Below are 57671 nucleotides of genomic sequence, written 5' to 3' on the forward strand. Positions count from 1 at the left end.
AAGCGTTCAACCCATTCGACGGGAGTGCCCGGCGGCATGGTCAGGCTGACCACCAGGGACGTGGCCCGGCCGCCCATGGCGTTGATGTCGCTGAGATTCTGCGCGGCGGATTTCCAGCCAACGTCATACCCCGTGGTCCGGTAACCGTTGTTCCACTCGAGGCGGAAGTCCTGGTCCTGGGTCTGGGTGTCGATGGAGATCAGGGTCCGGCCGTCCGGGGCCGACACCAGCGCGGCGTCATCCCCCGGACCCAGCAGGACGCTGGGGCTGTGGTTCAGGCGCGGGAAGATCCGGGACAGCAGCTCGGATTCGGACAATCCGGCGACGGTCTCGACATTTTCAGGAAGGGCATTTTCGGGCACGCCCCTACGCTACAGCGCGGCACCGACAACGACTTTCCGTCCTGCAATTTTCCCAGCCGGGGAGCCCGTGAAAGACTCGGAGGTGTGCGCTTTCCCTACCGCGCGGTGAAGGCCGCTACACGACGTGTCCTCGCCGTCGCCCTCATTGCCTTCCTGTTGTGGTTAATCGTGGCGTTCCAGCTCTTTGTCAACGTTGGCTCGTCGCCTGCACACAAGACCGACGCCGTGATCATGCTGGGAGGCGCCTCCAACGACCGGCTTCCCGCTGCCCGGAAGCTACAGGAGGAATGGGGAGGGCCGGTCCTCGTCCTGGCAAAGACCGGGTTGGTGGGTAACGTCGCTGCCGATGAAGTCTGCGACAACACCGTGCTCCCCAGCAGCGACCTGGTGTGTTTCACCCCCGACCCGGTGAACACCCGCGGCGAGGCTTTGGCCATTTCCCGGCTCATCGCCGTGAATCACTGGGAGTCAGTCACCGTCGTCACCTCCAATTACCACGTGACGCGGGCAGCCAAGCTGATCAGCCAATGCACGACGGCGGAAGTCCAGATGGTGGGTGCACGCGCAACCATGAACCCGGGCGAGTGGTTGTGGCGCTTCGTCGTCGAAACGGGCGGGCTCATTGACTCAACACTCCAGCCCGAATGCTGACGGCTACAACCGCCAAATGGGCCCAAAGGACCGCCGACACTAGACTCGAACCCAACATTCAGCCCGTAAGGAAGGAGCGCACAATGGACCCGGCCAATGAGCCCCTTCAGGGCGCACCACGCCACCTGCGCAGGCAACGGTTCTCCACCGCTGCAGCACAGCCCAGGCCCAAAGCTGGCCCTTCCACCGGGCAGGCCGCCGAAAGCGATGCCAAAAACCAGCCGAAAAATACGCCCGGCACCAGCCACCGGGCCAAACGCCGGATTGCCTTGGCGCTGTTCGTCGTCACCATTCTGACGGTGGCGGCCTTGATCATTGCGTTGCTGCTGTGGCAATAGGGCCGAGTGGGCGTCCCGGCAGCAGTATCCGCACAGCTTTCGAATCCAGATCCAAGGGGACACATATGCCTGTAGTTATGCCAATTTTCGGGACACGCCCGGAAGCCATCAAGATGGCACCCATTGTCACAGCACTGCAGGAGTCACCAATTCTGGAATGCTCGGTTGCGGTCACGGGGCAGCACCGGGAAATGCTCGACCAGGTCAACGTGCTGTTCGGCATTGAACCCGACCATGACCTAGACATCCTCCAGCACGGCCAGAGCCTGTCAGGGATCATGACCAGGACCATGGAAGGACTGGACAAGCTCTTCCAAGCCAACAGGCCGGACGCGGTGGTGGTGCAGGGTGACACCACAACGTCAACGGCAGCGGCCATAGCGGCGTTCTACCAAAGCATACCCGTGGTCCATGTAGAGGCCGGACTTCGCAGCGGCGACCTCTTCTCCCCCTTCCCGGAGGAGGGAAACCGCAAGCTCACCAGCCAGATCGCCAGCCTGCACCTTGCTCCCACCAGCATCAGTAAGGACAACCTCCTCGCCGAGGGCGTTACCGAAGGTGACATTGTGATTACGGGGAACTCCGTCATCGACGCGCTCCTGGCCACGGTGGGGAAACAGGTGGCTTTCGCCGATCCGCAGCTGGAGGGTGCCGCCGCGAGCGGCCACAGGATCCTACTGGTCACCACGCACCGGCGGGAGAACCAGGGCGATGCGATGCGGGGCATGGGGCGCGCGCTGGCCAGAATCGCAGACGCGGAGCCGGACCTGCTGATTGTCCTGCCTGTGCACAAGAATCCGGTAGTCCGCAACGCCGTCCTACCCGCCTTGGCGGGCAAGGCGAACGTGCTCGTCACTGAGCCGTTGGCGTACGGCGAGTTCACCCGGCTGCTTTCGCTTGCCCACATTGTCCTGACCGATTCCGGCGGCGTGCAGGAGGAAGCACCGAGTCTCGGCAAACCGGTGCTGGTGATGCGGGAAAACACAGAACGGCCGGAAGCCGTCACCGCCGGGACCGTTCTCCTGATCGGCACAGACGAGGACCGGATCGTCAAAGAAGTCGCTCTGCTCCTCCACCACGCGGGCCAGTACGAAGCAATGGCCAACGCCGTCAACCCTTACGGGGACGGGAAGGCCGCCGAGCGGACCGTCGCAGCCATTGCCGAGCTCCTTGGCGTGGGCCACCGGACCACGGAGTTCCGCGGGGCCGCATAAATTCCACCTTCCGGCTGCGGGTCACCGCAAACCGCCCTCCGGGGAACGTATTCCGCTACCAAAGCGTGGAAGGATGAACACGCTGATGGGGCGCAACAGCACCCACCACAGCCGGAAAAGTCACTGTGGAGGTGAAGGTGGACCGCAGGCGTTTTCTCCGACTCTCGTTGGCCGCCTCTGCCGGCGCAACGGTTGCCGCGTGCACGCCGGAACCCTCAAACAGCGGACAGGCGCCCGCCAACCGGCCGGCCATCCCGCAGGGCGCGCGCAAGGGCGTTGGCCTGGCATTGGGTAAGGATCACGGGGTCAAGCACCTCGATGCACTGGACATCAATTGGTTCTACACCTGGGGCGCAAAGTACCCTGCCGTCCGCCCCGCTCCGGGTTTCGTTCCGATGATCTGGGGCGGGCAGGCTGTACGCCGGAAGGCCGTGGATGACGTCCTTGACGACCTCGGCACAACGGAAGCTTCGGAACTGCTCGGATTCAACGAGCCCGACCATCCCGAGCAGGCGGATATGTCCGTGGCCTCGGCCATCGAATACTGGCCGGCACTTGAGGCATCCGGCCTGCGGCTGGGGTCCCCGTCTCCGGTCCACATCAGGGGCGACTGGTTCAGGACGTTTATGGACCAGGCGGCTGCGAAAAGCCGCCGGGTGGACTTCATCACCATGCACTCCTACACCTCGCCCCACTCCGAGTCATTCCTGAACATCGTCCAGGAAGTCTATGACCGGTACAGCAAGCCTATTTGGATCACTGAATACGCGGTCGCCGACTGGAAGGCCACTGCCACGTCGCCGAGCCGGTACTCCGAAAGGGAGATCATGGCGTTTATGAGCGAGACGGCCGCCGGGTTCCGGGCCATGCCGTTTGTGGAGCGGTTTGCCTGGAAGACCCGGCCCGACGACGACCCCGTGATGGGCGCGTCTGCACTGTTTCGCAGGGACGGGTCACTTTCACCCACGGGCGAGCTGTACCGGTCCCTTTGAGTCAGACCGCGGCCGGCGCTTTCGCGGACGTTGACTTGCTGGCGGCCCGGCCACCGCGGAGCCGGTCGCGGTTGCCGGCCCACCGCGCACTGAACCAGCGGTACCAGTCGTGCTTTGGATCGTCCGGCCCGCAGTCACGTGCGAGGTCCTTGTAGAAACTGTGGAGCCGCTCGGCTCCCCGGGGTCCGCCGCCGTAGGCGTAGCCCGCCCAGGCACGATACGGAAGAGCCTCGGGCTTCGTCAATGACCGCCGCAACTCGAGGCTGGTCTCGGACAGGGCGGTGGCAGGGACGTCATCCGAACCCATCAGGCCGTCAAAGCGGTCCAGCATGGCGTGTGAAAAGACGAAGAGCTTGCGGTGCGTGCCACCGGGCGAGTAGGTAAATTCACCAAAGACGGGCCCGTCCGGACTGTCCAGCATGTCCACGCTGACGAAGGGCGAATCAGCCTCGCGGGAGAGCCGCTGCGCCCACCACAGCATCTCGGGCGCATGAAGCGGTATTATCGGCACACCCGATCTCGCGGACCCCGACAACAAATAGTCCGTGTTCTTCTTCAGCGGCCGGAATTCACCGTCGAAAAGTGCCATTTTGACGGGCCCGGTATTGCGGTCGATTTGTACAACCAGTCCCACTTTGCCGTTAAAGCAGTAGAACTTGTAGTCGAAGGGAATTGCACCCACACCCAGCGTGTGGTGGATGAGTTCCTCGGCTATCCAAACCGCTTTCTTGGTGGCAAACGACTCAGCCTTTTCGACTTGAATGCGAAGGATTGACTCGAGGCTCAAGGCCTGCAAATTCATGTGGTCAAAAAACTGGTCCGGCCCGGTGCGTTCCAGGATCATCACGCCGCGTGAGGACCAGCCATTGGCCACCTTGAGGACAAATAACGGGGGCAGGTCAGCGTCGGCCAGGGCAGTCAGGTCCTCGATTAAGGCAATCCGTCCGGGCACCTTCATGCCCAGTCCACTGACAAAAGGATGGGAAATGACCTTCTGGGCCAACTCGCCACGACGTTCGGTGCCCCGCCGTCCAAACTCGCGGGCCACGAAGTCCAGAAAGGGCGACTCCGTGCGGGGCCGATCGAAACCGTCAGGATAAGTCGTACTCAAATCGGATCCCCTAAAAATAAACGCGGCGCTGTTGCCGTGTGGCGATTGATGCACCACTCTCAAATAGTCTACGGACTCGGACCGGCCCAGCAACTCGGCTGCCGGGGCTCCGCAGGATGCCCGCCCCTGCGTCCGCGCCGCTCCTGCCCCGCCGACACCCTGGCCTATCTCCCGGAGCGACTAAGTGGTATTTTGACCCTTGTCTCAGTAATTCGCTTTTCTAAATCGCGAATCCCATAATGCCACTGCACCACTCCGCAATCGGCAGCGGAAAAATGTATCCATAAGAGGGGGACTCATGGAACGTCGCCAATTTCTGTCCATACCGCTGGCCGCATTGGCCACCGCCGCTGTGCCGGGGATAATTTCAGGACAAACCGCCGCAAGCGCGTCCACCAGACTTGCGCTCCCGACCGTCACCGCTCCCGTCAAAGCTCTCAAGGGCTTCGGTCACAGCGGACAGGATGCTATGGCGCTCCAACAGATCAAGAGCCTTAAGCTGGCTTGGTATTACACGTGGGGCTCCCGGTATTACGTGACGACGTCGCCAGCCTTTGTGCCAATGGTCAAGAGCGCGAAAACGCTGCTCGAGCAGGACGCCCTGGGCCACGTGAGTCGCCAGCTGGCCGAGACCAAGTCCAAGCATCTGCTGGGTTTCAACGAACCCGACGTAAAGCTTCAAGCCAACATGACCGTGGAAGAAGCCATCCGCCTCTGGCCGAAACTCGAACAAACGGGACTGCGACTTGGATCACCGGCCACCGCCAAACCATCCAGCCTCTGGCTCCAAAGCTTTATGGAGCTGGCAAAGAAGAACGGCCTGCGGGTGGACTTCATGAGCATGCATTGTTACGGCTGGCCCAACGCCACCGATTTCCTGAACAAAGTCACAATGCTTTACGAAAAATACGGTAGGCCCGTCTGGGTCACCGAGTACGCGGTGGCTGACTGGTCCGCGACCACGGCCAGCGCCAACCGCTATACGCGCAAGCAGACCGAGGATTTTATGCGCGAAACCGTTGCAGGCATGCGGGCCATGCCCTATGTCGAGCGGTTCGCGTGGAAGACCAGGCCATCCGGAGACCCGGTGATGTGGACTTCTGCCTTGTTTTACGCCAACGGCGACCTGTCCAGCACCGGCAGGTTGTACGCCTCGCTGTAGGCCCCCGGCCCCGCCCGCCGATGACACGGCGCCGCCGTGTCTTCCGCCACATGGCCCGGCCGATCAGCTGGTTTGGAAAGCCCAACGGCTATGATTGAGTGCCACTGGACAGTTGACAAGGCGTGGGCAATGCGCCGAAGGGGACATATGAATCGCCATTCCGCGGACCAATACCCAACGATTGTAAGCTTTGCAATTGGGGACGAGTATTATCACGAGGGAGCCAGGAGACTGGCAGCACAATGCGAGTCCCTCGGTCTCAATCATTCCATTGAACACATTGAAATATCCGGCGACCTGGACTGGGCGCAAATCTGCCGCCTGAAAATCCAGTTCTACCGTAAGAAACTCTTCGAACTCGATTCGCCGATTCTCTGGATCGACGCGGACACCGAACTGCTCTCACGCCCTGAGTCCCTGCGGGAATCGTCCGCGGACTTTTCGGCGATGCTGCGGACGGGGTACATCGATGCCTTCGATCCCTACGTCTCCGCCCGAACCTGGGCACCGCAGCTCCTTTACTTCGGCAACACGCCGATCACCCGCCGCTTCCTGGACCACCTTGTTGCGGTCGAGGACGCGGCCACCGGCCCCATCACCGACGACTTTGTCTTCCAGGAAGCATGGTCGTCCTTTGACGAAAAAATGACCCTGCTCCTGCTTCCGCCAACCGTGCAGGCCCGGAGCCTTGAGTCAGCAACGCCCGAGACCTGGATCCTGCACGGTGACAGCGGCAACGTACAGAACTTCAAGGACAAGGTCCTGCAGCACGGTACGCTCAAGAACCGTGGCTACATCCTCACCCTCATCGCCCAGGACATGATGAAGGCCAGCGAGTTTGTGGTGGCCGAGCAACTGCTGACCACAGCAGCGCTGTACGGCTTTGACAGCATAGACCGCACCCGCCGGCTAGCGGAGTCCCTCCGCCACCAGGGCAAGGCCGCCGAAGGCCGGGAGGTGGTCAAACAGTTCCACCTGTCCAACCCGTTCGATCTGGACGCAAAGATCACGTACGGCAAGCAGCTGATGAAGGAAGAGAAATTCACTTCCGCCGAACGCCTTTTTGGTGAAGTTGAAGCTGCGGACGATCCCAAGCTGTCGGGCCTCGCAACATCGCTGCTGTTTGACCTCCGGCAGGAACGCAAGGCTAAGCGCATGCGCGTGGAACTGACGGACCGCACCAGGGTCTGGTGGATGAAGCAGCCGTATCCCGGCAACCTCGGTGACATCCTCAACCCGTACATCATCGAGAAAATCACGGGAATTCCCCCGCGCCTCGCACCCCGCGGCAAAGGACTGCTGGCGATCGGCAGCGTCATCAAGTTTGCGGGAGACAACTGCGATGTCTGGGGCACCGGGACGCCGCGCATGAGCGACGAGCTGAACCCCAAGGCCAAGTACCACGCGGTTCGCGGTCCCCTGACGCGGCAACTGGTCCTGGAATCCGGCGGCGAATGCCCCGAGATTTATGGCGACGCCGGGTTGCTGATGCCGCGCTTCTATAACCCTCCCATCGAAAAGAAGTACAAGCTCGGCGTCATCCGCCACGTCCGCCACCGCGGCCTGGGCCAGTTGGCTCCGGGCGTCCGCGATTTGAACCTGCTGCGTGTTGGCTATGAGGAAATCGAGATGTTTATCGATGAACTCCTGGAATGCGAGATGGTTGTCTCAACGTCATTGCACGGGATAATTCTTGCGAATGCATACGGAATTCCTGCACGGTGGGCTGAATTCGGCTCAACGCTCAAGATTCAAGGTGACGGGACCAAATACCTAGATTACTTCCGGTCCGTTGGCCTGCCTGACCAGACGCCCCTTGATCTCTCCGAATTCAGCATTCTCGACGAATCCCTGATCGAACACATCGACCCGAACTGTGCGATCGACTTCGACGCGCAGGCTTTGTTGGACGCCTTCCCGGGTGTAATTGCCGCCCCTTAGGGTTGCCTCACCTGCCGGGACAACGCCGTGCTGTAGGCTCGCGGTAAATCAATTGTAGGAGGCAGATGTTGGCACATTCATCATCCCGGCCTATTCCCAATGAGGACCAGCGAATTCTTGATGAATTGGTCGCCGGTATTGACCTTCTACGGGAAAGTGGTCCGGAGAGCACACGGACCATTGTCGGCGAAAATGTGCCGCATGATTTCTTTGACGAGAAATTGGGACGGCTCCGTCGGTTGCTGAAAACGCAATCGACGGAGCTGGACAGGCTTGCAAGCCTGGTATCGACCCTCGAATCGACCCTCACCATCGGGCCTGACAGGCCGGCGGCGGGCAAGGAACCGGACGGCAAGGTCCTCCTGGCCCTCGCCCAGCTGCGCGCAGCCGAGGCCCAACTCGGCTTCCGGCTCGCCCACCGAAGCGACATCACCGACGCAGTTGTTGCAACCGTCCGTGAACTTGTGGCAAGCAAACATCCGGTCGAAGCAAGATCCCTCTCCCTCCACCTGACCGGAAGCCGCACCACCCTGGATGCCGGACGGATATGCGCTGCTATCGTGGCCTCGGGAAACCGCCTGAATGACCTCGCCAAGGTCTACCTGGAGATGGTCCCGGAAGATATGGCACTTAAGTACGCTTCCACCGAATGGTACAAGGTCCAGTTCGAAGCTGATGCGTCGGCCGCCTTTGAGCACTTCAAGGCAAACCTTTCCAGGCCCTATCCCAGTTCGACGTGGATCTGTGTGATCCGATACGGGATTGTCCGTGGCCGCTGGACAGAAATGCGTGATTTATGCAACCAGTTCTTGGAAAAATGCAACTCCATTGACGGATGTACCAAGGCCGATGTCGCCGGCATGCAGTTCGCCAGGGACTATTTCAATGCGCGGACTGCAACTGACCAGCGGTCGCCCGGGGCTCCGCTGGCGGCCGTAAGGTTCGGCATATGGGATGCACGCCAGCCAGATAGCACGGGACCCTCCGCGGACCTCGGACTCTATCTTGAAACCTTGGTCATACTGGACCGCGTCGCTGAATCCGCCGCCCTTGAAACGGCCGACACGGAACTCGCATCCGTCCTGGAAGGGCGAATTCCGTCCGGCGCCGGTGGCGCAAAGGGCGTCCCCACAGTTGAAATCGTCCCAGTGTGGCGATACATGCCCAACAAGGCAGCGTATTCCGGACCCGTTTGGACCGTTTATCACGGCTCCTTTGCCGGTAAGGTATTCGGTGCGCCGCAGCCGTTCCCCAGTGCTGAATCCCTCAGCCCGATCTTCTGGGGCTTTCACGTCGAAGACATGTCAGTGGGCGATCCACACATGCTCTCCGTCCTCAAGGCCGCGGGCCCGGTTGGTTGCAGGGACTGGACCACCACATACTGGTTGCTCGGCAGGGGCATCGATGCTTTCTATTCCGGACCTGTGGCGAGCCTGGCACTAGGCTCCGGAGGGCCCGCCAGCGAGGCCGCGGAGTCCCCACACTCCGAACTTCCAGGGTTGATCTCGCGAACCGCCGGCAATCCGCAGGTGATCAAGGCACAACAAAAGACCGCCCACGTCAGGTCCGCTTCCATCGGCGCCAACGTGGCCACGGCTGCCGGGTATTTCGACCAGCTCCGCCGTGCCAAGGAAGTCCTCACTCCGCATTTGGAGACGTTTGGCATCTGTACCGCCCTGGGCATCGAGGTCGTGTACACGCCTCCCCGCTCCGGCGGCGCCGGCGAACCGGCTGCCGGGACGTCCAGCCGTATTGACCCGCCCTCCGGCCAAAGTTCCACACCCTTGGAATCCACCTTGGAACTGATCTGTTCAGGGGCTGGCAAACAATCTGTCTACAGGCATTGGAAGAATGCCACCGCGGCTCTTGTGCTGGAAGCGAAGAAGCGGTTCGGGCGGACCATGGTGCTACCTAAGCCTGGCTTTGACGTGCAGGCTGCCATCCAGGAACTCCAGCAGCAGACACTTCGGGCCCGGCCACCTGGTTGGGAGGAATCGACCGGAGCCGTCCAGGTGGCGATGGCATGCGACTCCAACCTTTTTGGTCAATTGGCGGCAGCCATCGGGAGCATCCGGCGTTCCAGCGGGAGGCGGCTCCATATTCACCTGCTTGCCAGGGGCCTGCGCCCGGCGGACTTCGACTACCTTGCTGTCCTGTTCCCTGACGTGGCCTTCGACTTCATTCCCTGTGACGGCGTGAACTACGGCAACGTGATGCAAACGTCCCGGTACATAACGGTGTCCACGATCGACAGGCTGCTGCTTCCGTCGCTTCTCGAAACCCGTTCAAAAATTGTCTACCTGGACGTTGACCTCATGGTTTTGTCGGACGTGGGGCAACTTTTCGATATCAGCCTGAAGCGCATTCCCCTGGCTGCGTGCTCCGCGACGGCGGACTGGTCCAAGAGCGGTTTTAATCATCTTTTGTCGGTCTCCCAGCGGCTGGCACCCAAAAGAGCGGCCGAACTGAAGCATTACATGCTCAGGACCCACCACCGCGACTTCCTGGCATTTAATGCCGGCGTTATGGTGCTGAACCTAGAACAGATGCGCGAGGATAACTTTTGCGAGCGCTTCCTCGGGCACCCCGGCTATTTCGACATGAACGACCAGGACGTCCTGTACAGCTACGCCGGCGGAAACAGGAGGGAACTACACCACAGCTGGAACTGCATCCCGTCTCACGTGTACGGCGCCCGCCCCAAAATCGTCCACTGGGCGGGGCCGGCGAAGCCGTGGCATGCGCTGCGGATGCCCTACCAAAACGCCTGGTTTGACCTTGTTAACAACCTTGCCGCCGCTGCTGCCAGCAAGGGGCTTGATGCCTCCCCGCTGCAGTCCATGACGAAGGGCTGGTTCTAAGCCACAAACCGCCTGTCTAGCGAAGTACGTGGGCAAGGCCAAGCAGAGCCAGGGCGCACACAGAGAACAGCCAATTGGTTGCCAGCACGATGATTTTTGCGCCTGTTCCGTTGCTGCGTGCTGTGTGGACAAGCGGGTGGGTGATGTTATCGTAGCTGCCGGAGCGGCGGGATCGGATTGTGCTCCTGATGGACAGGGCCGCCATGATGACACCTGCCGATGAGCCAAGGCAAGGGCTGATCGCCAGCCACGCGTCAGCCTGGGCCGTCGGGGTCACTACCGCAAAGAGGACTCCGGCCAATGCGCAGACCGCGAGTAGAACGATAAGCAGCCATGTGCGCCGCGCGCCAGCGGTGAGATACGGCGGCAGGAAGGCTATCAGGACAACGGGTGTGGCGGCGAGCCAACTGGGCGGGTGAGACAGCAGCAGCTCGGACCGGATCCACGCCACCACCGCCTGGTTGAAGAGCAGGAACGCCAGCAAACCAAGGAGCGCCGGCCAGAGCGCCTGGCGCACCGGCCCATGTGGCGGTGCCGCCGGCGGCTAAAGCGCGGCGGCGTAATCGCGTGCCTGTCCAAATGCTTCCTCGGCCCACCGCCCCGTGTCGTCCAGGAGTTCGCGGGCACTTGTCACCGTGTCGCCGATCGCATCCACAGGCACCGCCTGTCAGGTTTTAGGCGCCGCTTATCCCTGCGGTTTAGAAACTAAAGGGACCAAAACCCATCGGAACTGGATTTTCCAGCGGCGAGGAGGGCACGAAGGTTCTCGTCCAGTTTTTCGCGCACCTCGCGCTCGAGTGCCGCCATCAACGGAACGAGCCGCTCGAGGGCCTTTTCTCTGCCCTCGAATGCAGCCGTCACTATCGCAGTGAGCCTCCCCTCTGACTCCTCCCTCGCTACCAGTCGCTGCTCCTCGCCGACTTCGCGGAAGTAGTCCCCGATTTTGTCCTCGTAGTTGAGACCCACCGAGATCACGCCCATCCGGTGGCTGAGGATGGAGGCATGGAGGCGCATCGCCACCACAAGGTCACACGCACCTAGGTCCGCGGCCACCTGCGCCGCGTCAGTGGTGAAGGGCAGGACCTGGCAGCCTGCACTGTCCAGGCCGCTGAACAGACGTTCCAGTTCGCCCGAGTCCTCCGCCTGAAAGGGGATTCCGATAAACCTGCAGTTGAACTTCCCGGACAACGCCGTGAGGGCAGCGGCCAGCCCGGGCCAGCTGTGCTGCTCGGCCAGCGGATCCACGTCGTCAGGGATGCGGACGTTCACAGCAACGAGCGGGCGGTCCCGCCCGTCTCCGCTGCTGACCCGCGGGGACCGGTCAGGCTTGAACCAGGCGAACGCAAGGTCGCCGTCGACGCCTGCTTTGACCCCTGGACCGCCGATCCCTTCCAGCAGTTCCTGCGAGTTCGAATCGCGGACGCTGAGTACAGTGCTGAGGGACGCCATCAGCCGCACAAGGGACCGCCCCGATTCTTCCAGCAACGGGCCAACGCCAAGGCCAATGCCGGCGACTGGTTTTCCTAAGGCATGGAACAGTACAGGAAGCGTGGCAAGATTCACCACCGAGTGCTTGGGATTCTGGAACAGGCCGGCCAGGCCGCCGTTTCGGGCAACGGATTTGTCGTTCCAGATTCCGCCGCCGCCAACAATGAGGCAGTCCGCGTAATTGGCGAGCTGCGCCGCTGCCTTCACCTCGTGCCGGGGAACTGCGGCGACGCTGTGGTCCCTCTCCACGGTTGCGGGGCGCGGTGCGGCCACCACCACCTGGCCGTGGGGATTCACGCGTTCCAGGCCCTGCAGCAGCGCATCCAGGATCAGCTCGTCGCCAAGGTTGCGTTCGCCGTACCAGCCCGAAACGGCCACAACCTGCCCCCTGGGCGAGGCAGCGGCTGCCCGTCGGCGCGCAATCCTATGTTGCACAGGCAAATACAGGCTGCTGCTCGCGGCTTCGATGCCGGCGAACAGGTCATGGAACTGGTCCTCCAGGAGGCTGGTCCGTCGCAGCGACGCAGCGCCGGCCTGGGCACTGCGCTGCAGCGACCTGCCTTCGCCCTTCAAATGTTCAAGCAGCCTCCCCAGCTGCGGCTCGTCGTCGTACTCAAAAACCGACTCGAGTTCAGCAATGTGCTGCGGCAAATTCAGGGTGCGCGGGACCACCACCGCCGCGCCTGAGAGGATCGACTGAACGCACTGCCACGCCGCCTGGCGCCGCGAATCAATGGCCGGCGCGTGGATGTGGACCAGCGCGCGTTCGATGGCAGTTGTTTCCGCGGGTTCGGACCCGGCCCCGCGGACGGAAGGGTCGCCGGACAGCTTCGCGAACAGCTCTGGGTATTCCGCCTTCATCCGTGGACCGTCCAGTAAGCCAAACGATACGGCTTCCGGCCGCTTTGTCAGGGAGAGGCTCATCGCCAGGGACGCGTCGCCGCCCAGCCGGAACGGTAGGTTGACAAGCCCCAGCAGCTGGCCAGGCCAGTCAGCCGCGTAACAGTCGTAGGACGTGAGGGTCCTGGTGGTGATCAGGCGTCCGGGATGCGTGTCGAGCAGAAGCAGCAGGATGCCGGCTTCCGCCGCCCAGGCCCTGCTCGCCCCGTCAAACGGGAAAGGGTTGTTGGCAACCAGGACAACATCCGGCCGGAAGTTTTCCACAATCCGGGGGATCCCAAGAAGGCTCAAGACCTTTGCGTGACCGCCAGCCTCCCCGTTCTTAACAACAAGTCCGGGGTGACGTGTGGCCGAGACGCCAAAAACCTGGTGCCCGAGCATGCGGAGGGCGCGGCGCATGCCCTCGATCTGCGCTTTTCCCGCCGGATCGGCCGAGCTGACAAGCACAATCTTCAGCGAGCCACTGGAAGCACCCCTAGACTCGAGCCTCGCCAAAACGCCGGTCCGGAACTGCGCCGGGGATTCCTCAGACATCGCTGCTGGTCCTCCAACCCGGGTAGCCAAGGCCGGGCCATGATCGGATGGCGTGCTTGGCGAACACGTCCGGCTGGGGATTCCAGGTATGCGTTCGGTCTCCATCGCCACGACGCATCAGGTAGTTCAGGCCGTGGGTCCGGTACGTTTGGCCGCCGGCTTTCCGAACGCCCGCTATGAGCAGCCGGTCTTCGGCAGTGCCCACAGGGTTCCAACCACCGATGTCGCCAACGATGTGGCGGGGCAGCAGAATCGTCCCGCCGGTGACGGATCCTCCGTGCACCTCGCTGTTGGGCCTCAGCTGCACTGTCACGTCGGAGCCTTCGAGGTAGATGAACTCGGCCTTGCACCCCACCAACTCGGCGCCGGAGAACTCGATGGCCGAAACCAGATCGGCTATGTGGTGTTCGGTGTAAAGGTCGTCATCGTCCATCTTGGCGACGAACTCTCCCCCGGCCTTGTCGGTGAGCTGGTTGAGGACCTGGCCGAGGCTGAGGCCCGGGTCGAACTGGAACAGGCGGACCGATGCGTGGCCCTTCAGCCATGGTTCCCTCGCCAGGACCTGGCCGGCGTCGATGCCGTGGAGGCCAACCACGATCTCCAGGTTGGGGTGGGACTGGCCCAGTGCCTGGCGGACCGCCGCTGCAACGAACTCCGGCCGGCGGGAGGGGATCATCACGGTGACTGCTGCGTCGGGTTTGGCCGGCAACCCGCGGGCCTCGGTGACGGCGGACCAGGCCCGCTGTTGGGAAAAGTTCTGCAATGCCCAGCGCCGAAGGCCTACAGACCATTGTTGCCTTGCAAGGTTGTCACTCAAATCCACACCGGAAAGTGTTTCGAACCTGGCAAGGAGCTCGGAGGCTTCCCGGGGGAGGTCACCCGGTGGCGTCGCTTCCACGGACACGGGAACCCCGGCGCAGCCCAGGCTGGCAAGGAAGCGTGACACAACGGCCGGTTCCAGCGGCGAAGCCAGCGCAAGCCGGGCCGCCCTGTAGGGCCGGAGGACGCTCATCAGGTTCTCATCGACGCCGCGTCCCACGTCAAATGTCGTCGCCGAGGCGCCGTCACCCTCCGTTGTCAGCAGGTGCCGGTGCTTGACCTTTTCCAGCTTGAGATAAACAACCTCCTTGCCGGGTTCCGCGTCGAAGCCCACCGGGGAAGCCCACCGCACATCCACTGCCGGGGTGGCAGCCAGGTGGATCGACTGGACCGGGACGCCCAGGCCGGTGAGGATGGCGACGTCATCGGCTGCGAGCCCACCGCCGTCCTGGTGTGCATCCACCAGGAACACGTCGAAGGGCGGAATGGAGTCCGCCGCCCGGGATACCGAGCCCATGCCAATACCCGGTATGCGGCTTGCCTGCACAAGCCCCGCGAGGGACACATCCTGCACAGCGACCCGCGTTGACGAATGAAGCCGGCTGTCCGGCGCGACAACTCCCGCCGCCACCTGGCCGATGTCGACGCCAGGGTCCGCCGACGTCACGGACAGGACGAAGCCGTGGCGGTGCGTCCTGAAGGCGACGTCCCATCCGGCCCGGAATGCGTGGGCGGGAATCCGGATCAGCTCGGGCCGCGCGGTTTCCTTGACCACGATCACCATGCGGCGGGCCCGCCCCTCGAAGGCGAGAAGCTGGGCAGCCCGCTCCAAATCAGCCAGGGAGGCGCACACGAGGACAAAACTGTCCCGTTTGCGTTCCTCCATGCCGCGTACTGTGCTGCCGGGCGTACCGGGGTCGTCTTTCCGGAGTTTCCAGCCGGAAAAATCCTCCCCGATCAGGAGCGAGGTCTCCGCCTTTGTCACTTGTCCAACAAGCGCGATTATGTCCATTGCGTTTTGCCCTCCGATCTCCCGGCGCGTCCGAGGACCTTCCACGATGCGGGGACGAAATTCAGTTCAGGGACTCCGACTTGCGCCCGAGGGTCCGTGTCTCCCAGCCTGCTGCTTCCCACTTTTCCCAATCAAGCACGTTGCGTCCATCAATGATCTTTTGTGCCTTGACCACGCCGGCAAGGTCCTCGGGCGCGAGGGCCTTCAGTTCCGCCCATTCGGTGAGGAGCAGCACCAGGTCGGCGCCCGTGGCCGCGTCAACCGCAGTGTCTGAGTAGGCCAGGCGCGGAAAGCGCTTGGCGGCGTTCGCATTCGCCTTGGGGTCAAATACGACGACGTCGCCGCCCTGGCTGTAAAGGGTCGCCGCGATGTCCAGGGCCGGTGAGTCCCGCACGTCATCGCTTTCAGGCTTGAATGCGGCGCCCAGGACGGCGATCCGTTTCCCGGCCACGTCGTTGTTGAGGAGCTCCTGGGCCAGGAACACGGCGCGTTCGCGCCTACGCAGGTTGATCTCATCCATTTCGGAAAGGAACCTCATGGTCCGGTCAAGCCCCAGTTCACTGACGCGGGCCTGGAGCGCGCGGATGTCCTTGGGCAGGCAGCCGCCACCAAATCCGACGCCGGCGTTGAGGAACTGCCGCCCGATCCGGACGTCGTGCCCCAGGGCGTCCGCCAGGGTGGAAATGGAACCGCCCACCGTCTCGGTAATCTCGGAGATGGCATTGATGAATGAGATCTTGCTGGCGAGGAAAGCGTTCGCTGCTGTCTTGACCAGCTCTGCCGTTTCGAAGTCCGTGCTGATGACAGGCGTGCCGCGGTTGATGGCATCCGAGTACACACCCCGCAGGACTGCTTCAGCGCCCGGCGAGTCCACGCCGAAGACGATGCGGTCCGGACGCAGGGTGTCCTGGACGGCGAAGCCTTCGCGGAGGAACTCGGGGTTCCAGGCCAGGTCCACCGTGACGCCCGCCGCAGAGTTGTGCCGAATCAGTTGCTTGAGGCGCCTTGCCGTGCCCACGGGAACTGTGGATTTGCCGACGATCAGCGTGTCGCGCCGAACAACGCGGGCGAGTCCGGCAACGGCAGCGTCAACGTAGCTGAGATCGGCGCTGTGATCACCAGGCCGCTGCGGAGTTCCAACGGCAATGAAATGCACGTCGGCGTCCGCGGCGGCTTCCAGGGCAGTGCTGAATGTCAGGCGCCCGCTGGCGATGTGCTTGCGCAGCAGGTCAGGCAGCCCAGGTTCGTAAAACGGCAGGTCGCCGTTTGCCAGGCTTTTGATTTTCGCCTCGTCGGTATCCACGCCGATCACATCAAATCCGAGCTCGGCCATGGCGGCGGCATGGGTGGCTCCGAGATAGCCCGTTCCAATAACACTGACGGTCAAGCTCATGCGGATTTCTCCTGTAGATCGTTGGAATCAGCCTGGCAGCCGACGGGGGTGACTATTGGTGAATATTTGTCTGCAAACATTTTGATGAGGACCGCTTTCCTGCGGTCCGCGAAGGGAATGCTGAGCATAGCTTCGATCAGGCCACGGTGGTTGAACGGCAGAAGCACGCGGTGGCCCAAATCACCTTCGTGGTAGCGGTTGGCCGCCCAGCACGTGTTCCGGTGCTCCCAATAGAAGGCATCGTGGTAATCGATGTTCAGCAGGTCTTCGGCCGTGAATTGCGAGTATTCAATGAATTCCGTGAATTCCCGGTGGAATTCCTCCATGTTACCGATCGTGGTGCCCTGCCAGAGCGAGGCGAGCCGGATGGGGGAAATCTCCGGTGTTTTACGTCCCGGATAAAAAACCGTGCCTGTTTCGGCCACGGTGGATTGCAATTCGTAGAAGTTCCTGGGCAGTTCCTCGTACATGCACCTTGCCACAGGTTTGGCTTGGCCGCCATCCGGCCATGTCCTATTGAACAAGGCATCGAATTCCACGCTGCGCTGCCCTGGCGCCCATCGGAGTACCTTATGCCTGATGCCTGCTTCGAAAGCCAGCTGGTTGGCACCCATAACGTCGGAAATATTGTTTGGCGTTGGGCTCGAGGCCAGAAAGTAGGTGAAGGCGAACATATCCTGCGCTCCGCCGGCCACAGCGGCACGCAGGGTGGCCAGGCTGTCGCCTCCTGAGGTCAGGGAGATGCCGGTCTGCCCGAAGCCGGTCAGCAGCCGGACGTGGGTCAGGAGGTAACGTTCGAACGTGGTGAATGCCTCCTCCACCGTCCTGGCGGCCGGAATCTCCTTGAACGGGTAGAACCGCAGATGGGTGGCCTGCCCGCTGCCAAGGGTGACCGAAAGAAGGCAGTTTGCCGTAACGGGCCGGACATTCCGGAAGCCGGTGCGCACGCCGGGGTAGTAGCGGGTGCCCTGGGGTTTGAGCCGCTTGAGTTGTGCCAGCAAGGCGCGGGCTTCCTCGTCCGGTCCCACGGCCAGGGCCTCCGCCACCAAGGCGCTGTGCGAGGCAACGCAGACGGACCCGTCCTCCACTGCCCAGAAGGCCGACTGCGTGGCATGGCAGTCCGGCACCACAGTCAGGGTGCCGTCAACGATGAGGAAGGCCACAAACCTTCCACCCAGGTAGGCGACATAGCGGATGGCCGCTTCGGCACCGTCGCGATCGAGGATCTCCAGGCAGGCCGCAGCGATCCCGGCCCCGCTGATGCTTTCGCTGTCAACGTCAACGGGCTGCCCGACGAGCACCACGGTGTGTCCGGAGTGCCTGGACGTGGAAACGGCTGCGGCTGTTTTGTGGTGGAGGAATAGGTTGATTCCGCCGAGGTGCTCCGCGCGCCAGTCGCGGCAGTGGTCCGGCTCCGGCGCGTTGGTGAGGATGTAGCCGTGTGAAAATGCATCAGGCCAGCTCCCGTCAGGGGTTGCAGCAGGGTCTGTCATTGGTTCCCTTCCTCGTCCAGCCTTGAGAGTTTCTCGCCAAAGAACCGTTCGTGCGTTTCGAGGATGTGGCTTCGGAAACGGCCGCGCGAAGGGGGTTCGTGGCCCATCTGCAGCGCCTGGGGCACAAATTCGATCCGGCCGGCGGAGTCCAGGCCTCCCGTTTCGGGGTCAACGCCGCGTGACCGGGCAAACGGCGTGTAGTGCTTGGTGAAGTGCGAGAGATCGTTGGTGTTTTGGACGTAGCGGACGTAGTTGTGGTCCGGGCTTTGCTCATAGAGATGCCGCAAATCGACGCGGGACCGGTGTTCGGTTTCGACAGCTGGATAGTTTTTGTAATCCGGGAAACAGACGCTCCGGAATGTCCCGATGGCGTCAGGGTTGTAGTCACCGATTCGTGTTTGGGGTGAGAAGCACAGCGCGACGGATCCGGGAATGCGGCGTGACACGGCGAGGGAAGCGAACCCGCCGCCGCTGGATCCGGTCAGGAGGATGTTCCGGTATCCTGCCCCGGCGGCCACAACCTGGATCAGGACGGCGATGTCGGCCGTGAGGTTTTGGGCTGAACTGCCGACGTACCAGGCCAGTGGTATCCCGTTGCTCTGATAAAGGCTTGAATCGGCAATGTAGAGTCGTGCCGCATTGATCACATTCAGGGACTGCCGCCACTCGAAACGGGGCAACTGGTACTTCGAGCGCTGCAACGAGCCGTGGAAGCTGACGATCAGTGTGGTGGAATCCATCGGCTCGTACAGCCCCACTATGTCAAGGGAACCTCCGGATGTGCCCGGGGTCCAGAATTCATAGGGCCCCCCTGGGTGATGGTCAATCTGTCCAGGGCCGGCGAGGTGACGGATTGCAACCTCATTACGGTCATCCCAGGTGGCCCGTTCGGTGGTGTTCGGCGAGGTCACAGCGCCCCTCCTACCCGGGTCAGCGGTGCCATGGAATCCGAGTCCAGGTCCGCGGCTGATTCCAGGGCAGTCTCAAGGGCGTCAGGCGCTTCAAAGGGCAACGGTACTGCCGATGCGTCGACGGTGGCGGAACAGCCGCCGACGGATAGTGCTGTGAGTGTTTGTTCGTTTTGCGGCATCCAGCGCAGGGCGCCGCCAAAGGTTGCCTTGAGGTTCCGTTCAATGGTTGCGATCTCATACTGGTGTTCCTTCCGCTCAGCATCAAACGGCGGTTCCTGGGCCCACACAAGAATACTTTCTGCGCTGTGCCCGGTCTTGAGGTGCCGCGTGTACTGGAAGGCTGTGGGGTCGTAGATGTGCACAGTCTCCGCGTGGATGGTGTCGGTCAGCTCCACACGGTTGAAAGTGCCAGCTGCGAAAGCGTCCATAAAGTCGTCGGAGAACCGGCCGTCTATGGATTTTGTCCGGAGCATACATGGGTAGTGCATCAGGCCAATTCTGCTTCCATTGGCAACAGCAGCCGCCAACTGTTCGCGCACGAGCGTTGACGCGCCTGCCGCATCTCCGAAGTCGCCAACGAGGAGCGCGTCCAGCTGGAGGCCGGCCTGACCGCCCTGCGGCAGGAACCTGGCGGGCGCGGGAAAGACGCGCTCAGGCTGCGGGAAGGGAAGGTAGCCGGAATGCTGCCCGCCGGCCACCTGCCGGTGCCAATGCTCGTAGGAATCGCGGTAGGCCACGCGGTCCGGTGACCTGTAGCCCAGGCGGAAATCATCAATTGAAAGATTGGACGTGCCCACCAAGGATATGGTCAGCGGCGCATCGGTAACCTCAAGGGGTTCCTCTTCGTTAACCAGCATCCGATAGCGGAGGATGAACTCCGTATCGGCTGCTTTCCGTACCGAGTCCCAGAAGCCGAGCTTCGAGCGGACCGTAGCGGTGTGGAACATTGTGGACACGTGAGCAGGAGTGATAAACGCTCCTCGCCAACCCCTGTAGTGGAAGAAGAGGTCTTCGTCGGCGCGGGTCCAGGGCGCGGAAACGAGCCTTCCTGCGTTCTCGTTCAGGGCGGCCGTCACCAGAAGCTCGATCTTCTGCGGATGCTGCCAATCATCGCCGTCGAAAATCGTCACGAATTCTCCACCCGCAGCGGCGAATCCGATGTTCCGTGAGGTGTAGGCTCCCGAATTGGGGCCATTGAGAATGACTTTTACGCGTTCATCCGCTTCGGCCCACTTATGCAGCCGCTCCTGGCTCATATCGGGGGAACCGTCGTCGACAATGATGATTTCGATGTTCCGGTAGGTCTGCTGCAGTGCCGACCCGATGGCACGCTCCGTGAAGTCGTCCGACTTGTAAACAGGCATGATGATGGAGACCAGCGGCCCCTCGGAAACAGCTGCAGGCGCCTCGGCAGTGAGCCGCAGGAATGCATTCGACGTTCCGTCCTCCAGGACCAGGCGGGCCAGGCCGGCGCGCTCGTAGATTGCGTTTACTTCGTCAAGCCACGGACCGATATCAGCTGCTGCGGCACTGCCCTTGAAGGGGTTGTCGGCATTTGCCCGGTAAAGGTGCAGATCGTTCGCGTTCTTGTTCTCCACGTCGTATAGGCCCTGGAGCCGCATGGCTTCGGTCCCCTGTCCGGTCCGGGACAGAGCATCCAGGAAAAACTCACCGCGGCGCTTTTCCCTGAAGGGCGCAGCTCCAAGGCGCTGATAGGCGTACCGGTAAAGGGTCGCAGCGTTCAGGAGATCGTCCTCAAGGATGTTCTGCCGAAAACATAGGTCTGCCAGGAGCAGCAGGGAAGACCGCGGCGATGACTCGAGCACCGGCCACACCTGACCTCGGAGTCGTCCGCCGAGCCTGTACATCTCAAGGGCGCTTGCCATGTCGTTCCAGGACCATCGCCCTGACGTGGCTGCGCTGACCAGGACATCCCGTCCGTCCACTGACCGCAGTTTGGTCAGTCGCTGGACCAGCCGGGCTGCGGGGACACCGGAGCGGACACCCCACGAGGTCAGGGCTCCGGGCCTCTGGCGTGCCATCTGGCGGGGTTTTGGCGCGGCGACGGCGGCCCGCCGGGCCTTGCGGAGGAGGGCCTCCACTTTTACCAGGGCCCCAACCGTGCCCGCCGCGAGGATGGTAAGCAGTGCGGCGAGGAGCCAAGGATTCTGCACGTACGCTGCGTAGAGAGCCAGCAGGGCCAGCAGGAAGAAAGTAGCCGCCGCGGCTTTTTTCCTGGCGGACAGACGGGATGCCCGGCGAACAATCCTCAAAATTTGCATCAATGAACCTACTCAGGATTGTTGTGGCTGGGGGCGGTCGGTCGCTGGACGGGCTCCGGTGCATGCGCAAACAGGCTCTTCAGGCCGGGGTCGCGGCTGGCGGGCCCGCCGTCCCGCGCCCCTTCAATCTGCGGTGGAGGAGCAAAACCGTCCCATTGCTCGGCAACGCTTTGCAGGAAGATACTGTCCTCCGGGTTCCAGGTATGGCCGCCGTGCGTGTCGGCTGCGGAGTGCCGGTGCATCAGGTAGTTCTGGCCGTGCGTGCGGTAGATCAGGCCGCCCGCCGCCTGGACGGCCTGCAGCAGGCAGCGGTCCACGGCGCGGTGGACAGGGCGCCACCCGCCCAGAAGGTTCAAGGCGTCCCGCCTGAGCATCATGGTCCCGCCCGCAACGTGGTCCGAGTACTGCTCGCCGGCGGGAGGCCGCCTAGTGGTGATGTCCAGGCTTTCCAGGTAGACGAACTCCACCTGGGATCCGACGAGGTCGGCACCGCTGTAGCAGGCTGCCTGCACGAGGTCCTTAATGTGGTTCCTGCCGTACCAATCATCGTCATCCATCTTCGTGACATACTCGCCGCCGGCCAATGCTGTGCCCGCGTTCAGGACGTCTCCGAAGATCGTTGACGCCGGCACGGACACCACTTTGAGCTGGCCGGAATAGGCCTCGATGGCATGTTTGACCGCCGGGACGTCCCGGTCGAAGCCGTGGAGCACGAGGACAACTTCCAGTGTTCCCCAGCTCTGGGCGGCTGCCTGGGCAAGGGCCGCCGCGACCTTGTTGGGTCGCCGAGTGGCCAGCAGGATGGTGACCGACGCGTCCGGGCGGGGCAGCCGGTCGAGCTTGCCGAGGACTGTGTTCCAGCGCGGAATGGGAGCGTACTCCTCGAACGCCGCCCGCCGCAGGTCGATGGATTTGGCTTCGCGGAGTATGGGCGGATCGCCGGCCTCAAAGCGCGCCATCAGATGGGTGAGCGGCGTGCCCACCATAGCTTCAACGCGTGGCGGAACGTTGGAGGCCAGGAGCGGAACGCCGGCGACGGCGAGCTGCGTGAGCCTGTGGGCCAGCGGCCGTTCGAGACCGTAGAAGTCCGCCCCATCCACAGTCACGTAGCTCCTGCCACGCAGGTTCCGCAGTTCGGGCTCGCCCAGGTTGCCGGTTGTGGATAGGTCCTCCCGGGTCAGGGCCACGGGGCCCGCATCGGGGTAAGGACGGAAGCCTGAAGGATTAATGGCCGCCACGTCAACCGGGGGCAGGTCAAGGGGTCCGGGGGTCCACACGGCGGGTGTGGCCCGCCCGCTGGTTGCGGCGAGGGTGATCTGCCTGCCGACGACGACGTCAACCGCGTAGATGTCGTCCGTCTCCGGGTGCCGGAGCTCCGGAGTCAGGAGGCTTGCCAGCTGATCCCCTGCCAGCCAGTCGCGGTCCGCGGGTTCCAGCACTCCGGCCCGGAGGCCGCCCAGTGCAAGGGAGGAGCCCGTGGCGGACGCGGAGTCGAGGGCGGCCGACGCTCCTGCGTGGACCCCCACCCATTTGCTCCCTTCGACCACCACGGCAAACCCGATGCCCGGGATGAGGCACGGAGCGGCCAGCGCCTTGGCCTTGAGGATGCGGCTGGTCCAGGATTCACCGGCCGCAGGCGAGACATGGCCACTGATGACCAGCGCAAGGCGCTGGGCCTTGCCTTCGCTTCGGAGCAGGGGCAGCAGCGCCCGGGCTTCCGCCAGGGACCTGGCGTGCACAAGGTAGGTCCCCCACCAGCGCTCGTCCACGGCGGCCCCGTGCTGCCAGGCCTGGGCGTCGTCGGCATCGCGGTGCTCCCAGAGGGTGGCCGCGAAGTCCAGCCCCAGGGCAGCGGTGACCGCGGCGGCAGATTCCCGACCGCAACCCACTGAAACGCTCGTCAGCATCACGGCTCCCGCACCCGGCTTAAGGCCGTCCGGGCGCGGGCAACCAGGTAGCCGGGACCGCGCTTGGCCGCGGCACGCACACGGCCCAGCCCGCGCTTCGGGGCGATCCCCGCCTCCAGGCGCCGCCGTTCGACGTCGGACTTCAGCAGTTTCGCTTCCAGCCCGCGGAGCCGCTGTTCGTAGTCCGCCCGCGTCGCGGGGTCCGTCGCGTCGCGAACGATGATGGTGAGGTCGTGCCGTCCGGCGGCGCCCTTGCGAAGGTGCATCTTCGGCGCAGGCTGGCGATAGTCATGCAGGCCCACCGAACTGCCGGAGATCCATCGTTCATCACCGGCGGAACGGACAGCCTGCTCCGGGTCCTGTGACGGATACAGCCCGGCCAGAACCTTGGTGTCCCACAATTCGACGGCGCCCCGCTGGCCGTCAACCAGGGCACGCAGGAGGGACGCTCCGGTGGCCACCTGGGCATCGACCAGTGCTTCGAGCGAGAACGTGCCTAGCCTCGTCCCGGCGGGAAGCACAAGGACAAACTCCGAAGCCCAGTCGTTCCCTGGCAGGGACGCCGAGTGCCGGAACCTCCCGTCAGACGACAGCCACTCCCCCACGCGTGACGCTCCTGCGCCCGCCAGGCCGATGATGTCAACGACGAAATCCTGGCATGCGGAGGAAAGCAGCGATGCCGCCGTCGCTGCCACCGCGACGTCTATGGCGGAGGCCGCGGGAACAACAATCCGGATCAGCGGCGTTCCGGCGCGCGGACGGTGGACCGGTTTCAGCTCAATGCCGGCAGCCGCAAGGTCTTCCTGGAGAGGCGGTGTCACGCTGTTCTTACCCAACAAATCCAGCACCGACGGTCAGCGGCGGAACGGTGGCCGCAGCCTGGTCGTTCCAGATGCCCTTGGTGTCGATGACAATTTTCCCGGCAAGTGACGCGGGATCAATGCTGAGGAACTCGTCATGGTCAACGAGCAGCATGACGATGTCGGCGGAAGCCACAGCAATGTCCATCGGGTACAGTTCAGCAATTCCGACGGCGGCCAGCGCCGGCGGCAGGTGGTGCACGTGCGGGTCCACGGGGAGGATCTCGGCGTCGGGCAGGTGCCTTGCCAGTTCCTGGACGATGGTCATGGAGGGAGACTCCCGGACGTCGTCGATATTGGCCTTAAAAGCTAGGCCGAGCACGGCGATGGTGCTGCCCGCCCGTTCCTGGAGGGCTTCGACAACCTGCTGAACGACGCGGTACGGCTTGCCGTCGTTGACTTCACGGGCCAGCTTGATCAGGTTCGCTTCCTCGGGGGCGGCGTCCACGATGAACCACGGGTCCACGGCGATGCAGTGGCCGCCCACGCCGGGGCCGGGGCGCAGGACGTTGACGCGGGGATGGTGGTTTGCCAGCTTGATCAGCTCCCAGACGTCAATGCCGATTTTGTCGCAGATCAGCGACAGCTCATTGGCGAACGCGATGTTGACGTCGCGGAACGTGTTTTCCACCAGTTTGGTCATCTCGGCGGTGGTGGCGTCAGTCAGGAGGATCTCGCCCTGGCAGATGATTTCGTACAGCTTTTTGGCGCGCTGCGCGCCCTCATCCGTGAGGCCGCCAATGACACGGTCGTTAGTGGCCATTTCGATCATGATGCGGCCCGGCAGGACACGCTCGGGCGAATGCACCACGTGGACCTGCCCGCGGCCCGGCGCGCCATCGGCCGAAAGATCCGGCCGGAGTTCCAGGAGGTGCGCCGCGAGGCGTTCGGTGGTCCCGGGCGGGGATGTCGACTCAAGGATGACCAGTTCGCCGCCGCGCAGTTTCGGGGCCAGCGCCTCCAGGGCGTTGCGAAGGTAGGACAGGTCTGCACCCTTTCCCTCGGCAAGGGGCGTTGGGACGGCAATGATGAACGCGTCGGCCTGCGGCACGGTGGTCATGGCCACGAGGTTCCCCAAGCTCACGGCGCCGGAGACCACAACACCCATATCCGGTTCGACAAAGGGCACTTCGCCGCGGTTGACGGCTTCAACCGTCGACACTTTTACATCCACGCCGGCGACGCTCAGCCCCTTGGCCGCGAAGATGGCAGCCGTCGGCAGACCGATGTAACCCAGACCGATTACGGCTACGTCATATACTGTCTCGTCCATGTCTCCCCTAAACTAAAATGTGCTCTTCGGGCGAACCGAAGAACTGAATCTTGGATGAAGCCATCAGCTCGTCGCTTGTGATGGACCAGGTGTGCGACTCATTGTCAGCCGCACGCATTTGGCAGTAGTTGAAGCGGTCGGCCGAATAGATTTTGCCGCCTGACCCGATCACGTCGGCCAGGAACCTTGAGTCTTCCCCCCTGGTCACGCGGCTGAACGGAAGTCTCCGGAACGTTTCGGTGGCCGCGAAGATCGTGGGCCCTGCCACGGCGGAGACAAACCGGTGTTCCAACTGCGGGTTACGGAGGATGGTGGCCGCAGGGCCGCCAAGGTGCATGTAGTGGGCCCTTTTGCCCACCACCTCGGCGTCCGAGTACATCAAGGCATTGACCTGATCGCCCAGGTAAAGCGGCGAGTAATGGTCGTCGTCATCCCATTTGGTGGCGAGCTTTCCGTCCGCCTTTGAAACCAGGGCGTTTAGGCACTCCCCCAGCGATGTGGCCTTCGGCTCCGCCAGCAGGACGGCCTCGCGGACTCCGGCTTCGCCACAGAGCCGCCGGAAGAGGGCCCCGTCTACATCAAAACCGTGGGCAAGGTACAACAGCTGGACGTCGACGCCCACCTGGCTGCCCACCCCCGAGATCACGTGCTGCAGCTGCTCGGGGCGGAAGCTCGAGACCAGCACGGATACCTGGGGGCGCACGACCGGTACAGCCATCTCCGGCCGGGCCGCCGCGGCGACGGTTCGCGCACGGTGGCTGAAGGTATGGTCGGCCCAGATCCGCCGCTGGGCCTTGTGGACCAAGCGCTCAGCGTAGTCCGGGTTGGCGGTCAGCGCCCTGAGCAGCGTTGTGGCTTCCTCCCGCGATGCCGCCGTCGGGATCTCCCTGTCGGGGAAAAACTCGGCGATGGCTTCGCTGGGGGTGGAGACGACACAGGAACCGGCGGCAGTGATCTCGAAAATCCTCCGGGCGCACATGGACGGCGAGTCGGTCACCGAATTCACGTTCAGGAAAATCTTGTACGCCTTGTAGGCTGTCAGCATCTGCTGGTAGGACAGCGACCCAACGACGTGTTTCTTCAGCACACCCGGGAACTGGTATTGGCGCTGTTTGCCCAGCTGCCGCGAAAATATTTCGAAGCCGGGTTTGCTGCCGGCCGATGCGTCCACCGCGGCGCCGAGAAGGTAGTCCATCTGCCGGCGGCGGTCTTCGTACTTATGGGCAAAGTACATTCCGGCAAAGGCGATGTTCCGGGCGTGCCACCCGTGGCGGGGGCGGACCGGGTTGTGGATGCGCGGCTGCGCGGCAAAGGGCAGGACGGACACGCGGTTGTGGCCCAGGTCCTGGCGGTACCTGGGCAGCATGTTCGCATCGGTGGTGAACACGTAGTCAAAAAGCTTTGCCGCCGGAAGGAAGTCCTCGTAGTGCGGCGGATCTTCCTTGTTCCAGAAGACGGATGGAATCCCCGCGGCGGTGCACTGCGCAATGAACTGCTGAAGGGCCTGTGACGGTCCCGTCGGTCCCGTGATCTTGCCCCGCCAGGTGCCGCCGTTGCCGGCCCAGGCAGACTCGACGACGACGAACGACAGCTCTTCCGTGTGCAGCTGCTCTTCCCAGTCGTGTGGGCTGATGGCGACAACGGCCCATTCCGCAGCAAACGCAGCGGCGGAAAAGTCATCCATGATGATGCCAACCCGCATCTCAGGGTGCCGCGGCGCCGAGACCGGCGTGACGGCCTGCCTGAACGTCAGGCGCCGATTCCGGCCGAAACCGCGCCAGGCACCTTCGGATCCGCGTACTCCGCCGAGGGTTGACTCGTCCCGTTCGGAGGAGCTCCTGTGCAGGTAGCTTCGGACCTGGCGAATCCCGCCCTGGCGGGCATGCCACAAAGCTCGGCGCCAGTAAGCCGCCTTGTTCAAAATCGCCATGCCTACCTTGACCGCTTCCAGCCGTTAGGGAGGAGGGTGGTGCGCATTTCCGGAAGGCTCGCCATCAATTCGGCCCGGATCTTGCGGCCGTAGTCCGCGTTGCCTTCGTTGATCCGCCAGATGAAGTTCTTGTATTCCTTGACAACCGCTTTTGGCGTGCCATCCATAACAAAGTCGCCCTTGTCGATCCACAGCGCCCTGTTGCAGGTGGAGGTGATGGTTTCCAGGCTGTGGCTGACGACGAATACGGTGCCGGCCTGGTTGGTCACCTGCTTCATCCGGCTTTTGGACCGTTCCTTGAACTGCGCGTCACCGGTATTGAGGGCCTCGTCGACCAGGAGGATCTCAGGGTCCACCGCAGCGGCGATGGCGAACCGGAGCCTGGCCCCCATGCCGGAGGAGTAGGAGTTCATGGGATGGTAGATCTCTTCTTCCAATCCCGACATCTCCACGATGGAGTCGAACTTCGCATCGATCTGGCTGTGGCTCATGCCCATCGCCAGGCAACCCAGCCGGATGTTTTGGGCGCCGGAGATGGAGGAGATCAAGGCGGCGTTGACGCCCAGGAGGATGGGGTTGCTGGCGGCATAGACCGTTCCCTTGTCAGGGATGATCAGACCGGCCAGTACCTTCATGAGGGTGCTCTTGCCCGAACCGTTGCGGCCAATCACGCCGATGGAGTCCCCCTGGTTGGCCACGAAGGAGACGTTGCGGAGGGCAGTGGTCTTTACGGGACCGTCGCCGGCGAGGTGCTTGCGGAATGCGCCGAGGACCGGCTTCCGTGCCGTGGTCCGGCCGCCGGACTGCTGTTTGGTCCGGTAGACAACGGAAATATCATCGACCACAACTGTCGGCTCGGTAATTCTACTGACAGAAATCTCAGACGCGCCCATAGGTTTCCTCTCCCCGCCAGAACACAAGGAGCCCCGCCGTAATTGACACAGCGGCATACAAACCCAGCACTGCCCAGGACCGCCATGACGGCGTAGCCGCGTACAGCACGGTGTCGCGGATGATCTTAATGACTTGGAAGACCGGGTTGAAGTCCATGATGGTGCGGACCACGGGATATTTGTCCCAGCGGTGTTCCGAGAAGAAGACGGCGGAGGCGTACATCCAGAGCCGCATCATGAATGACAGCAGCATGGCGAAATCGGGAATCTTCAGGACCAGCGGAGCCAGCAACATACCGATGCCGAGGTTGAAGAGGAACTGTAGGAGGATCGCCGGAATCATCAGCAGCCACCGCCACGTGATTTCCTCGGCGGGAGCCGTGAAGATGACGAAGAGCAGCATAACGATGGTCACGGGCACATTGGAGAGAAGTTCGCGGACGTTGACGGCGATCGGCAACGACGCGCGCGGGAACTGGAAGGCCCGGATCATGGATGTGTTGCCGGTGAGCGACTTTGCCCCGCCCACGATGGACCGAGTAGTCATCTGGAAGGTGAACACACCGATGATGAGGTAGCCGATGAAGTTTTCGATGCCCTGGCTGGTGTTGAGGAGCAGACCGAAGATCAGGTAGAAGCTCAGGCCTGACAGGACGGGAGTCAGGACCAGCCAGGCGCTGCCCAGGAAGTTCTTCTCGTTGCCGCTCTGAACCCTTGCCCGGGCATCAAAGATGATAAAACTCCGCCGGTCCCAGAGCTGCACCAGGTAGTCCAGGAAGTCGGGCCGCTGGCCAACCTTGGTCAGACGCACAAGGTTAACCGGCACGGAAAGCGCCGGCGCCTTTGTCTGTTCGTCGATGCTCATCGAATACTTACTCCCAGCTTTTCAAGCTCTGCTATCAGGGCAGCCGCGTTGGCTGACCATGTCCGTTCCTTTAGTACCCGTGTCCTGCCACTCTGCCCGAATTCATCGGCCAGGCGCGAATCGTCAAGGAGCCTCCGGAGCGCATCAGCGAGCTCTTCCCTGTTCTCGGGAGTGGTCAACAGCCCTGTTACTTCATGTTCCACAATCTCGGCCAGCGCCGGCAGCCGGCTGGCAACCACCGGTTTGGCACACGCCATGGCCTCCACCGGCTTCAGCGGAGTCACGGACCGCGTTACGTCCAGGTCCTTCCGTGGTACAACAAAAACGTCCAGTGCCTGGTGGTACCGGACGGCCATGTCCCGCGGGACCCTGCCCGTGAAGATAATGCGGTCTGCGTGGCCGCTGTGCTCTGCCTGGACCTTGAGTGCGGGCAACGCGACGCCGTCACCTACAACTACCAGCAGCAGGTCCGGCAGGTCTTTTGCCAGCAACCCGAACGCACCGATGAGGTCGTCCACGCCTTCATAGGGTACCAAGCTGCTGACGGTGCCGACGCATCGACGCCGCTCCGGGAGACCCAAGTCACGCCGCGCAGCGGGCCCATTTGAAGGGACGGACAGGAAATCGCCGCCGATGGCATTCGGTGCCAGAAGCACTTTCTCCGCGGGCACACCGGACGCTGTGATGTTGTCCTTCATGGCCTGGCCAAGGGTGAGCACGAGGTCGGCGTCCCGCATGACTTCGGCCTCGCGGTCCCGGAACAGCCTGTACTTCTCGCTGGACAGCGCCGCCGGTCCGCGGGTTGAGGCCCAGGTGTCGGCGAGCTGGCCCCGGACTTCGTAGACCCACGGTATTCCCAGGGCCTCGGCCACGGCACGGACCACCAGGCCGTTGACGTAGTGGGTTGTGGTCTGCAGGACAGCAGGCCGGAATTTCAGGGCCTCGGCCAGCAATTCTTCCGCTTGCTGCTGCAGGCGGGCATCCATGGTGGCCGCCATTTTCGGCGGCAGGAGCCGGCGGTAGGTCACGCCGTCCACAACGTCCTCTCCCCGGGCGAGCATCTTCCCCACCTGGACGGGGTAGCCCATCCGCGTCACGGCGAGGATTTCCAGGCCCGCCTCCTGCTGGGCCAGGAGCGTGGAGTGGGAGCGTTGGGCATACCCGCTGGCGGTGTGCGGCAGCGAGTTCGTCAGCAGATGCAGGATGCGTCCCGGCAGGGGACTGTATGGCTGTCTTTCCAGCCTGGGCGACGCATTGTGCAGAATGGCCACCTCAGCGCTGAGGCGCCTGCGTTGAAGGGTTTCACTGCGTATGGAACCGTCCAAGGCATGCACGGCTTCGGTGAGGGCACCGTCGAACCACAGGCGCCGTGCGGTGGTGGAATTCAGGCGTTTCGCCGATCCGGCCTTGGCAAGGAGCTGGTCCGCCAGGTCCACGCGTCCGGCCGCAATGGCGATGTCGGCAAGCCTGCGGGCGTGCTCCCCCGCGGCGCCGCCTGCAACGGCGGCCTCCAGCCGGCGGGCGAGGTCCGCATCTTCCCCGGCTGCCAAGGCGGCGAACAGCAGGACGGCAGAATGGGCGTTGTGTGGCGCCCTCCTGAGCAGAGACTTTGCGGCCGGCTGGAGGGCAGCGGGGAACCGCCGGGAGGTTTGCAGCAGCAGCACCACCGGGTCGTCGGCCAGGTGCTGGCGCACTGTTCCGGCGATCAACCGCAGGTTTCGAACCAACTGCCTCATCTATGGGAAACCGGGTTGGACAGGAGGTCCGCGACGATGTCCATGTACTGGACTGCCAGGAGATCGTACTCGGCGTTGGTCTTGACCCACTGCCTGCCGTTGTCGCTTCGGATCAGCCGGCCCCGGTCTGCTGCGAGCTCACGCCACAAAGCGGCCACAGCTTCAGGGTCGCTGGCCACGATGTCGCCGGCCTCGGCGTCGGCGATGATGCGCGCCGCCTCGCCGCGGACAATAGCCGTCACGTGCCGGCCGATGGCCAGGACTTCGTAGGTTTTCGAGGGAACAGTGGTTTCGAAGGATTTCCAGTCATCCCGCAAGGAAACAAGGCACGTGTCCGCCGACGCATAGCGCTCAAGCATGGCGTCCCCGGTGAGGGGTGCATGGAAGGTTACCGGAGCCTTCAGCTCGCGGGCCAGTTTTTCCAGGGCCGGCCGCTGTGTGCCGTGGCCCACGAGGTGGAGGTGCATGGAGTCGCCCACCAGTGCGCTGGCGCGGATGGCGACGTCCAGCCGCTGGCTTTCACCGTGGTTTCCCAAGTACAGGGCTTCGAAAGTTTCGCGTTCCAGGGCTGGCGGTTCCATCACCGGAATGGCCTCAAGGTGGACGCCATTGCTGACTGTCGCGACGTTCTTAACGCCCCGCGCACTGAGCGTGGCGGCGAAACCATCGGTCACTGTGACCACTAGATCTGCGCGGTGCTGAACGAAGTCCACGACGTGCTCTATGAGGCTCTTGACACTCCCTTCCACCAGGCGGGCGTCACGGGCTAAGTCTGGCCAGGCATCCCGCATTTCCACGATCAGTGGCACTCTGCGCATTTTTGCTAACAGGAACCCGGCTGCCAACGAAGGCAATCCCGGTGCCGTAACAATGACTACGTCAGGCCTGCGCACCATCAGTCCGGCCGGGACGGACAGCGCGGCCGAATAGCACTGGTCCAGCAGCCGGGCGAGCCGCGACGTGCCATGCCGAAGGTAGGGCACATGCATGATCTTTTCAGTGAACTGGCCGTTACGAAGCCGGAACGGTCGTCCGGCCATCCACCGGGGCAGCTCGCGCCTGCCGAAGGGGTAGTGAGCCACAGGGGTGACCACGTCAACCCCCCACCCGGAGTGGGAGAACTCCTTGATCATGGCCGTCCAACGGCGCTGGGGTGGGCTCTGCTCCGGCCAGTACGAGTGGGTGATAAGGGTTATCTGCAAAGACTTGCGTGCCCCACCGTTCGGAGGCGACTCAGGGCCCATACGTCAGGACTTGCCCGTCCTGGGAGAACCCGCAACCCGTGACGAACCAAGGAAGCGGAAGTAACCGTACCCAAGTCCCAATAGCAACGCCACAACAAGCGACTGAAGCCACACTGGGCTGCCTGCAGCTACGGCGACGGCCGCTTGGACTGTGGATTCAATTGCCGCAGCGGGCTTAACGTGCGCAGCGGCAACAGCTGCGGCGGTGGTTTCAGCGGGTTCCGGCGTGGCGGTAACCTCCTCCGCCACCGCCGCTTCCCGGGTTTGCTCCACAGCGACGCTCGGCTCTGGCTCTGTGGTCGGAACAACAACGGGAGGGGTCTCCACCACGGGCGGAACCTCGACCGGAACGACGGGAGGAACAACAGGGGCCTCGGCAACGGGAACCACGGGGGGAGTCTCGACTGGGACGTCCGGCGTGGTCGGTCCAGGGTCAGGGGTGGTCGGCTCGGGAGACTGGCTGGGTGTCGGAGAGGCAGTGTCGCTGGGGGTTGGCGCGGGTGAGGTTTCCGTATCCGTGCCGGTATCGGAAACCGTGACTAACGGATCTATGTCGAGGGTGGTTGCCCCCGCCATGCTGACGGGCCCGGCGGCCAGTGCCGTCAGGATTGAAGCACCTAGGAGCACGTGGGCCGACTTTTGTTTCCAGCCGCAATCAAACATCGGCGGTTCCTCCCCCAGAATATGAAATAGGTCAATACGTCAACGGCTCAATTTGCCGCCCTGAGTGGCGAGCACATTCGACGCACGTTCCACAGTCTACCCGATGGCTAAATTCGGTTGTTTTTCGTGTCACCGTGTATTGACTCCCGACGGGCTGAAATGCCAGCCCATTCGGCGCGGCTAGGCTTGTACTATGCAGTCCCATCCCGCCGCCCGGTCCCTCTTCCTTCGTGCAACCTCCTCGGTGGCGGCCGGCGCCGTTTGCCTTGGACTGGCCGGCTGCTCGCCCGTTGTGGACGTTTCCGCGGCCACGGACGCCGCCAACCCCGCCTGCGCCCCCATGATGGTGGCACTGCCCGACGCCATCGGCGATTCCGCACTGAGGAAAACCAACAGCCAGGCCACCGCGGCCTGGGGGGACCCGTCGCAGGTGGTCCTGCGCTGCGGGGTCAACGTTCCGGGCCCGACGACGGACCGGTGCGTGAGTGTCAACGGTATCGACTGGGTCATCAAGGAGGGCGATCCGGTGTGGACGCTGACTACTTTCGGCCGCGAACCCGCTACGGAAATACTGATGGATCCTGAGAAGGTCAGCTCCGCGACAGTACTGGCTGATCTTTCCGCCTCCGCCAGCAAGATCCCGGCCAGCCGGAACTGCGTGGGCCAGGAAGAACTACAGAACTTGCCGTCCAGTCAGTAGGTTTCGCCAGACCCAATCACCGATTACCGCAGGCCGGTCTTCCGGTTCAACGCTAGGTAGATCAGCTCATCAATCAGGTCCGCATAGCCCAGGCCTGAAGCTGCCCACATCTGCGGGTACATGCTTTTGGGCGTGAACCCGGGCATGGTGTTGATCTCGTTGATGATCAGTTCGCCGTCGGGCGTGTAGAAGAAGTCCACGCGGCTCAGGCCTTCTGCACCTACAGAGTCAAAGGCGGCTGCCGCGAGTTCACGGACACGAAGAATGGCTTCCTCGGGAATGTCGGCGGGGCAGCTCAGTGCCGCCGCGTCATCCTCAACATACTTGGCGTTGAAATCGTAGAATTCGTGCGTTCCGGCGGCGACGGAAATTTCGCCGGGCATGGATGTCCGGGGGGAATCGGTCCCCCGTCCTTCCAGGACGGCACACTCAATTTCACGCCCTACGATGCCGGCCTCGATGACCAGTTTGAGGTCGTGGCGTCGGGCTTCTTCGACGGCTGCGTCCAGCTCCTCAAGCGAGTCAACTTTGGAGATACCCATGGACGAGCCTGCCCGCGCCGGCTTGACGAACACGGGAAAGCCGAGCTGATCCACCTGTTTGCGGACAGCCTCCGCATCCTTGACCCACTGACGATCCGTAACGGCAATATACGGCCCCACGTGCAGCCCGGCGGACTCGAAAACCACCTTCATGTAGTGCTTGTCCATACCCACAGCCGACGCGAGCACGCCGGCGCCGACGTAGCGGGTATCGGACAGTTCCAGGAGTCCTTGAATGGTGCCGTCCTCGCCAAAAGGACCGTGAAGCAGCGGAAGCACAACGTCCACCGTGCCGAGTTCCTGCGGGACCTGGTTCGGTGAGGCGACGATCAGCTGGTGCTCGCCGCCGATCTCGGCCAGCGTCACTGTTTCCGACGACGGCGGGACCTCCGGCAGTAACGACGAGGACAGCGACCACTGGGCGGTATCCCCTGCAGCCAGCACCCACTGCCCCGATTTGGCGATGCCGATGGGGATGACATCATATTTGTCTTTGTTGATGGCGCCCAGGACGCCTGCGGCGGTCACGCAGCTCACGGCATGCTCGCTGGACCGGCCACCAAAAAGCACCGCGACGCGGGGTTTGGCCCGGGGGGCTGAGTCCGCTGCGGTCAGGTTATCGTTGGACATCGTCAGTAATCGCCTTCGGGTTTCAGGTCCCGGGCCAGCAGCAGCGGCCCCAGTTGGTCAACGGACAGTTTGCCGGCCAGGACGGCTACGACGGCGGCAGTAATGGGCATCTCGACGCCCAGCTTCCCCGCAAGTTCATGCACGGCCTGGCCGGATTTGATGCCTTCGGCGGTTTGCGTCATCTTCAGGGCAAGCTCATCAAGGGTGAGGCCCTCACCCAGCAGCCGCCCGGCCGTATGGTTTCGCGACAGTGGCGAGGAACACGTTGCCACCAGGTCCCCCAGGCCAGCCAGCCCCGCCATGGTCCGGGCCTCGCCACCAAGGGCAAGCGCGAGCCTTGACGTTTCGGCCAAGCCCCGGGTGATCACGGAGGCTTTGGTGTTGTCCCCCATCTGTTTACCTTCACAGATGCCGACGGCCAGCGCGATAACATTCTTGACGATGCCGCCGATTTCCACGCCAACCACGTCCGCCGTGGTGTACGGACGGAAGTACGGTGCGGTGCAGCTCCTCGCGATCCAGCCTGCGGCGGCCGCGTCGGTACAGGCCACCACGGAGGCCGTGGGTTCCTCGCGGGCGATCTCCATGGCCAGGTTGGGGCCGGAAACCACTGCGATGCGGTCCGCGGGAATCCCCAGTTCGTCGCTGATAACCTCGCTCATCCGGGCGTCGGTGCCGAGCTCCAGGCCCTTCATCAGTGACACCACCATGGCGTCGGGAGCGATCAGAGGCTTCCATTCACGGAGCTGCAGGCGCAGTGACTGGGCAGGAACAGCGAGGACCACCAGGTCTGCGCCCGCCAGTACATCGCTGACGTCCGTGGACGCCGTGATGCTGGGCGGCAGCTCGGTGTCCTTCAGGTACTGGACGTTACGGTGGGAGCTGTTGATCTGTTCCACCACTTCGCTGCGGCGGCCCCAGATCCGGATGGTCCGCTGTTCCCCCGCTGCCCGTGCTGCATCGACCAGGATTTTGGCGAATGTGGTTCCCCAGGAACCGGCGCCCAGGACGGCGACGGAGCGGGCGGAACCCTGACGGCTTCCGTCGGCCATCAGGTGGCATCCGCAGCGTCGTCAGGATTTCCGCGCTCAACGAAGCGCCCGTGCGTGGCTTGATTGTGCTTGGCAGGGTCCCAGCGTTCAGCAGGAGGCTCCTCCCCGCGGATGCCGGACAGCAGGGCGGTCACGGCATCCATAATCGTGGCGGTGGCTGCGGTCAGCGTTGCCTTGTCCAGTGGCCGGCCGGCGTACTGGCTGAGGTCCACGGGCTTGCCCACCATCACGCGGGACGTCTTGCGCGGAAATAGGTGGAACCGCTTGGCGTAACGCGGGAAGACCTCGTGCGCGCCCCAGTGCGCGATCGGTACCACGGGAATGCCCCCTTCCAAGGCGAGGCGGGCAGCACCCGTGTGTCCCTTCATCGGCCACAATGCGGGATCGCGCGTAAGCGTACCTTCGGGGTAAATGATGATGGCCCCGCCGTCCGCCACAATCTCCTGGGCGAGCTGCAGTGAGCGGTTCGCTCCCGCCGTCGAGCGTTCCACCGGGATTTGCCGGGTGGCACGCAGGACCGCGCCCAGGACCGGCACCTTGAACAGCCCGGCCTTGGCCAGGAAGTGCGGGGCGCGCTTCTGGTTGTAGAGAATATGCCCCACGATCAGCGGATCGATTTCCGTGCAGTGGTTGGGCACGGCAATGAACCCGCCGGCGGGGAGGTTCTCGAGGCCTTCCCACTTCTTGTTCATCATGGCGTTTAGCACCGTGCGCACTATGGCTGCGACCACTACGAATGTGGCCTGGCTCTTGGCCGTTTCCTTCACGTACCCACCGCTACTTTGTCGAGGTGATGTCGAAGTCGGCGCCGAGGCCGGACAGCTTTTCGGTGAAACGCTCGTAGCCGCGGTTGATGATGTCGATCCCGGTCACGCGCGACGTGCCGGAAGCGGCCAGCGCCGCGATCAGGTGGCTGAAGCCGCCGCGCAGGTCCGGTACGTCGATGTCGGCGCCCTTCAGCTGGGTGGGGCCGGAGATGACGGCAGAGTGGAGGAAGTTGCGCTGGCCGAAGCGGCACGGCACACTCCCTAGGCACTCGCGGTGCACCTGGATGCTCGCGCCCATCCGGATGAGCGCATCGGTGAAGCCGAACCTGTTTTCATAGACGGTCTCGTGAACGATCGAGACGCCTTCCGCCTGGGTCAGGGCCACCACGAGCGGCTGCTGCCAGTCGGTCATAAAGCCGGGGTGCACGTCCGTTTCCAGGACCAGCGGGTTGAGCTTGCCGCCGCGGTGGTAGAAGCGGATGCCGTCCTCGCCGATGTCCATGCCGCCGCCTACCTTCCGGTAGGTGTTCAGGAACGTCATCATGTCCCGCTGCGAGGCGCCTTCGACGAAGATGTCGCCTCGGGTCACCAGCGCTGCGGAGGCCCAGGACGCTGATTCGTTGCGGTCCGAGAGGGCGCGGTGGTTGTAGCCGCCCAGGTCCCGGACACCTTCGATGCGGATGGTCCGGTCCGTCTGGACGCTGATGATAGCGCCCATCTTCTGCAGCACGGCAATGAGGTCGATGATCTCAGGCTCAGTGGCGGCGCCGGAAAGCTCGGTGATCCCTTCGGCGCGGGTGGCGCTGAGCAGTACCTGCTCCGTGGCGCCCACCGAGGGGTAGGGCAGATTGATTTTGGCGCCGTGCAGGCCCTTAGGGGCCGAGATGTGTATGCCGCCGGGGCGCTTTTCCACCACGGCGCCGAACTGGCGGAGCACGTTGAGGTGGTAGTCGATGGGCCGGTCACCGATCTTGCAGCCGCCAAGGTCCGGAATGAAGGCCTCACCGATGGCATGGATCAGGGGTCCGCAGAGCAGGATGGGGATCCGTGAATCACCGGCGTGGGCATCGATCGCAGTGCTCGGGGCGGTTTTGGCCGTCTTCGGATCCAGGGTGAGGTCGCCGCTGACGGGATCCTTGACCACCGTCACCCCGTGCAGCTGCAGGAGCGAGGTGACAACCTCCACGTCCTTGATTTCCGGCACGTTCCGCAACACGGACGGTTCGTTGCCCAGCAACGCTGCCACCATGGCCTTGGGGACCAGGTTTTTGGCCCCCCGGACGGTGACGCGGCCTGTAAGCGGGACGCCGCCGCGGATTGTCAGAACACTACTCATATACCGGTTTCCTTACGATTACTCGCCCCCAAATCCTTGCAAAGGCTCCAGCTAAGCATAGGAGGTTGCGTTACCGAACCGAAATACGGGCGGGTTTGAAGGCCGCTAGAATCCATTACGGTGCAGCCCGGCGTGTCGGTCCCGGGCCATGAATTAGCAAGTCTGCCGCTTGCCGGTTGTGAGCCGTTCCGCCGCTCCGACCGCAACATCCATTGTAGAAAAGAGCAACTGCAGTTGAACCCCGCACCTGAGCTCGAGAATCCAACCACAGAGGGCCTGACTACTGCGGCACAGGACCAATTGGCGAGCCGCCTGGCCGCTGTATCAGCCCAGCTGGATTCTGTCCGTGCTCAGCGGGATGCCCTACGGCGCCGGGCTGAGAAACTGACTGAACAGCGTGACGAGGTACGTTCTGAACTGACACGTGTCCGCGAGAATGCGGCGAGCGTGCGCAGAGCTCTAGAAAAATCACGTGAGCGAGAAGCCTTACTCGACGCCAGGGTTGTAAAAGTGCGGGAAAAGCTAGCGTCTTCCCGGGACACTGTGGGGCGACTCCAACGGCAGAAAGTGGTGCTTAGGGAGCGGTCTTCCGCGGAGGCAACCCTTGTCCGCAGTCTTGAGCGTGGGATTGATTTCGATCATTCGGCCATAGAGACCATCCGGGAACTGCTGGCAAGCCGTCTCCATGTGCGGGCACGCTCGTTGTCTCAAGCATTGCTTGACCATTCGGGGACCGAAAACGCGGGCCACGTGGGCGTCGCTCTTGTAGCTGCTCATCAAGACCTCGACGACCTTGCCTACCACCACTTCGCAGCTGTTCCAGACAGCTTTCGTCTGGCCCACGCTCCCAACGAGTGGATTAGCCTGCAGTTCGCGATGAATCCCGACGAGGCTTTCCAATTCGTCATGGAGAACATCAAAACCTTTTCACTCAATCACGGACTCCTCGTGGCCACGGTCCGCTGCGCCTACAGGGAAAAGCGCCGTGACCTTGGACAACGTCTTCTGGAGGTGTTGAAGGGCATCGCCGCAGCATCCGGCAGTCCATTGGTGCTAAACGGGCGGGACCTGACTGACTATCACTGGCTGGTGGCTTGGGAAGAACAAGCTGGCGAGACGACCCAGGGCAGCGGGTCATTGATTCCAGGGGGGATCAATATCGGTGTTCTTGACTACAAGCAGCCGGACTTCCTGAGACAGTCCTCCAATCTTGGAGACTATGTGCAGACCTTGGGATCATTGGGCCACCTCCTGAGTTTTGGTAACGCCCAGTTCGCCGGCGAAAGTTCGCTCGTTGAGACCGCCAATTACCTCCAGCCACGCCTCCGGCCGGAATTAGTTAATGACGCAAAGGTATCCACCGGCGTCAACCTGGTGCGGGTGGACCGCGATGCGAGCCACTATAATGTGGTCCCAAACAACACGTGGATGGTCGCATTCGGCTGGTATATGCACAGCACTTTTCGTGGCAAATTCGACTTCCCCTTTAATGAAAACATAAATCCAATCTTTATTTCGTTCCATATCCAACATCGCAAAATGTTGACGCCGGAAGCTATTGACTACTTGAAAGCACATGGGCCGGTAGGTTGTCGCGATTGGACAACAACTTATCTGCTACTGAACGTGGGCGTTGATGCATTCTTCTCTGGGTGCCTGACAACGACTGTTGATGCCTTCTTCCCGCACATCCCGACACTGTCAACGACTGCGTTCGCTATTTCTCGTACAGCCTTAGTCGACACCCCTGTACCTGACACGCTGGTCGGGCAATCTGGCGTCGACAAGATCACGCAGGCCGGTGAGGACATATGCCGGGCCAGCATAAAGGAAAATATACTCAGCGCGGTCCGACTCCTGGAGGAATATCGCACATACCAGACCATAATTACGTCCCGACTGCACTGCTACCTTCCTGCGACGGCGCTCGGGTGTGACGTCGAGTTTACTCCCCGCCGCCTGTCCGATGTCAGATTCGACGGGCTGCTGGGGATGAAGCCTGGGAACAGCCTTCTGCGCAACACCCAGGATGGGCTACGGAGCAAGCTCCGCTCCGTCTACGCGTCAATCCTGTCTGGTACCTCCCCTGAAGACGTTTACAAAGGCTGGCGATCTCTGGTTGCGGACGATGTAGCTGCAGCCAAGGAGAAGTTGGCGCGCCCCGTAGTCGATTCGAAGCCCAGCTTTGACGAGAGGGCAGCTTGTAAAGCCGTCACTGATGCCCAAGTTCTTCGGAACCTCGACGCTATCGAGGGCAGAGCGGACGTTGTGAACATAGCACTCGCCGCCGACCAGAACCTGCGTCAGGAAGTTCCGGTGGTAATCGAAAGTATCGTGAGCAACACGACGCGCCCTCTGCACTTCTGGTTCGTCTCGCGTGGCCATGGCCAGTCCGACTACGACGAGCTGGCGAAAACATTTCCACAAGCCGGCTTTACATTCCTAGCTTGCGACAATATCGATTACGGTGAAATCACGGGAATGTTGAAACATATAACGGTGTCAACCATGGATCGGCTGCTGCTTCCGCTTCTATTGGAAAAAGTGGATCGAGTGATTTACCACGACATCGATGCAGTAACCTGCACAGATATCGGCGTGCTTTTCGATCATGATCTCCAAGGCCACCCGCTCGGGGCCCGGTCCGCGCGGGCGGCTTGGGCCGAAAGCGGCTTCAGCAACGTATACCGTGCTGCCAACAGGCTAGAACACTCAGCGGCCTTTGAACTTCGTCGCAGGATGCACAAGGTGCTCACGCATGACTTCCTGGCATTCAACGCCGGCATCATGCTTCTTGATCTGAAGCGAATGCGCGACGACAATTTTTGCCAGCGTTACATTCCGTTCGCAGCAGAGTTCGGCATGAACGATCAGGAGATCCTCAATTGCTACGCTGGCCCTGAGCGGTTGCGCTTGGATCCGACATGGAATGCTTTACCGCAACAAGAAGTCGTGGTGGATCCCAAGATCATCCACTGGGCTGGCGCGGCGAAACCATGGCAGCCTGAGTATATGACTCATAAGGACCAATGGAACCGATATGTGAATCAGTTGTCGGCGCGAAAAGGGGATAGATTCCCAGCCAAGAAAGTCGTCCCGGTACGTTAATCCTTCTCAGGAAAGGCGGGCCGGGAGCGTCTTGGGCATAAAGGCCGGACGTGTGGCCTCAAAAACGGTGATGTCCTCTTCGTGCTGGAGTGTCAGGCCAATATCATCCAGGCCTTCCAGGAGGCGCCAGCGTGTGTAATCGTCGATTTCAAAAGGCGCCACGATGCTTCCGCAGCTGACGGTCTTCGACGGCAGGTCAACGGTGACTTCGGTGCCCGGGGCATTTTCCAGTTCTTTCCAGATCAGCTCGATATCGTCCTGGGCGAGCTCGGCGGCCAGGAGCCCCTGCTTGCCGGAGTTGCCACGGAAAATATCGGCGAAACGTGACGACAGTACCGTCTTGAAGCCGTAGTCCTTCAGAGCCCAGACGGCGTGTTCACGGGACGAACCGGTACCGAAATCCGGGCCCGCCACCAGGACGGAGCCGGCGTTGAACGGCGCCTGGTTCAGGATGAAGGCAGGATCCTTGCGCCAGGCGGAGAACAGGGCGTCTTCGAAGCCGGTGCGGGTGATCCGCTTGAGGTAGACCGCGGGGATGATCTGGTCCGTGTCAACGTTGCTCTGGCGGAGCGGGACGCCGATGCCGGTGTGGGTGGTGAACTTTTCCATGGCGGCCTCCTAGGCTGCGTCGGTGCGGATGGCGGCGGATTCAGGAGCCGGATCGAGGTCCGACGGCGAACTCAAGGTGCCACGGATAGCTGTGGCCGCTGCCACCACCGGCGAAACCAGGTGCGTACGGCCGCCCTTGCCCTGACGCCCTTCGAAGTTACGGTTGGAGGTCGAGGCACAACGCTCTTCCACCTCGAGTTGGTCCGGGTTCATGCCCAGGCACATCGAGCAACCGGCGAAGCGCCATTCGGCGCCGAAGTCCTTGAAGACCTTGTCCAGGCCTTCAGCCTCCGCTTCCAGCCGTACGCGGGCCGAACCGGGTACCACCAGCATCCGGATATTGGGGTCCTTCTGGCGCCCGCGTATGATGTCCGCAGCGGCGCGGAGGTCCTCCATGCGTGAGTTGGTGCAGGAGCCCAGGAAGACCGTGTCCACCCGAATGTCCTTCATCGGCGTCCCGGCCTCGAGTCCCATGTACTGCAGGGCGCGTTCGGCGGCCGCCTTGGCGTTTTCGTCGCCGAAGTCCTCCGGGGACGGCACCTGGGCGGAGAGCGAAACGCCCTGGCCTGGGTTCGTGCCCCAGGTGACAAATGGCTCCAGTGTGTTGGCATCCAGGTCCACCTCGACGTCGAACGTCGCGTCGTCATCGGTCCTCAGCGTGTTCCAGTACTCAACGGCTGCATCCCAGTCCGCGCCCTGCGGCGCGTGCGGGCGGCCGTCCATGTAGTCGTACGTGATCTGGTCCGGGGCCACCAGGCCGGCGCGGGCACCGGCTTCGATGGACATGTTGCAGATGGTCATCCGCGCATCCATGGACAGCGCGCGAATGGCGGAACCGCGGTATTCCAGGACGTAGCCCTGGCCTCCGCCGGTGCCGATCTTGGCAATCACGGCCAGGATGATGTCCTTGGCGGTGACGCCGGGGCGCAGGGTGCCTTCAACGTTGATGGCCATGGTCTTGAACGGCTTCAGGGACAGCGTCTGGGTGGCCATGACGTGCTCCACTTCGGACGTGCCGATGCCCATGGCCAGGGCGCCGAACGCGCCATGGGTGGACGTGTGGGAGTCGCCGCATACAACGGTCATGCCAGGCTGGGTGAGGCCCAGCTGCGGGCCAACAACGTGCACGATGCCTTGTTCAGCGTCGCCGAGCGAGTGCAGGCGGACTCCGAACTCCGCGCAGTTGTTGCGCAGCGTCTGGATCTGCGTGCGGCTAGTGAGGTCAGCGATGGGTTTGTGGATGTCCAGCGTGGGAGTGTTGTGGTCCTCCGTGGCGATGGTGAGGTCCGGGCGGCGCAGCTGGCGCCCGGCCAGGCGCAGGCCCTCGAATGCCTGCGGCGACGTCACCTCATGCACAAGATGAAGGTCAATGAAGAGGAGGTCGGGCTGGGCGTTGGCTCCTTCACCGTCGCCTTTGCGCACCACATGTGCGTCCCAGACTTTCTCGGCCAGTGTCTTTGCCACGGCCATCTCCCTTCACTGCTGTTTGACTGTTTGGTTCCACTGAACCAGCAGGGCCGCAATATGTGCCAGCCCAAAGATTTGCATCTCAGATAATGAGACGGCAATATCATTACATGGACAATTCTAGTGGAGTCGGCGTCATTGATAAAGCGGCCCATGTGCTTGATGCATTGGAGGCCGGACCTACCACGCTGGCACAGCTGGTGGCCGCCACGGGCCTGGCCCGGCCCACCGTGCACAGGCTCGCCCTGGCCCTGATCCACCACCGGCTCGTGAGCCGCGACATCCAGGGCCGGTTTGTCCTCGGCAGCCGCCTGGTGGAGCTTGCCTCCGCCGCTGGCGAGGACCGCCTCATCGCTTCCGCCGGGCCGGTCCTGATGCAATTGCGCGACGCCACCGGCGAAAGCTCCCAGATCTTCCGCCGCCAAGGCGAATGGCGCATTTGCGTGGCCTCCGCAGAACGGCCCATCGGCCTGCGTGACACCATCCCCGTGGGCACGAAACTCTCCATGAAGGCAGGCTCCGCCGCCCAGGTGCTGCTCGCCTGGGAAGATCATGACCGGCTCCTTGAGGGCCTGCAGGCCGCGCGTTTCACGCCTACCGTGCTGGCAGGCGTACGACGGCGGGGCTGGGGCCAGAGCCTCGGCGAACGCGAGCCCGGGGTCGCCTCGGTCTCGGCGCCCGTCCGGGGACCGTCCGGACGCGTCATCGCTGCCGTCTCGATCTCCGGCCCTATCGAGCGGCTCACCCGCCAGCCGGGCCGCCTCCACGCCGAGGTGGTCTGTAACGCCGCGCGGCTCCTCACCGAGGCCCTGCGCAAGAGCAACGATTGAGGCCTCGCGTCCGTCCGGACCTGGCTGCCCACAGCTAGGCTGTCCGCATGAACAGCTACGCAGTTTTCCTCCGCGGCATCAACGTTGGCGGGATCAACATCAAGATGGCTGACCTCAAGAACGCCCTTGCATCGCAGGGGTTCGCCGACGTCAAGACACTGCTGGCCAGCGGCAACGTGGTGTTTGCCAGCGACGAGGATCCTGCCACGGTCAAGCGGACCTTTGAGAAGTGCCTGCGTGAGGCGTTCGGCTACGACGCCTGGGTGGTGGTTTTGACGGCCCAACGGGTCTCCGAACTAGTGGCTGCCTGCCCGTACCCGGCGGACGATAAGGCAACGCACACCTATGTCACACTGGCCTCGGACACCGCCATGCTCGATGAGCTGGACGCGGCTGGCGCAGCCCTTGACGGGACTGAGCTGAAACGCCTCGGCCCGGAGGCTCTGGCCTGGCTGGCTCCGGCTGGCGGGACGCTGGACAGCCCCTTCAGCAAGATCTCGTCCAAGGCTAAGTTCAAGGCAACCACTACCACCCGCAACCTGCGGACGCTGATCAAGGTCAGTGACGCCGCAACCGCCCTTGCCTAACGGCCTTAGCCTCCAGCCGCCTTCAGCGCCGCGTTGAAGGACGCGAGCCTGGTGACCTCAACTTCCACCGGCTCCACGACTAAGTCACGGGCAACCTCGCCCACGGCTGCCCGTAGCCGTTTCCTGGCCCTGGCTGCCCGCGCCGTCGCGGCTCCTGCCCCAATGAACTTTCCGGTAAGCGCCAGGAAAATCCCCAGCACCACGCCGACGGCCATCATGAGTGTTGGCACTGGCCAGCCTTCCACTTTGGGAACCTCGGGGAGGGGCATTTGGAGATAGCCGATCCCCGCCAGCACGCCAAGCCAGCCCAGACCGGCCAGGACCGTCAGCAGGGCGAGCCACTGGACCACGTTGAAAATTCCCCACCACCATGACTTCCGGGACGCCATCAGGTCTGTTCCCGCGATGGCCTGGTCCAGGGCATCCGGCAACGCCTCCCGCCCTTCACGGGCGGAACCCCGGATGGCCGCACGCCACGGTCCGGGTGCTCCCGCACTCGCCGCGTCCGCAAACTCACGGACGGCAGCATCCGTCCTCGCGCGTTCCGGGGCGCCCGCGGCCGGGAGCGAGGTCCGGTTAATTTGGGACGGTGAAGAGCTTCTCAGATTGAGCCGGCGGAGCGGATCCGGCCGGAATCGCACCAGCCACCGCGTCACCGGCCATCCCGTGCGGCGCGTCGACTCGATACGGTAGGACCGGGCGACGGCCTCCACCACGATGGGCACGTTGGAGGCCGTTGCCAGCTCATCGGTGAGCCGGGATTTAGACGCCGGCCTGACACCGGCGGCTTCCCCGGCGCCGGAGGCCTCCCGGAGCTGCCCGGAGGCCCGCGAAACGTCAGCGGCCAGCCGCTGTGAAAGTGCCTGGCGCTGCCCCGCCACGGTGCGGATGGCGCTCCGGACCTTGTCCACGCCGGTGCCTTTCAGGGCGGAGGCTCCCAGGACCTGGACCTTGCCCAGCCCGTCGCGGGCGAGGATACCTTTCAAGGACTCCAGCACAGGCTGCACGTCCCGTTCGGGCAACCGGTCCACCTGGTTGAGGACCACCAAGGTCACGGCGCCATGTGCGGACAGGGGCGCCAGGAAATCGTTGTGGACTGCCGCGTCGGCGTACTTTTGCGGATCCAGGACCCAGACCAGGACATCGACCAGGCCAACCATGCGCTCCACGATCTCGCGGTTCGCGGCCCTGGTGGAATCGAAGTCAGGCAGGTCCAGCAGGATCAGCCCCGTGCCCTCATCCGCGAAGCCTGCCACGGGCTCGGCATGGTGGCGGTTGCGCACCTCAAGCCAGTCCAGCAGCGGCTCGCTGCCGTCCGCTCCCCAGACACCTGCCAAGGGTTCCGACGTTGTGGGCCGGCGGGCGGCCGCCGTCGCGATTTCAACGCCGCTGACCGCGTTGAACAACGACGATTTGCCGCTGCCGGTGGCGCCGAAAAACCCTACAACGGTGTGATCAGCCGAGAGTGACCGCCGGGAGCTCGCGCGTTCCAGGAGCCGGAACACCCCCTCAAGTGCGGCGTCCGGCAAGACGCCCTCGGCGAGTTCGCGCGCATCGTTGAGGGCTTGGAGCCTGCGGTCCAGCTGCGAGGCTTCACGGGCGACGCTGTGGCGGTTCATGCCTTGTCCGCCAGCCGGGCCAGGGCAGCGGCATGGTGGGTCAGGATCCGGACGGTGTCCGCGCCGCCCTCCGGCAGGCGTTGAAGGAACTTCTCCTGTTCTGCCTGCAGCAGCCGCTGGCACCGGGCGTGGAGGTCATCTCGCGCCGTCTGCGCGAGACGGCGGACAGCGTCTTCGCCGAACACTGCCTCCAGAAGTCGCTGTCCCACGACCGCTGTACCGCCCGCCACGCCGATCTCCAGCCCGGTGAGGCCGGCGGTCATGGAAAACACGACGATCATCAGCGCGGCACCCAACCCGTTAATCCCGAAGGAAAGCCACCGGGCCTGAGTCCGCTTGCCCTGCCCTTCCGTGCGGATCAGTTCCATCAGACCGGCCTGCCAGGCCCTGATCTCCGCTGCGGCCACCTCGGCAAAGCCGGGGCTGGTGCCGGACAGATCATCCGCCCCCAGGAGCTCGCGGCCGGCCGGGTCCGAACGCCAACGCTGGTCAGTTTCTTCGCCGGCGTTGGCGGCCTCGTCCAGGATGACAGCCTGCAACCCCGTTTCGATGGCGTCCTCAACCCGTACGGCTGGTGTCGGCTCGCCCCGGAAGAACGCTCCCATGCGGTCCCGCAGCCGTCCGATGTTCTGTTCCAGCGCCCGGAAGAATTCCCCTGTTCCGACAAAGTCCTGCCAGCGCGCCAGGACTTCCCCGCGGAGGAGGGCGCCGTCCTTTGTTGCGTCCAGGATCCGGGTCCCGGCATCGCGATAGGCATCCTCAGCTGCTGCCCGGAGCGTGGCTGCGGCCCGCTCCTGCCCCTGGACTGCGTGGGCCACGGTGCCGACCCGCCCGGCCAGCGCCTTCACCGTCCCGTTGAGGGTCCGGCGGGCAATGTCGGACCGCCCCGCGGCGTCGGCTGCAAGTTCCTGCAGCCACCGCCGCAACGGCTCCACGGCGCTCGATGGCAGCATGCCGAGACTGTCCAGGTCAGTCTCCGGCACGATGAACAGGCCGGCATCGCCGAGGCCTTCCTTCTGCAGCAACGTGCGGAGATCGGCGCTGACTTCGGCTTCCGCCTCCGCCGGTACACGATCCAGGACCACGGCCACCATGATGTCCCGCGAGGACGCGTCCAGGAGCAGCTTCCAGGGGACCGCGTCTGCGTAGCGGTTGGCAGTGGTCACAAAAACCCAGAGGTCCGCGGCGGCCAGCAATTGACCGGCGAGCCTGCGGTTGTCATCGGAAATGGAGTCGACGTCGGGAGCGTCCAGCAACGCGATCCCCTGCGGAACAGCGTGGTCCGCCACCAGCACGAGGGAAGAAATGGCCTCTGCATCGGGTGCTGCGCCGGCCCGGCTGGCCGGGACGGGTTCCGTGGAGACGGTACCCCGGATCCGGTTGAGGGTGGGCAGCACACGGTGGCCCTCGAACCACCCGGCATCAGCCGGGTGGTGCAGCAGAATGGGCTGCCGGGTGGTGGGCCTGATGGCGCCGGAGCGGGTGACCGGGTGACCCACCAGGGCGTTGACCAGCGTTGATTTGCCGGCACCGGTGGAACCCCCGACGACGGCCAGCAGCGGTGCGTCCAGGCTCCGGTACCGCGGCAGGATGTAATCGTCCAGCTGGGCGACGGCGTTCCGGGTGTCCTGGCGTGCCTGCTCGACATCCGGAAGGGCAAGCTGCAACGACACCGCGGAAAGGTCTCCACGCACGGCCTCAAGCAAGGCCACAGCCGGCTCCGACTCAGCGTCTGGCTGGCCAGGCTGCGTTTTCGGTGCGCGCAGTGGCGGTGGAGGCTGCGTGGGACGAAGCCCGTCTGAGGAGGTCACAGCATCATCATGCCAGTCGCGGCAGCTTTTTCACCCGGGCCGGGTTTGCCCTGTTGCCGCCACTGCGAAGTCCACAACGAAAAAACGGCCCCGGGCTGATGCCCGGGACCGTTTCATGGTGACCCCAGCGGGATTCGAACCCGCGTTACCGCCGTGAGAGGGCAGCGTACTAGGCCGCTATACGATGGGGCCGCGTACTTCCAGGAAGTTTTCACTTCCATCCGGCGCCAGGCCGGTTTGCTAAGTGAGTATTTCATACACTCAGCGCTTGTTTCAAATCGGCGAACCGAATCAAAACCACTGATTTGCCGCGGTTAGCCTGCGACCAAACAGAGCTGGGATACCAGGACTCGAACCTAGAATGACGGTACCAGAAACCGTAGTGTTGCCAATTACACCATATCCCAATGATACTTTCGGGCCGGAGTTTCGGGCTTCAAGCCGCGCTCCGTGCGCCTCAGCACGAGAAATTACTTTACCCGAGACTTTGGGCTGGCACAAATCGGCGCCGGTGGCCCGGATACGAGGCCTGGCCAGATCACCCAGAATGAGTCTACTCCCACTAAATTACCCGCGAGTAACCAAGCCTTCGATCGATCACGACGCGCCAGTCAGTGGCATGAAGCTGGACTGCCCCCAGATTAAGAACTTGACCGCCATTCCTTGCCCCTGACGCGGCCCTGCTTGTTGGATCGCTTGCCAGACGCTCCGAATGCTCCCGCCAGAAAAGCTTATCCTCGCGAACCAGGTCCCGTGTGCCGTCCTGGGTGACGACGTAGCCGGTCACCACTTCGCAACCCAGCCCTTGTTGCTGGATCCTGATTGCTTGAACCATTTAATTCTCCCAGCGACGCCGGTTACGTCGACGTACTCGGAGCCGATAGGCGCGATGACTACGCCCTCCGGCGACCCTTTTCCGGTGCTCGAGGTGATCCCAGTGATGCCGACCGTGATCTTTTCGGTCGCCACATCGGACCATCGGGCGGATGACTGCCCGAGAGCCTGCGTGCCGTCCGCGCCTGGCACGACGGCGCCGGAGGAACCGCTGATTAGCAGCCTGACCAATCCGACGGATTCGTCGGTGACCGTGTAGCCCAGCCCGCCGCCGGCGACGTTGCCGTGGCTCCATCTGTGTGTGCCGAGGTCTTCGAACGCGACCCGCGCTCCAGTAGTACCCCCGTAAATCACATCAAAACCTGGAGTCAGACCTGAGTTGTCGCGGAAGAGTCGGCCGTCCGGGGCGTAATAGACGCCTCGACCGACATAGTTGCGCACGTCAACACTCGTGCTGCCGACCATCGCAATTGGGCCGTTGTAGATCATTTTCGAGCCGTTGCCAGCCGAGAATGCCTTATCGATGATAAGAACCTCTGGACCACGGGCATCTTCCTGGTATACCGCTAGGGCTTTGATCTCGACGAATGCGCCCCGCTCGGTCGTGTTCTCCATCTGAAACAGCGGTTCGTTGCGGACGCGCCGTGTGTTCAGATACGGGATAGTTACGAGGTCGTTCATGTTCGAGAAATGCAAGCGAACGTCAGAATGAGATCCGCCGTCGAACTCGCCACTGATTACGCCACCGAAGTCGTCGGCCCAAATCATACCTGTACTCATCCGGGCGTCGACGGGGTCGTGTTCGCCATGGGTTTTCTGGTCGTTGATGTGGAACTGGATTCCACCGACGACGGCGACACCAAGTCCGGCGTACGCTTCGATGTGAATGTTGGTCCATTTGACGTCGGTGTTGGTCGCGCCGAGCCGCCCCGCACGGTCTGGGGTGTAGACGTCCATCACCGCCATCGCGAAGGGGGTCTTTGTGACGGCCAAGGTTGCGGTCACGTCGAGCGTGACCTGCGTCGGGCTACCATAGGCGGTGATTGTGGCCCGCAGTAGCCCCGGGCCGAACGGGCCTTGCTTGGCGTTACGAATGTGGATCACCCTCCCAACGTCGTCAGCCCGGAAGCAAGGTCCATTCGCCGTCAGCGTCTGGCTGCCGGCGGTCATCGTCGCCAGGGCGGCGTCGAAGTTGCCCTTCGCCCCTGTGGCGTCGAGCGCCGGCGTCGCGACCGTGTCAATCACTGCATGGGTGCTGTCTATGGTGGAGGCGATCCGATACATGATCCGCATGTCGCTGTTCGAAGGTGCCAGGAAGAACAACATCCCAACGTCGCTGGCGCCAAATAATGGCGCCGAAGCCGTGATTATGCCTGTGGCCGCGACGACGGTGAAAGACAGCCCATTGGTGGATTTGTAAAGGAAGTTCCGGCCTCCATAATAGGAGACCGTATCCACGGCGCGAATGTTCTGCAAAGAGCTGCCCCGGAAATGGGTGTTGTTGGAAGGACCGAATTTGACGTGCTCCATGGTCGACTCGGACCAGCCGCCATTGTTCATGAAAACCGGGTTCACGCCGCCGTCCCGGCTCACGGACCGAAACTGAAGATTCGCGTAGCTAGTCGGGGATGACCGGTCAGCATACGCCGGGTCATAGTTTTTGATGAGTGATTTCTCCGCGCCATAGAAATCCGACACCAGCCAGGTGTTCTCGCGAGACTCACCGATGATGCTGATCGGTTTGCTGGCCGAGTTGATTCGCCAGATATTCCACTCGTCACTGAACCGGTACTTGCCGTCCGGGATGTAAAGTGACCGGCCGAAGGCGAGGGCGGCGTTGAAAGCAGCCTGGAAGGGACCTAGATTATCAGTTCCCTTCCCCGTACCGGATTCCCAGTCACCTTTGGCGCCGTAGTCGGTGACGCAGATCCGCTGCTCACCCTGTCCAACGGCGTTCGCACCATTGTTAGACCTGCCGGCATAAGCGGCCGATAGATTGGGAAGTTGGGCAGTAGGGATTTTGGAGTCGGTGTCCAGTGTGGCCACACCCGACGCCACGCCTTTTTCCGCGACCGGAACGTACGCGGGCGGCTTGTCGCCTGCGGCATAGGCCCGGTTAGTTCCCATACCCGAGACCGTGGAAACGCCTGTGAAGGCAGCTATCAAGCTTCCGGATGTGAGCAGCCGACGGCGCAGAACGCCGGCGTGGAGCGCGGGCGACGCCGACTGTTCGCAATCTTCACTCTTATTAGCCACGGCTGCACCTCACTATGACTGGCTGAGCCACATCGACGATTGTTCTCAGCATCAGCAATCAGCCCTTTCAAACTAGTGTTTCCTCGTCCCCAAAAACTATTTGCTAGGCTTTTTGTGAACCACAGTGGAGGCTACGTGTCTATTTGATAGGGACTACCTGTTTCCAACGCTCGAGTACTGTCGCCGTGTCCGGCCAGCCGCTTAATTCCACGGCCAGGATGACACCACTATCGGGCCCGCTGGCGCCTTTCCAAGACAGGCGCCACCGAAGGCAGGAGTAGCGCGGCCGGCGGTCAGACAATGCGGCCGGGTGGCCGGCCGCTGCGATACCCGAGGTGACCTTGGACCGTCGAAATCCGGTGCCGGCAACCCCTCTTGTTGAGCCAGCCGCCCACCAGTCCTGCCGACGTCGAACCTTCAGCGCCCACGAGCCTGCGGTCGCCACAGTTGGAGTCTCCTCAGAGGCGGTCCCGAAAAGGCGGACGCCTTCGACATAGATGGTCCCATCAGGCATGGCCCCCTCACGGTGTCCGGGCCAGACCGGACGTACGGTGCGTTCCAGGCCGGTGCCCTCGAGCTTTGCCCGCTGATAGTCAAGACCGTAGTTGCAGACGGCACTCTAGGAAATGCCGGCCGCGTCCAACAGGTCCAGGAGCGACAGCACGTCCGCGGCAGCGCGATTCACGCCGGAGTTCCCAGGGCGGCACGTCCCCGCACGAGCCGGCGGTCGTTGAAGGTCAGCTCCCCCGCCAAGTACCTCCAACTGGGGCAGTTCCATGCCCGGGCAGCATGAACCGAAGTGCGAGGCCCCCGCGCTCTACTCCGCGGCCAGCTGGCTTGCCCGGAAGGTAGCGTCCCCGGCCTTCTGTTCGTCGCCTAGCCGCTCATAAATTCCCGCCAGGATAAGCCAAGGCGTGTCCGAGGAAGGGTCCAGGGTTGTCGCCTTCTCAAGGTCTTCGATGCTGTCATCGACTAATCCAAGCCCGAAGTTTGCTACTCCGCGTTGAACGAACACGCCAGCCGAGTACGGAGCCCGAACAGCCAATTCATCCAGCCGGGCCTTGGCTGCTAACACATCCCCGCTATACAAAGAACGAATAGCCGTTGCAAGGCCTGCTTCCAATGATTTCGGGGTACCGTCCAGTGCCCGGGCGCCCCATCTCACGGCACCGAATGCCGCCGTCGAATCCCCGCTGGTTGCCGGTCCGGCGAACGCCTGCGCTGCCAGAAGGCTGGTGTCGCTGTCCCACGGGCGGAGGCTGAGCGCAGCTTGGAAGGACTCCTCGGCGCCTGCCATGTCACCGGCGCGGGTGGCGCGCACGCCCTCAGCCATCCGCCACGCAGCTGCAGCGGCGGGAACGGTGATCGTCAGGGCCACGACAGCGGAAGCCACTCCGGCCGACTGGGCTAACGCTTGGGCACCCTTGAGATCCATGCTGACAAGACCTCCACAGATGAAGGCGACCAGCCCCGTGGTCCCCGGTGACGTGAAATGCGTCAGCAGCGCGAGAGCGTAGGCAACTACAGCCACCAACGCGACGGTCAACTGCTGGCGCTGCGCAGGCTCCGCTGTATTTCGAATTCGGAGCACGGCAATCCGAATAAAGAGAATGGCGAACCCGACTGAAATCAATAGCAGCACCAGAAGTTTGGCCCAGACACCGAAAGTGCCCTCCCGATTGAAAGGCAAGGGCAGCTGCGGAAATCATAATAATGCTCAGAATTGCAAAGAGGATGCGGCTCCACGCCATTCGGAAATGCTCTGTCATCAGACTCAATCCTGGTGCCACAACCCACTCCGCCTAAAGCCGGGCGCACAAACGAAACTTGAATCTCGTGGAAGCTTGGCCATTCGCTTTTGATGCGCAGGCAATTTTGAAGAAACTTTGTTTTACAAAACTACCTGACGGCAACACTGAGACGTTATTTTTGACAACTGAAGGCTGGACCGGCGTCGTCGCTAGTGACAGCACTTTGTTGGGGAGAAGAATGCTCGAACAGTGGCAGCCTGCCGTACGCCTTGGCTGCCACTGCACAACACAAGAGAGGGTCCGTCAGGATTACCTGGCGGACCTCTCTTTTTGTTAACCCAGCAGCTGCCCCAGCGACCTGACCTCGTGGCCGGCGAAATCCGGTGCCGGCTCCCCCACCCTGTTGAGCCAGACGCCTATCAGCCCTGCCGCCGTCGAACCTTCAGCGTCCAGCATCCTGTTGTCTCCCACGTAGAGAGTCTCCTCCGGGACAGTCCCCAACAGGCGGACGCCTTCAAGGTAAATGGCCGGCTCGGGTTTGGCGACCCCTACGGTGTCCGTGCCAACCAGTCGCAAGACGCGGTCCAGGCCAGCGCCATCCAGCTTGGCCCGCTGGTAGTCGTGCACGTTGTTGCTAACGGCGCCGTAGGGGATACCGGCAGCGTCCAGCACGTCCAGGAGCGGCAGCACGTCCTCAAAGGCGCGCACATACGTGGGCTGCAGCCGGCTGTAGGCCGAGAGCCACCCGTGCGCTTCTTCGCCGTCGGCAAGATCCACGCCGAAGTGCCCCAGGGCGGCGCGACCCCGCAGGAGGCGCTGGTCGTTGAAGGTCAGCTCCCCCGCGATGTACCTGTCGTAGTAGTGCGTGGTCTCGTGCGTGAAGATCCTGCCGAAACGCTCCCACCCTCTCTGGTCCAGACCGGGCAGGAGGTGTTCGCTGACCTCGCGCAGGGCTGTGGTCATGGCGTATTCAAGGTCCACCAGGGTGTCGTCGATGTCGAACAGGACGCCCCGGATGGTCCCGAAGCGCGACTGCAGGACTCCGCCAGAAGTGGTGCCGGTGGCGGACATCAGCCGCGGAAGGTGCGGAGCCGGCTCAGGGACGAGTCTTTGCCCAGGATCACCATGGATTCGAAGAGCGGCGGCGAGATCCGGCGCCCGGAGATGGCCGTGCGCACAGGACCGAAGGCCAGCCGCGGCTTCAGCCCGAGGTCCTCCACCAGTGCCTGCTTCAGGGCCCTCTGGATCTCCTCCGGGTTCCAGTCCTGAACAGGCTCAAGCACCGCCAGTGCGGCGTCCAGTACTTCGGTCAGGTTGGCGGGCAGGCCCTTGCGGGCATCGTCCGCGACGTCGATCGCGTCGTCGGCCTTGAACAGGAAGGCGAGCATCTCGGGGGCTTCCCCCAGCAGGGTGATCCGCTCCTGGACCAGGGGTGCGGCCTCGGTGAGGATCTCTTCCTCCCGGTCCGTGAGGATCTCCCCCACCAGGTCCGCGGCCCGAAGGTACGGCACCAGGCGCGCACGGAAATCGGCGGCCTCAAGCAGCCGGACGTGCGTGCCGTTGATGGCCTCTGCCTTCTTCAGGTCAAAACGTGCCGGGTTGGCCAGCACATCGTGGATATCGAAGTGCTCCACCAGCTGCTTGACTGTGAAGATGTCCTCATCGGCGCTCAGCGACCAGCCCAGCAGGGACAGGTAGTTCAGCAGGCCCTCGGGAATGAAGCCGCGTTCGCGGTGCAGGAACAGGCTGGATTCCGGGTCGCGCTTGGAGAGCTTCTTGTTGCCCTGGCCCATGACATAGGGAAGGTGGCCGAATTCCGGCATGTACTCGGCCACGCCGATGGCGTAGAGCGCACGGTACAGGGCGATCTGGCGGGGCGTGGAGCTAAGCAGATCTTCGCCGCGCAGCACGTGGGTGATCCCCATCAGGGCATCGTCCACAGGGTTCACCAGCGTGTACAACGGTGCACCGTTGGCACGGACCACCGCGAAGTCCGGCACAGAGCCGGCCTTGAACGTGATTTCGCCGCGGACCAGGTCCTTGAACGTCAGGTCCTCGTCCGGCATCCGCAGGCGCAGCACGGCCTGGCGGCCTTCTGCCTTGTACTGGGCCAGCTGTTCCTCGGTGATGTGCCGGTCAAACCCGTCATACCCCAGCTTGGGGTCGCGGGACGCCGCACGGTGGCGGGCTTCGATTTCAGCCGGTGTGGAGTAGGACTCGTAAATGTGGCCGCCGGCCTTCAGCCGCGCGATGACGTCCTGGTAGATGTCGCTGCGCTGGGACTGGCGATAGGGCTCGTGTGGGCCGCCCACCTCGACTCCCTCGTCCCAGCTGATGCCCAGCCACTTCAGCGCGTCCAGCAGCTGGTGGTAGCTTTCCTCGCTATCCCGCGCCGAGTCCGTGTCCTCGATGCGGAAGACCAAGGTTCCCTTGGTATGCCGGGCATAGGCCCAGTTGAACAGCGCCGTCCGGATCAGGCCAACGTGCGGGGTTCCAGTGGGTGACGGGCAGAAACGCACGCGGACCGGAGTATCGGCAGTGACGGAAGGGATGGCGGCAGGGTTCAGCGCGGAGGCAGTAGTCATAGTGGTTCCAACTTTACCCGTCAGCGGCGGACCACCGGGTTGGACAGGCGACCGATGCCCTCGATCTCCACGTCGTAGCGGTCCCCTGCTGTGACGAGGTCGACGCCGGCCGGAGTGCCGGTCATGATGACATCGCCCGGGAGCAAGGTGAAGGCCTGAGACACGATGGAGACGATTTCCCGGACGCCGCGGATCATCTGGCTGGTGCTGCCGTCTTGGCGCAGTTCGCCGTTGAGCCAGCCTTTGATGGCCAGGTCCTCGGTGTCCAGCTCGGTCTCGATCCAGGGTCCGAGGGGTGCGGACGTGTCGAAGCCCTTGGCCCGGGCCCACTGAAGATCCGTTTTCTGGACGTCGCGGGCCGTGAGGTCGTTGCCGCAGGTGTAGCCGAAGATGACGTCATCGACGCGATCCTCCGGGACGTCCTTGCAGATCCGGCCAATGACCACACACAGCTCGGCCTCGAACGAAACTTCATCGGAGAAATCCGGCAGCACAATGGGGTCACCGGGTCCGATAACGGAAGTGTTCGGCTTCAGGAACAGCAGCGGCTGCTGCGGGACTTCATTGCCCAGTTCGGCGGCGTGCTCGGCGAAGTTGCGGCCCACGCCGATTACCTTGCTGCGGGGAATGATCGGCGCCAGGAGCCGGACGTCTTCGAGCTTGTGCTTGACGTGGGTACGCTCCACCCCGTTGAAGAAGGGGTCGCCGTTGATGACAGTGATTTCCTCACTGCCGGGCTCGCCTTCAACAACGCCGTAGAGGGGATCAGAATCGACTACAAACCTGGCAATACGCATGGTTGCTAGCCTACCGTCTTGAGCGGGCGCCCCTGCCTTGCGTCATGTCCTCAGGTCAGGCGCCGGGCAGTCCACGGAGGTAGTCGAGCTGCGCGGCAACCGACATTTCGGCTGCCCGCCGAACGGAAGGGTCGACGTCGGCGTACACGTCGTCTGCCACGTCCGCCACCGTGGCGTCCCCGCCGAGCCGGACCAGCGCCGCGCGGATCTGCGCCAGCCGCTCGTGCCGGTGCTCGCGGTAGGCGCGGATGATGGCCGCCAGGGAGGGCAGGACCGGACCGTGTGCCGGCAGGACGGTGGCCTGACCAAGGGCTTCGAGCCGGTCCAGGGACTCGAGGTAGTCCCCCAGCCTGCCGTCCGGGTAGTCCAGCATCGTGGTGCCGCGGCCCAGGATCGTGTCGCCGGTCAGTACGGAACCGTGCGGGCCGTCGTCGGGAAGGTGGAAGCAGACGGAATCGGAAGTGTGGCCCGGCGTGGCCAGGACCTGGACCCTCACTCCGGCCGCTTGGATGGATTCGCCGTCCTGCAGGGGTTCGCCGCCGCCGTGGCAGTGCCGGGGATCGGCGGCACGGACCGGGGCTCCGGTGAGCTCATGGAGCCGCAGGGAGCCCGCAGTGTGGTCGGCGTGCCGGTGCGTCACGAGGATGAGTTCCACAGGGCCTGTGTCCGCGACTCGGCGGAGGTGGCCGTCGTCCGCGGGGCCCGGATCCACCACCACCGATGAGGCGCCTCCTGGGGCGGAGATGACGTACGAATTGGTGCCGTCCAGGCTCATGGGCCCGGGGTTGGGTGCCAGGAAGAAAGCCGTCAGTGGGGTGGCATCCAGTGGATTGCCGCTCAAGGTGGAGTTCACTGCACCATCTTCGCATCAGGCCGGCACGGAATAACCGCACCCCCGGCGCAGGTTATGGCTGGTGAACCCAACGCTAAGAGAGAGCATCCAGGCACACGCATGAGCACTACACCCACCATCTCGTTATCCGACCTGCTGTCCGGCGCCGACGCCGCCGGACATGATCACGCACTGACCGAGAAGAACAGCGGTCTGCAGCACATCCACAACCACGCGACGGGCACCATTGTTTGGTTCCCAACGTGGCAGAAGTTCCGTGAGACCACGGACTGGAGCGAGGCGGTGGACGGTGTCGCCGAGGATCTCCGGTCGGGTTCAGGGTCCGTCGAAGAATGGGCGGCCACCTTTCTGGCTGAAGACCTGGCCATACTTCTGGAGCGCGCTGCTGCCTCCAGCGACGCAAACATTTTTGTCCAGGAGAATCTCACGCACCATCTGACCCGGACCTGGGCTGTGGCCGATGCCGTCGCGAAGGCAGCAGGGACGGCTCTGCCCACCGGCGGCACCAAACCGGCCATCTTTGCCGACTATCCCTATGACGTTTACGCGCAGGATGGCGGGGCCTTCGCCACCGCACTCTGGAACGACGTCATCGACGCCCGCCGCACCCGTGCCCTCGCCGACGAAACGGCGCGCAAAGCCCTGAAGCCGGTCTCCCGCAAGGCCCTGAAGAACGCATCCCGGAAGGCCGCCCGCCGCTAA

45 protein-coding genes and 2 tRNA genes (1 of these 47 only partly in view) are annotated in these 57671 nt (G+C 63.2%); 13 read left to right on the forward strand and 34 right to left on the reverse strand.

The features are described 5' to 3' along the window. Nucleotides 1-362, reverse strand: the start of a protein-coding gene (locus ACZY1F_RS14015; protein ID WP_463942336.1) for a thiamine-phosphate kinase. It extends 667 nt beyond the left edge of the window; the window shows 362 of its 1029 coding nt (coding positions 1-362); its start codon is at nt 360-362; its stop codon lies beyond the left edge, outside the window. An 84-nt stretch (nt 363-446) separates the two neighbouring features. On the opposite strand from ACZY1F_RS14015, the gene ACZY1F_RS14020 reads away from it, so the two are divergent. The 4 genes from ACZY1F_RS14020 to ACZY1F_RS14035 all read left to right on the forward strand — a co-directional run bounded on the left by ACZY1F_RS14020 (nt 447) and on the right by ACZY1F_RS14035 (nt 3557). Beyond that, nucleotides 447-1013, forward strand: a complete 567-nt coding sequence (locus tag ACZY1F_RS14020) for a YdcF family protein (RefSeq protein ID WP_463942337.1) — start codon at nt 447-449, stop codon at nt 1011-1013. An 83-nt stretch (nt 1014-1096) separates the two neighbouring features. After that, nucleotides 1097-1351, forward strand: a complete 255-nt coding sequence (locus ACZY1F_RS14025; protein ID WP_463942339.1) for a hypothetical protein — start codon at nt 1097-1099, stop codon at nt 1349-1351. 65 nt (nt 1352-1416) lie between these two features. Then, nucleotides 1417-2565 (forward strand): non-hydrolyzing UDP-N-acetylglucosamine 2-epimerase, encoded by a 1149-nt coding sequence (wecB, locus tag ACZY1F_RS14030; RefSeq protein ID WP_463942341.1) that lies wholly within the window; start codon nt 1417-1419, stop codon nt 2563-2565. Between the two features lie 137 nt (nt 2566-2702). Continuing rightward, the gene (locus ACZY1F_RS14035) at nt 2703-3557 is read left to right on the forward strand and encodes a glycosyl hydrolase (RefSeq protein WP_463942342.1); all 855 of its coding nucleotides are present in this window, start codon (nt 2703-2705) and stop codon (nt 3555-3557) included. A 1-nt stretch (nt 3558) separates the two neighbouring features. Here the strand turns inward: ACZY1F_RS14035 and ACZY1F_RS14040 are convergent, their stop codons facing one another. Beyond that, nucleotides 3559-4668, reverse strand: a complete 1110-nt coding sequence (locus ACZY1F_RS14040) for an ATP-grasp fold amidoligase family protein (RefSeq protein WP_463942344.1) — start codon at nt 4666-4668, stop codon at nt 3559-3561. A gap of 469 nt (nt 4669-5137) precedes the next feature. On the opposite strand from ACZY1F_RS14040, the gene ACZY1F_RS14045 reads away from it, so the two are divergent. The 3 genes from ACZY1F_RS14045 (at nt 5138) to ACZY1F_RS14055 (ending at nt 10632) form a co-directional block, all read left to right on the forward strand. Continuing rightward, nucleotides 5138-5830, forward strand: a complete 693-nt coding sequence (locus ACZY1F_RS14045; RefSeq protein WP_463942346.1) for a glycosyl hydrolase — start codon at nt 5138-5140, stop codon at nt 5828-5830. A 147-nt stretch (nt 5831-5977) separates the two neighbouring features. Then, nucleotides 5978-7771, forward strand: a complete 1794-nt coding sequence (locus ACZY1F_RS14050; RefSeq protein WP_463942348.1) for a polysaccharide pyruvyl transferase family protein — start codon at nt 5978-5980, stop codon at nt 7769-7771. A gap of 65 nt (nt 7772-7836) precedes the next feature. Next, the gene (locus tag ACZY1F_RS14055; RefSeq protein ID WP_463942350.1) at nt 7837-10632 is read left to right on the forward strand and encodes a glycosyltransferase family 8 protein; all 2796 of its coding nucleotides are present in this window, start codon (nt 7837-7839) and stop codon (nt 10630-10632) included. 16 nt (nt 10633-10648) lie between these two features. On the opposite strand, the gene ACZY1F_RS14060 is transcribed toward ACZY1F_RS14055, so the two are convergent. From ACZY1F_RS14060 to ACZY1F_RS14135, 16 genes are all read right to left on the reverse strand, one after another. After that, nucleotides 10649-11149, reverse strand: coding sequence for a hypothetical protein (locus ACZY1F_RS14060; RefSeq protein WP_463942352.1), 501 nt, complete (start codon nt 11147-11149; stop codon nt 10649-10651). Between the two features lie 188 nt (nt 11150-11337). Then, nucleotides 11338-13554 (reverse strand): polysaccharide pyruvyl transferase family protein, encoded by a 2217-nt coding sequence (locus ACZY1F_RS14065; RefSeq protein ID WP_463942353.1) that lies wholly within the window; start codon nt 13552-13554, stop codon nt 11338-11340. Next, a complete protein-coding gene (locus tag ACZY1F_RS14070) occupies nt 13547-15358 on the reverse strand; it encodes a glycosyltransferase family 2 protein (RefSeq protein WP_463942355.1) in 1812 nt (603 codons plus the stop codon). The genes ACZY1F_RS14065 and ACZY1F_RS14070 overlap by 8 nt, the downstream gene beginning before the upstream one ends. Before the next feature lie 88 nt (nt 15359-15446). Then, nucleotides 15447-16778, reverse strand: coding sequence for a UDP-glucose dehydrogenase family protein (locus ACZY1F_RS14075; protein WP_463942357.1), 1332 nt, complete (start codon nt 16776-16778; stop codon nt 15447-15449). Beyond that, nucleotides 16775-18271: a hypothetical protein gene (locus ACZY1F_RS14080; protein WP_463942358.1), complete on the reverse strand. Its 1497-nt coding sequence runs from the start codon at nt 18269-18271 to the stop codon at nt 16775-16777. The genes ACZY1F_RS14075 and ACZY1F_RS14080 overlap by 4 nt, the downstream gene beginning before the upstream one ends. Continuing rightward, nucleotides 18268-19182: a hypothetical protein gene (locus ACZY1F_RS14085; RefSeq protein WP_463942360.1), complete on the reverse strand. Its 915-nt coding sequence runs from the start codon at nt 19180-19182 to the stop codon at nt 18268-18270. Before ACZY1F_RS14085 ends, ACZY1F_RS14080 begins: the two co-directional genes overlap by 4 nt. Next, the gene (locus ACZY1F_RS14090) at nt 19179-21464 is read right to left on the reverse strand and encodes a glycosyltransferase family 2 protein (RefSeq protein ID WP_463942362.1); all 2286 of its coding nucleotides are present in this window, start codon (nt 21462-21464) and stop codon (nt 19179-19181) included. The genes ACZY1F_RS14085 and ACZY1F_RS14090 overlap by 4 nt, the downstream gene beginning before the upstream one ends. Nucleotides 21465-21472: 8 nt before the next feature. Continuing rightward, the gene (locus ACZY1F_RS14095; protein ID WP_463942364.1) at nt 21473-23371 is read right to left on the reverse strand and encodes a glycosyltransferase; all 1899 of its coding nucleotides are present in this window, start codon (nt 23369-23371) and stop codon (nt 21473-21475) included. Then, nucleotides 23371-24192, reverse strand: coding sequence for a hypothetical protein (locus ACZY1F_RS14100; RefSeq protein ID WP_463942366.1), 822 nt, complete (start codon nt 24190-24192; stop codon nt 23371-23373). Before ACZY1F_RS14100 ends, ACZY1F_RS14095 begins: the two co-directional genes overlap by 1 nt. 7 nt (nt 24193-24199) lie before the next feature. Continuing rightward, nucleotides 24200-25504: a UDP-N-acetyl-D-mannosamine dehydrogenase gene (gene wecC, locus ACZY1F_RS14105; RefSeq protein ID WP_463942368.1), complete on the reverse strand. Its 1305-nt coding sequence runs from the start codon at nt 25502-25504 to the stop codon at nt 24200-24202. 7 nt (nt 25505-25511) lie between these two features. Then, nucleotides 25512-27434 carry a CgeB family protein gene (locus ACZY1F_RS14110; RefSeq protein ID WP_463942370.1) on the reverse strand — a complete coding sequence of 641 codons (1923 nt, stop codon included), beginning with the start codon at nt 27432-27434 and terminating at the stop codon, nt 25512-25514. A gap of 2 nt (nt 27435-27436) precedes the next feature. Further along, complete coding sequence (locus ACZY1F_RS14115) at nt 27437-28327, reverse strand: ABC transporter ATP-binding protein (RefSeq protein ID WP_463942371.1); 891 nt, start codon at nt 28325-28327, stop codon at nt 27437-27439. After that, the gene (locus ACZY1F_RS14120) at nt 28314-29192 is read right to left on the reverse strand and encodes an ABC transporter permease (RefSeq protein ID WP_463942373.1); all 879 of its coding nucleotides are present in this window, start codon (nt 29190-29192) and stop codon (nt 28314-28316) included. The genes ACZY1F_RS14115 and ACZY1F_RS14120 overlap by 14 nt, the downstream gene beginning before the upstream one ends. Continuing rightward, nucleotides 29189-30928 carry a glycosyltransferase family 4 protein gene (locus ACZY1F_RS14125; RefSeq protein ID WP_463942375.1) on the reverse strand — a complete coding sequence of 580 codons (1740 nt, stop codon included), beginning with the start codon at nt 30926-30928 and terminating at the stop codon, nt 29189-29191. Before ACZY1F_RS14125 ends, ACZY1F_RS14120 begins: the two co-directional genes overlap by 4 nt. Continuing rightward, nucleotides 30925-32130: a glycosyltransferase family 4 protein gene (locus tag ACZY1F_RS14130; protein WP_463942377.1), complete on the reverse strand. Its 1206-nt coding sequence runs from the start codon at nt 32128-32130 to the stop codon at nt 30925-30927. Before ACZY1F_RS14130 ends, ACZY1F_RS14125 begins: the two co-directional genes overlap by 4 nt. A gap of 45 nt (nt 32131-32175) precedes the next feature. Then, a complete protein-coding gene (locus ACZY1F_RS14135; RefSeq protein WP_463942379.1) occupies nt 32176-32799 on the reverse strand; it encodes a hypothetical protein in 624 nt (207 codons plus the stop codon). A 229-nt stretch (nt 32800-33028) separates the two neighbouring features. On the opposite strand from ACZY1F_RS14135, the gene ACZY1F_RS14140 reads away from it, so the two are divergent. Continuing rightward, nucleotides 33029-33535, forward strand: coding sequence for a DUF3515 domain-containing protein (locus tag ACZY1F_RS14140; RefSeq protein WP_463942381.1), 507 nt, complete (start codon nt 33029-33031; stop codon nt 33533-33535). Nucleotides 33536-33558: 23 nt separating this feature from the next. Here ACZY1F_RS14140 and ACZY1F_RS14145 read toward each other — a convergent pair whose 3' ends face one another. From ACZY1F_RS14145 to murA, 4 genes are read right to left on the reverse strand one after another with little or no spacing between them, the layout of a single operon-like run. Further along, nucleotides 33559-34707: a D-alanine--D-alanine ligase family protein gene (locus ACZY1F_RS14145; protein ID WP_463942382.1), complete on the reverse strand. Its 1149-nt coding sequence runs from the start codon at nt 34705-34707 to the stop codon at nt 33559-33561. Nucleotides 34708-34709: 2 nt separating this feature from the next. Next, nucleotides 34710-35759 (reverse strand): NAD(P)H-dependent glycerol-3-phosphate dehydrogenase, encoded by a 1050-nt coding sequence (locus ACZY1F_RS14150; RefSeq protein WP_463942384.1) that lies wholly within the window; start codon nt 35757-35759, stop codon nt 34710-34712. After that, nucleotides 35759-36526 (reverse strand): lysophospholipid acyltransferase family protein, encoded by a 768-nt coding sequence (locus ACZY1F_RS14155; protein WP_463942386.1) that lies wholly within the window; start codon nt 36524-36526, stop codon nt 35759-35761. Before ACZY1F_RS14155 ends, ACZY1F_RS14150 begins: the two co-directional genes overlap by 1 nt. Before the next feature lie 10 nt (nt 36527-36536). Next, nucleotides 36537-37862 carry a UDP-N-acetylglucosamine 1-carboxyvinyltransferase gene (gene murA, locus ACZY1F_RS14160; RefSeq protein ID WP_463914982.1) on the reverse strand — a complete coding sequence of 442 codons (1326 nt, stop codon included), beginning with the start codon at nt 37860-37862 and terminating at the stop codon, nt 36537-36539. Between the two features lie 120 nt (nt 37863-37982). Between murA and ACZY1F_RS14165 the strand changes: the two genes are divergently transcribed. Continuing rightward, the gene (locus ACZY1F_RS14165; RefSeq protein WP_463942387.1) at nt 37983-40970 is read left to right on the forward strand and encodes a glycosyltransferase; all 2988 of its coding nucleotides are present in this window, start codon (nt 37983-37985) and stop codon (nt 40968-40970) included. Between the two features lie 6 nt (nt 40971-40976). Here the strand turns inward: ACZY1F_RS14165 and leuD are convergent, their stop codons facing one another. Both leuD and leuC read right to left on the reverse strand, forming a co-directional pair. Beyond that, entirely contained in the window at nt 40977-41579 is a 603-nt protein-coding gene (gene leuD / locus ACZY1F_RS14170) for a 3-isopropylmalate dehydratase small subunit (RefSeq protein WP_463942389.1), read from the reverse strand. Between the two features lie 9 nt (nt 41580-41588). Then, nucleotides 41589-43043: a 3-isopropylmalate dehydratase large subunit gene (gene leuC, locus ACZY1F_RS14175; protein ID WP_463942390.1), complete on the reverse strand. Its 1455-nt coding sequence runs from the start codon at nt 43041-43043 to the stop codon at nt 41589-41591. A gap of 113 nt (nt 43044-43156) precedes the next feature. Here leuC and ACZY1F_RS14180 point away from each other — a divergent pair, with 113 nt between their 5' ends. Beyond that, the gene (locus tag ACZY1F_RS14180; RefSeq protein ID WP_104061235.1) at nt 43157-43876 is read left to right on the forward strand and encodes an IclR family transcriptional regulator; all 720 of its coding nucleotides are present in this window, start codon (nt 43157-43159) and stop codon (nt 43874-43876) included. 47 nt (nt 43877-43923) lie between these two features. Then, nucleotides 43924-44463 carry a DUF1697 domain-containing protein gene (locus ACZY1F_RS14185; RefSeq protein WP_463942391.1) on the forward strand — a complete coding sequence of 180 codons (540 nt, stop codon included), beginning with the start codon at nt 43924-43926 and terminating at the stop codon, nt 44461-44463. A 5-nt stretch (nt 44464-44468) separates the two neighbouring features. Here the strand turns inward: ACZY1F_RS14185 and ACZY1F_RS14190 are convergent, their stop codons facing one another. The 6 genes from ACZY1F_RS14190 to ACZY1F_RS14215 form a co-directional block, all read right to left on the reverse strand. After that, nucleotides 44469-46082 (reverse strand): GTPase, encoded by a 1614-nt coding sequence (locus ACZY1F_RS14190; protein WP_463942393.1) that lies wholly within the window; start codon nt 46080-46082, stop codon nt 44469-44471. Beyond that, nucleotides 46079-47794, reverse strand: coding sequence for a dynamin family protein (locus tag ACZY1F_RS14195; RefSeq protein ID WP_463942394.1), 1716 nt, complete (start codon nt 47792-47794; stop codon nt 46079-46081). The genes ACZY1F_RS14190 and ACZY1F_RS14195 overlap by 4 nt, the downstream gene beginning before the upstream one ends. Nucleotides 47795-48009: 215 nt before the next feature. Next, nucleotides 48010-48085: transfer RNA gene (locus ACZY1F_RS14200), tRNA-Glu, on the reverse strand. A gap of 143 nt (nt 48086-48228) precedes the next feature. Further along, nucleotides 48229-48300, reverse strand: a tRNA-Gln gene (locus ACZY1F_RS14205). Between the two features lie 376 nt (nt 48301-48676). Further along, a complete protein-coding gene (locus ACZY1F_RS14210) occupies nt 48677-50983 on the reverse strand; it encodes a hypothetical protein (RefSeq protein ID WP_463942395.1) in 2307 nt (768 codons plus the stop codon). An 817-nt stretch (nt 50984-51800) separates the two neighbouring features. After that, complete coding sequence (locus ACZY1F_RS14215; RefSeq protein WP_463942397.1) at nt 51801-52673, reverse strand: tetratricopeptide repeat protein; 873 nt, start codon at nt 52671-52673, stop codon at nt 51801-51803. Between the two features lie 137 nt (nt 52674-52810). On the opposite strand from ACZY1F_RS14215, the gene ACZY1F_RS14220 reads away from it, so the two are divergent. Continuing rightward, nucleotides 52811-53071: a hypothetical protein gene (locus tag ACZY1F_RS14220; RefSeq protein WP_463942399.1), complete on the forward strand. Its 261-nt coding sequence runs from the start codon at nt 52811-52813 to the stop codon at nt 53069-53071. Here the strand turns inward: ACZY1F_RS14220 and ACZY1F_RS14225 are convergent. Genes ACZY1F_RS14225 through ACZY1F_RS14240 form a run of 4 tightly spaced genes read right to left on the reverse strand, consistent with a single transcriptional unit; the run spans nt 53068 to nt 56969 of the window. Continuing rightward, nucleotides 53068-53805, reverse strand: a complete 738-nt coding sequence (locus ACZY1F_RS14225; RefSeq protein WP_463942401.1) for an HAD family hydrolase — start codon at nt 53803-53805, stop codon at nt 53068-53070. The two genes, ACZY1F_RS14220 and ACZY1F_RS14225, sit on opposite strands and share 4 nt — an antisense overlap. Next, a complete protein-coding gene (gltX, locus tag ACZY1F_RS14230; protein ID WP_463942402.1) occupies nt 53805-55319 on the reverse strand; it encodes a glutamate--tRNA ligase in 1515 nt (504 codons plus the stop codon). The genes ACZY1F_RS14225 and gltX overlap by 1 nt, the downstream gene beginning before the upstream one ends. Before the next feature lie 20 nt (nt 55320-55339). Then, the gene (locus tag ACZY1F_RS14235) at nt 55340-56116 is read right to left on the reverse strand and encodes a fumarylacetoacetate hydrolase family protein (RefSeq protein WP_463942404.1); all 777 of its coding nucleotides are present in this window, start codon (nt 56114-56116) and stop codon (nt 55340-55342) included. Between the two features lie 55 nt (nt 56117-56171). Next, nucleotides 56172-56969, reverse strand: a complete 798-nt coding sequence (locus ACZY1F_RS14240) for an MBL fold metallo-hydrolase (RefSeq protein WP_463942406.1) — start codon at nt 56967-56969, stop codon at nt 56172-56174. Between the two features lie 99 nt (nt 56970-57068). Here ACZY1F_RS14240 and ACZY1F_RS14245 point away from each other — a divergent pair, with 99 nt between their 5' ends. Continuing rightward, nucleotides 57069-57671 (forward strand): hypothetical protein, encoded by a 603-nt coding sequence (locus tag ACZY1F_RS14245; RefSeq protein WP_463942408.1) that lies wholly within the window; start codon nt 57069-57071, stop codon nt 57669-57671.

The sequence above is a fragment of the Pseudarthrobacter xylosi genome (assembly GCF_055412765.1).

Coding starts and splice junctions, on each gene's coding strand:
- murA (WP_463914982.1), bottom strand. CDS start 37,862: ATGAGTAGTGTTCTGACAATCCGCGGCGGCGTCCCGCTTACAGGCCGC.
- ACZY1F_RS14120 (WP_463942373.1), bottom strand. CDS start 29,192: ATGAGCATCGACGAACAGACAAAGGCGCCGGCGCTTTCCGTGCCGGTT.
- wecC (WP_463942368.1), bottom strand. CDS start 25,504: ATGGACGAGACAGTATATGACGTAGCCGTAATCGGTCTGGGTTACATC.
- ACZY1F_RS14080 (WP_463942358.1), bottom strand. CDS start 18,271: ATGACAGACCCTGCTGCAACCCCTGACGGGAGCTGGCCTGATGCATTT.
- ACZY1F_RS14140 (WP_463942381.1), top strand. CDS start 33,029: ATGCAGTCCCATCCCGCCGCCCGGTCCCTCTTCCTTCGTGCAACCTCC.
- ACZY1F_RS14125 (WP_463942375.1), bottom strand. CDS start 30,928: ATGAGGCAGTTGGTTCGAAACCTGCGGTTGATCGCCGGAACAGTGCGC.
- ACZY1F_RS14185 (WP_463942391.1), top strand. CDS start 43,924: ATGAACAGCTACGCAGTTTTCCTCCGCGGCATCAACGTTGGCGGGATC.
- ACZY1F_RS14065 (WP_463942353.1), bottom strand. CDS start 13,554: ATGTCTGAGGAATCCCCGGCGCAGTTCCGGACCGGCGTTTTGGCGAGG.
- ACZY1F_RS14180 (WP_104061235.1), top strand. CDS start 43,157: ATGGACAATTCTAGTGGAGTCGGCGTCATTGATAAAGCGGCCCATGTG.
- ACZY1F_RS14045 (WP_463942346.1), top strand. CDS start 5,138: ATGGCGCTCCAACAGATCAAGAGCCTTAAGCTGGCTTGGTATTACACG.
- ACZY1F_RS14245 (WP_463942408.1), top strand. CDS start 57,069: ATGAGCACTACACCCACCATCTCGTTATCCGACCTGCTGTCCGGCGCC.
- ACZY1F_RS14110 (WP_463942370.1), bottom strand. CDS start 27,434: ATGGCGATTTTGAACAAGGCGGCTTACTGGCGCCGAGCTTTGTGGCAT.
- ACZY1F_RS14235 (WP_463942404.1), bottom strand. CDS start 56,116: ATGCGTATTGCCAGGTTTGTAGTCGATTCTGATCCCCTCTACGGCGTT.
- leuD (WP_463942389.1), bottom strand. CDS start 41,579: ATGGAAAAGTTCACCACCCACACCGGCATCGGCGTCCCGCTCCGCCAG.
- ACZY1F_RS14025 (WP_463942339.1), top strand. CDS start 1,097: ATGGACCCGGCCAATGAGCCCCTTCAGGGCGCACCACGCCACCTGCGC.
- ACZY1F_RS14075 (WP_463942357.1), bottom strand. CDS start 16,778: ATGAGCTTGACCGTCAGTGTTATTGGAACGGGCTATCTCGGAGCCACC.
- ACZY1F_RS14115 (WP_463942371.1), bottom strand. CDS start 28,327: ATGGGCGCGTCTGAGATTTCTGTCAGTAGAATTACCGAGCCGACAGTT.
- wecB (WP_463942341.1), top strand. CDS start 1,417: ATGCCTGTAGTTATGCCAATTTTCGGGACACGCCCGGAAGCCATCAAG.
- ACZY1F_RS14145 (WP_463942382.1), bottom strand. CDS start 34,707: ATGTCCAACGATAACCTGACCGCAGCGGACTCAGCCCCCCGGGCCAAA.
- gltX (WP_463942402.1), bottom strand. CDS start 55,319: ATGACTACTGCCTCCGCGCTGAACCCTGCCGCCATCCCTTCCGTCACT.
- ACZY1F_RS14055 (WP_463942350.1), top strand. CDS start 7,837: ATGTTGGCACATTCATCATCCCGGCCTATTCCCAATGAGGACCAGCGA.
- ACZY1F_RS14150 (WP_463942384.1), bottom strand. CDS start 35,759: ATGGCCGACGGAAGCCGTCAGGGTTCCGCCCGCTCCGTCGCCGTCCTG.
- ACZY1F_RS14095 (WP_463942364.1), bottom strand. CDS start 23,371: ATGCTGACGAGCGTTTCAGTGGGTTGCGGTCGGGAATCTGCCGCCGCG.
- ACZY1F_RS14225 (WP_463942401.1), bottom strand. CDS start 53,805: ATGTCCGCCACCGGCACCACTTCTGGCGGAGTCCTGCAGTCGCGCTTC.
- ACZY1F_RS14050 (WP_463942348.1), top strand. CDS start 5,978: ATGAATCGCCATTCCGCGGACCAATACCCAACGATTGTAAGCTTTGCA.
- ACZY1F_RS14090 (WP_463942362.1), bottom strand. CDS start 21,464: ATGCAAATTTTGAGGATTGTTCGCCGGGCATCCCGTCTGTCCGCCAGG.
- ACZY1F_RS14190 (WP_463942393.1), bottom strand. CDS start 46,082: ATGAACCGCCACAGCGTCGCCCGTGAAGCCTCGCAGCTGGACCGCAGG.